The 57,671-nt window shown below is 61.7% G+C and carries 55 protein-coding genes, 1 tRNA gene, 1 rRNA gene and 3 pseudogenes; 23 read left to right on the plus strand and 37 right to left on the minus strand.

Features of this window, described 5'->3' with window-relative positions; translation table 11 throughout:
- The first annotated feature begins 2 nt into the window (after positions 1-2).
- Positions 3-647: a ScbR family autoregulator-binding transcription factor gene (locus tag BJD99_RS02260; protein WP_084345128.1), complete on the plus strand. Its 645-nt coding sequence runs from the start codon at positions 3-5 to the stop codon at positions 645-647.
- A gap of 356 nt (positions 648-1,003) precedes the next feature.
- Here BJD99_RS02260 and BJD99_RS02265 read toward each other — a convergent pair whose 3' ends face one another.
- Entirely contained in the window at positions 1,004-2,932 is a 1,929-nt protein-coding gene (locus tag BJD99_RS02265) for an FtsX-like permease family protein (protein WP_084345185.1), read from the minus strand.
- Positions 2,929-3,675, minus strand: coding sequence for an ABC transporter ATP-binding protein (locus BJD99_RS02270; RefSeq protein WP_084345186.1), 747 nt, complete (start codon positions 3,673-3,675; stop codon positions 2,929-2,931). The genes BJD99_RS02265 and BJD99_RS02270 overlap by 4 nt, the downstream gene beginning before the upstream one ends.
- A gap of 107 nt (positions 3,676-3,782) precedes the next feature.
- On the opposite strand from BJD99_RS02270, the gene BJD99_RS02275 reads away from it, so the two are divergent.
- Both BJD99_RS02275 and BJD99_RS02280 read left to right on the plus strand, forming a co-directional pair.
- Positions 3,783-5,048, plus strand: coding sequence for a sensor histidine kinase (locus tag BJD99_RS02275; protein ID WP_084345187.1), 1,266 nt, complete (start codon positions 3,783-3,785; stop codon positions 5,046-5,048).
- Positions 5,045-5,734 (plus strand): response regulator transcription factor, encoded by a 690-nt coding sequence (locus BJD99_RS02280; RefSeq protein WP_084345188.1) that lies wholly within the window; start codon positions 5,045-5,047, stop codon positions 5,732-5,734. The genes BJD99_RS02275 and BJD99_RS02280 overlap by 4 nt, the downstream gene beginning before the upstream one ends.
- On the opposite strand, the gene BJD99_RS02285 is transcribed toward BJD99_RS02280, so the two are convergent.
- Together BJD99_RS02285 and BJD99_RS02290 are read right to left on the minus strand one after the other, a co-directional pair.
- Positions 5,735-6,115, minus strand: a complete 381-nt coding sequence (locus BJD99_RS02285; protein ID WP_143542018.1) for a hypothetical protein — start codon at positions 6,113-6,115, stop codon at positions 5,735-5,737. It lies immediately after the preceding gene.
- 242 nt (positions 6,116-6,357) lie between these two features.
- On the minus strand, positions 6,358-7,089 hold the full coding sequence (locus tag BJD99_RS02290) for a TetR/AcrR family transcriptional regulator (protein ID WP_084345190.1): 732 nt from the start codon (positions 7,087-7,089) through the stop codon (positions 6,358-6,360).
- Between the two features lie 102 nt (positions 7,090-7,191).
- On the opposite strand from BJD99_RS02290, the gene BJD99_RS02295 reads away from it, so the two are divergent.
- Together BJD99_RS02295 and BJD99_RS02300 are read left to right on the plus strand one after the other, a co-directional pair.
- Positions 7,192-7,791, plus strand: a complete 600-nt coding sequence (locus tag BJD99_RS02295; RefSeq protein WP_084345191.1) for an NADPH-dependent FMN reductase — start codon at positions 7,192-7,194, stop codon at positions 7,789-7,791.
- A 22-nt stretch (positions 7,792-7,813) separates the two neighbouring features.
- Entirely contained in the window at positions 7,814-9,370 is a 1,557-nt protein-coding gene (locus BJD99_RS02300) for an MDR family MFS transporter (protein WP_084345192.1), read from the plus strand.
- A gap of 429 nt (positions 9,371-9,799) precedes the next feature.
- Here the strand turns inward: BJD99_RS02300 and BJD99_RS20875 are convergent, their stop codons facing one another.
- Positions 9,800-10,105 (minus strand): hypothetical protein, encoded by a 306-nt coding sequence (locus BJD99_RS20875; RefSeq protein WP_179142151.1) that lies wholly within the window; start codon positions 10,103-10,105, stop codon positions 9,800-9,802.
- 10 nt (positions 10,106-10,115) lie between these two features.
- Here BJD99_RS20875 and BJD99_RS21490 point away from each other — a divergent pair.
- A pseudogene (locus BJD99_RS21490) lies at positions 10,116-10,328 on the plus strand (AraC family transcriptional regulator); the annotation flags it as partial.
- Positions 10,329-10,365: 37 nt separating this feature from the next.
- Entirely contained in the window at positions 10,366-10,509 is a 144-nt protein-coding gene (locus BJD99_RS21495) for a helix-turn-helix domain-containing protein (protein ID WP_143542023.1), read from the plus strand.
- Between the two features lie 239 nt (positions 10,510-10,748).
- On the opposite strand, the gene BJD99_RS02310 is transcribed toward BJD99_RS21495, so the two are convergent.
- A complete protein-coding gene (locus BJD99_RS02310) occupies positions 10,749-11,933 on the minus strand; it encodes an epoxide hydrolase family protein (RefSeq protein WP_084345194.1) in 1,185 nt (394 codons plus the stop codon).
- Positions 11,930-12,319, minus strand: coding sequence for a hypothetical protein (locus tag BJD99_RS02315; RefSeq protein ID WP_143542019.1), 390 nt, complete (start codon positions 12,317-12,319; stop codon positions 11,930-11,932). The genes BJD99_RS02310 and BJD99_RS02315 overlap by 4 nt, the downstream gene beginning before the upstream one ends.
- 238 nt (positions 12,320-12,557) lie before the next feature.
- On the opposite strand from BJD99_RS02315, the gene BJD99_RS02320 reads away from it, so the two are divergent.
- Complete coding sequence (locus BJD99_RS02320; RefSeq protein WP_084345196.1) at positions 12,558-13,124, plus strand: ABATE domain-containing protein; 567 nt, start codon at positions 12,558-12,560, stop codon at positions 13,122-13,124.
- 311 nt (positions 13,125-13,435) lie between these two features.
- Here BJD99_RS02320 and BJD99_RS02325 read toward each other — a convergent pair whose 3' ends face one another.
- On the minus strand, positions 13,436-13,843 hold the full coding sequence (locus tag BJD99_RS02325; protein WP_084345197.1) for a helix-turn-helix domain-containing protein: 408 nt from the start codon (positions 13,841-13,843) through the stop codon (positions 13,436-13,438).
- Between the two features lie 90 nt (positions 13,844-13,933).
- Between BJD99_RS02325 and BJD99_RS02330 the strand changes: the two genes are divergently transcribed.
- On the plus strand, positions 13,934-15,301 hold the full coding sequence (locus tag BJD99_RS02330) for an MFS transporter (RefSeq protein WP_256895367.1): 1,368 nt from the start codon (positions 13,934-13,936) through the stop codon (positions 15,299-15,301).
- A gap of 80 nt (positions 15,302-15,381) precedes the next feature.
- Here the strand turns inward: BJD99_RS02330 and BJD99_RS20885 are convergent, their stop codons facing one another.
- Together BJD99_RS20885 and BJD99_RS20890 are read right to left on the minus strand one after the other, a co-directional pair.
- Positions 15,382-15,735 (minus strand): hypothetical protein, encoded by a 354-nt coding sequence (locus BJD99_RS20885; protein ID WP_084345199.1) that lies wholly within the window; start codon positions 15,733-15,735, stop codon positions 15,382-15,384.
- A gap of 475 nt (positions 15,736-16,210) precedes the next feature.
- Positions 16,211-16,672 (minus strand): hypothetical protein, encoded by a 462-nt coding sequence (locus BJD99_RS20890; protein ID WP_179142153.1) that lies wholly within the window; start codon positions 16,670-16,672, stop codon positions 16,211-16,213.
- A gap of 293 nt (positions 16,673-16,965) precedes the next feature.
- On the opposite strand from BJD99_RS20890, the gene BJD99_RS02345 reads away from it, so the two are divergent.
- The 13 genes from BJD99_RS02345 (at position 16,966) to BJD99_RS02405 (ending at position 29,610) form a co-directional block, all read left to right on the plus strand.
- Positions 16,966-17,985, plus strand: coding sequence for an AfsA-related hotdog domain-containing protein (locus BJD99_RS02345; RefSeq protein ID WP_218775692.1), 1,020 nt, complete (start codon positions 16,966-16,968; stop codon positions 17,983-17,985).
- On the plus strand, positions 17,982-19,028 hold the full coding sequence (locus tag BJD99_RS02350; RefSeq protein ID WP_084345202.1) for a hypothetical protein: 1,047 nt from the start codon (positions 17,982-17,984) through the stop codon (positions 19,026-19,028). Before BJD99_RS02345 ends, BJD99_RS02350 begins: the two co-directional genes overlap by 4 nt.
- Entirely contained in the window at positions 19,025-20,614 is a 1,590-nt protein-coding gene (locus BJD99_RS02355) for an NAD(P)/FAD-dependent oxidoreductase (RefSeq protein ID WP_179142154.1), read from the plus strand. The genes BJD99_RS02350 and BJD99_RS02355 overlap by 4 nt, the downstream gene beginning before the upstream one ends.
- Positions 20,611-21,603 carry a beta-ketoacyl-ACP synthase III gene (locus BJD99_RS02360; RefSeq protein WP_084345204.1) on the plus strand — a complete coding sequence of 331 codons (993 nt, stop codon included), beginning with the start codon at positions 20,611-20,613 and terminating at the stop codon, positions 21,601-21,603. The genes BJD99_RS02355 and BJD99_RS02360 overlap by 4 nt, the downstream gene beginning before the upstream one ends.
- A gap of 49 nt (positions 21,604-21,652) precedes the next feature.
- Entirely contained in the window at positions 21,653-21,904 is a 252-nt protein-coding gene (locus BJD99_RS02365) for an acyl carrier protein (RefSeq protein WP_218775693.1), read from the plus strand.
- Positions 21,901-23,133: a beta-ketoacyl synthase gene (locus BJD99_RS02370; RefSeq protein WP_179142155.1), complete on the plus strand. Its 1,233-nt coding sequence runs from the start codon at positions 21,901-21,903 to the stop codon at positions 23,131-23,133. The genes BJD99_RS02365 and BJD99_RS02370 overlap by 4 nt, the downstream gene beginning before the upstream one ends.
- Positions 23,134-23,178: 45 nt before the next feature.
- Positions 23,179-24,201, plus strand: coding sequence for an aldo/keto reductase (locus tag BJD99_RS02375; protein WP_084345205.1), 1,023 nt, complete (start codon positions 23,179-23,181; stop codon positions 24,199-24,201).
- A gap of 104 nt (positions 24,202-24,305) precedes the next feature.
- Positions 24,306-25,928 (plus strand): MFS transporter, encoded by a 1,623-nt coding sequence (locus BJD99_RS02380; protein ID WP_084345206.1) that lies wholly within the window; start codon positions 24,306-24,308, stop codon positions 25,926-25,928.
- Positions 25,921-26,646, plus strand: a complete 726-nt coding sequence (locus BJD99_RS02385) for an HAD family phosphatase (RefSeq protein WP_179142156.1) — start codon at positions 25,921-25,923, stop codon at positions 26,644-26,646. The genes BJD99_RS02380 and BJD99_RS02385 overlap by 8 nt, the downstream gene beginning before the upstream one ends.
- A 50-nt stretch (positions 26,647-26,696) precedes the next feature.
- Positions 26,697-27,878 (plus strand): 3-hydroxyacyl-CoA dehydrogenase family protein, encoded by a 1,182-nt coding sequence (locus tag BJD99_RS02390; RefSeq protein ID WP_218775694.1) that lies wholly within the window; start codon positions 26,697-26,699, stop codon positions 27,876-27,878.
- On the plus strand, positions 27,875-28,621 hold the full coding sequence (locus tag BJD99_RS02395; RefSeq protein WP_084345208.1) for an MBL fold metallo-hydrolase: 747 nt from the start codon (positions 27,875-27,877) through the stop codon (positions 28,619-28,621). Before BJD99_RS02390 ends, BJD99_RS02395 begins: the two co-directional genes overlap by 4 nt.
- A gap of 60 nt (positions 28,622-28,681) precedes the next feature.
- Positions 28,682-29,134, plus strand: a complete 453-nt coding sequence (locus tag BJD99_RS02400) for a MarR family winged helix-turn-helix transcriptional regulator (RefSeq protein WP_256895371.1) — start codon at positions 28,682-28,684, stop codon at positions 29,132-29,134.
- An 86-nt stretch (positions 29,135-29,220) separates the two neighbouring features.
- Positions 29,221-29,610: a PPOX class F420-dependent oxidoreductase gene (locus BJD99_RS02405; RefSeq protein WP_084345210.1), complete on the plus strand. Its 390-nt coding sequence runs from the start codon at positions 29,221-29,223 to the stop codon at positions 29,608-29,610.
- A gap of 410 nt (positions 29,611-30,020) precedes the next feature.
- On the opposite strand, the gene BJD99_RS21100 is transcribed toward BJD99_RS02405, so the two are convergent.
- The 8 genes and pseudogenes from BJD99_RS21100 to BJD99_RS02445 form a co-directional block, all read right to left on the minus strand.
- The gene (locus tag BJD99_RS21100; protein WP_218775695.1) at positions 30,021-30,845 is read right to left on the minus strand and encodes a hypothetical protein; all 825 of its coding nucleotides are present in this window, start codon (positions 30,843-30,845) and stop codon (positions 30,021-30,023) included.
- Between the two features lie 146 nt (positions 30,846-30,991).
- A complete protein-coding gene (locus tag BJD99_RS21170) occupies positions 30,992-31,699 on the minus strand; it encodes a hypothetical protein (RefSeq protein WP_256895374.1) in 708 nt (235 codons plus the stop codon).
- 646 nt (positions 31,700-32,345) lie between these two features.
- Positions 32,346-33,521: a site-specific integrase gene (locus BJD99_RS02420; protein WP_084345212.1), complete on the minus strand. Its 1,176-nt coding sequence runs from the start codon at positions 33,519-33,521 to the stop codon at positions 32,346-32,348.
- Positions 33,522-33,903: 382 nt separating this feature from the next.
- Positions 33,904-34,122: pseudogene (locus BJD99_RS02425) on the minus strand (integrase core domain-containing protein); the annotation flags it as partial.
- Between the two features lie 43 nt (positions 34,123-34,165).
- Entirely contained in the window at positions 34,166-34,462 is a 297-nt protein-coding gene (locus BJD99_RS02430) for a hypothetical protein (RefSeq protein ID WP_084345214.1), read from the minus strand.
- Complete coding sequence (locus BJD99_RS02435) at positions 34,459-36,372, minus strand: tyrosine-type recombinase/integrase (RefSeq protein WP_084345215.1); 1,914 nt, start codon at positions 36,370-36,372, stop codon at positions 34,459-34,461. Before BJD99_RS02435 ends, BJD99_RS02430 begins: the two co-directional genes overlap by 4 nt.
- On the minus strand, positions 36,338-37,420 hold the full coding sequence (locus BJD99_RS02440; RefSeq protein WP_084345216.1) for a tyrosine-type recombinase/integrase: 1,083 nt from the start codon (positions 37,418-37,420) through the stop codon (positions 36,338-36,340). The genes BJD99_RS02435 and BJD99_RS02440 overlap by 35 nt, the downstream gene beginning before the upstream one ends.
- Positions 37,421-37,517: 97 nt before the next feature.
- Positions 37,518-38,494 (minus strand): annotated as a pseudogene (locus BJD99_RS02445) (IS3 family transposase); the annotation flags it as partial.
- Between the two features lie 86 nt (positions 38,495-38,580).
- On the opposite strand from BJD99_RS02445, the gene BJD99_RS02455 reads away from it, so the two are divergent.
- Complete coding sequence (locus tag BJD99_RS02455; RefSeq protein ID WP_256895383.1) at positions 38,581-39,138, plus strand: site-specific integrase; 558 nt, start codon at positions 38,581-38,583, stop codon at positions 39,136-39,138.
- 362 nt (positions 39,139-39,500) lie between these two features.
- Here the strand turns inward: BJD99_RS02455 and BJD99_RS02460 are convergent.
- The 19 genes from BJD99_RS02460 to rrf all read right to left on the minus strand — a co-directional run bounded on the left by BJD99_RS02460 (position 39,501) and on the right by rrf (position 57,576).
- Positions 39,501-39,574 (minus strand) — tRNA-Pro (locus BJD99_RS02460).
- Positions 39,575-39,659: 85 nt separating this feature from the next.
- On the minus strand, positions 39,660-41,102 hold the full coding sequence (gene der / locus BJD99_RS02465; protein WP_084345220.1) for a ribosome biogenesis GTPase Der: 1,443 nt from the start codon (positions 41,100-41,102) through the stop codon (positions 39,660-39,662).
- Positions 41,099-41,782, minus strand: coding sequence for a (d)CMP kinase (gene cmk, locus BJD99_RS02470; protein WP_084345221.1), 684 nt, complete (start codon positions 41,780-41,782; stop codon positions 41,099-41,101). The genes der and cmk overlap by 4 nt, the downstream gene beginning before the upstream one ends.
- Entirely contained in the window at positions 41,782-43,044 is a 1,263-nt protein-coding gene (locus tag BJD99_RS02475) for a pseudouridine synthase (RefSeq protein ID WP_084345222.1), read from the minus strand. Before BJD99_RS02475 ends, cmk begins: the two co-directional genes overlap by 1 nt.
- A 13-nt stretch (positions 43,045-43,057) precedes the next feature.
- Positions 43,058-43,750 carry an SMC-Scp complex subunit ScpB gene (scpB, locus tag BJD99_RS02480; RefSeq protein ID WP_084345223.1) on the minus strand — a complete coding sequence of 231 codons (693 nt, stop codon included), beginning with the start codon at positions 43,748-43,750 and terminating at the stop codon, positions 43,058-43,060.
- Positions 43,743-44,582: a ScpA family protein gene (locus tag BJD99_RS02485; RefSeq protein WP_084345224.1), complete on the minus strand. Its 840-nt coding sequence runs from the start codon at positions 44,580-44,582 to the stop codon at positions 43,743-43,745. Before BJD99_RS02485 ends, scpB begins: the two co-directional genes overlap by 8 nt.
- 2 nt (positions 44,583-44,584) lie before the next feature.
- Positions 44,585-45,673 (minus strand): ParA family protein, encoded by a 1,089-nt coding sequence (locus BJD99_RS02490; protein WP_256895380.1) that lies wholly within the window; start codon positions 45,671-45,673, stop codon positions 44,585-44,587.
- 100 nt (positions 45,674-45,773) lie between these two features.
- On the minus strand, positions 45,774-46,688 hold the full coding sequence (xerD, locus tag BJD99_RS02495; protein ID WP_084345237.1) for a site-specific tyrosine recombinase XerD: 915 nt from the start codon (positions 46,686-46,688) through the stop codon (positions 45,774-45,776).
- A gap of 5 nt (positions 46,689-46,693) precedes the next feature.
- Complete coding sequence (locus BJD99_RS02500) at positions 46,694-47,332, minus strand: NUDIX hydrolase (RefSeq protein ID WP_084345225.1); 639 nt, start codon at positions 47,330-47,332, stop codon at positions 46,694-46,696.
- On the minus strand, positions 47,329-49,068 hold the full coding sequence (locus tag BJD99_RS02505; protein WP_084345226.1) for a CTP synthase: 1,740 nt from the start codon (positions 49,066-49,068) through the stop codon (positions 47,329-47,331). Before BJD99_RS02505 ends, BJD99_RS02500 begins: the two co-directional genes overlap by 4 nt.
- A 155-nt stretch (positions 49,069-49,223) precedes the next feature.
- On the minus strand, positions 49,224-50,171 hold the full coding sequence (locus BJD99_RS02510) for a copper transporter (RefSeq protein WP_143542021.1): 948 nt from the start codon (positions 50,169-50,171) through the stop codon (positions 49,224-49,226).
- The gene (gene steA, locus BJD99_RS02515) at positions 50,168-51,352 is read right to left on the minus strand and encodes a putative cytokinetic ring protein SteA (RefSeq protein WP_084345238.1); all 1,185 of its coding nucleotides are present in this window, start codon (positions 51,350-51,352) and stop codon (positions 50,168-50,170) included. Before steA ends, BJD99_RS02510 begins: the two co-directional genes overlap by 4 nt.
- Positions 51,353-51,560: 208 nt before the next feature.
- On the minus strand, positions 51,561-53,327 hold the full coding sequence (gene recN / locus BJD99_RS02520; protein ID WP_084345227.1) for a DNA repair protein RecN: 1,767 nt from the start codon (positions 53,325-53,327) through the stop codon (positions 51,561-51,563).
- Between the two features lie 3 nt (positions 53,328-53,330).
- Positions 53,331-54,275 (minus strand): NAD kinase, encoded by a 945-nt coding sequence (locus tag BJD99_RS02525; protein WP_084345228.1) that lies wholly within the window; start codon positions 54,273-54,275, stop codon positions 53,331-53,333.
- A 79-nt stretch (positions 54,276-54,354) separates the two neighbouring features.
- The gene (locus BJD99_RS02530) at positions 54,355-55,185 is read right to left on the minus strand and encodes a TlyA family RNA methyltransferase (RefSeq protein WP_084345229.1); all 831 of its coding nucleotides are present in this window, start codon (positions 55,183-55,185) and stop codon (positions 54,355-54,357) included.
- A 1-nt stretch (position 55,186) separates the two neighbouring features.
- Positions 55,187-55,408, minus strand: a complete 222-nt coding sequence (locus tag BJD99_RS02535; protein ID WP_084345230.1) for a hypothetical protein — start codon at positions 55,406-55,408, stop codon at positions 55,187-55,189.
- Positions 55,409-55,466: 58 nt separating this feature from the next.
- Positions 55,467-56,471: an HAD-IIA family hydrolase gene (locus BJD99_RS02540; RefSeq protein WP_084345231.1), complete on the minus strand. Its 1,005-nt coding sequence runs from the start codon at positions 56,469-56,471 to the stop codon at positions 55,467-55,469.
- The gene (locus tag BJD99_RS02545) at positions 56,468-57,388 is read right to left on the minus strand and encodes a hypothetical protein (protein ID WP_084345232.1); all 921 of its coding nucleotides are present in this window, start codon (positions 57,386-57,388) and stop codon (positions 56,468-56,470) included. The genes BJD99_RS02540 and BJD99_RS02545 overlap by 4 nt, the downstream gene beginning before the upstream one ends.
- 71 nt (positions 57,389-57,459) lie before the next feature.
- A 5S ribosomal RNA gene (rrf, locus tag BJD99_RS02550) occupies positions 57,460-57,576 on the minus strand.
- Positions 57,577-57,671: the final 95 nt, after the last annotated feature.

A 57,671-nucleotide genomic window follows, 5' to 3' on the forward strand; every position in this document is an offset into this window, starting at 1 on the left:
ACATGCAGGAGCGCGCTGTTCTTACGCGCCAGGCCGTCATCTTGGGAGCTGCCACGAGCTTCGAAAAGTTCGGCTACTCCGCCAGCCTGGGCACCATCCTGCAGCACGCCGGTGTGAGCAAAGGTGCGATGTATTTCCACTTCGCGTCTAAGGAAGAGCTCGCGCACGCGGTCATCGAAGCGCAACACGCTATGGCCATGGAAGGCAACCGACTGGTGGGCACTCAGTCCGACACCGCGATCGAGATGCTGGTGCTGGTGTCCCAAGAGATGGCGCGGCAGCTCGTAACCGAGCCCATCGCGCGAGGCGGCATGCGCTTGACGATGGAAATCGGGAGCATCCAGGGTCCGATAGAAAAACCGTACTTGGACTGGATCGACGCCATCAAAGAGATTGCGCTGCAAGCAGCCGAGGACGGCGACATCGTCGAGGGCACCGACATCGACGCGCTGGCCCGGTTCATCGTGGGCTCGTTCACCGGAGTGCAGATTCTCTCGGAGATGTTGACCGGCAGAACCGACCTGTACGAGCGGTTGAACCAGATGTGGAACCTGGTGTTGCCGACCATTGTTCACAAGAGCATATTGGCTCACGTAATGAGATTGGCCGCGCTTACACCCCGTAAATCGGAAGCGGCGAGCGCCTGACACAGTCGATGCGACGCTGCGGATATCACCGCGCACATTCATGGCGCGTCCACAACTGAGAGATTCGATTCCACGCTAAGTGCCCGATCCTGAGTGAACCGAACGCAGCACAGGCTGTTTCCTCGCCCCGAAGCACCCAGGGAGGTGGCGCGATGATCGGGTGGCAGGCGGCTGCGGGTAGTGAGCTACCGATGATGCTGCGCCACAACTGAAGCCAAGCGACAGTCCAGGGCCAGTGGCCCCCGCTCCGTGTAACCATCGATACTCCGATCGCGTGGGCATTCGAACTGGGCGATATCTTCGGCTAGTCCCGGTCGATGGCCCTCGGCCGATCTGGGACACCCACCGCGCCATTGTCATTCCGGGGCACCCACCGCGCTGACCGCATTTACACGCAACGTCGAACGTGTAGAAATGATCGCCGTAGCCGCGGTGAGTGCCATCGTCAGTAACGTGATCGTTGACAAGAGAAGCCAGGGAATCGCAATGACAGGCGTGCCATAGACGCGAAACGTTGCGATCCACAGCCCGACCAGCGCAGTTTCTGCAGCGACCACACCGAGTAGGAGTCCAATGAGCGTCGCTGACAACGTCTCCGCGACCACCGCGCCCTGAACCTGCCGCTTCGTCATGCCGGACAGTCGCAATGTAGCCAGCTCGGCACGCCGCTGCCCGATTGAAATCGCGACAGTACTCAAGACGCTGATCAGTGCGTACAGGCTTCCGAGTCCGACAATCGCCCCCATCACCGCGCGATTCTCTGCGTCTTTCGTAGATGTGTCCTTCTGCACCAAAGTTGACGGCGCGTCGATGCGGGTCGCGCCCAGCGCCGCCAACTCGGAACGCACCTGGTCAATATCGGCACCTGGCTCCAGCTGCACAAGGACGGACGTGTTCCGCTCGAGCATCGAAGTGGGAAGAATCGAGCGGTCGATATAGAACCCGTCTGATCCAGCCAGCGTTTCCGGCAAACGGGCGGCTTGGCGAAGACGGACTACCCTTCGATCGACCTGAAGCGAGATTTCGTCGTACTCACCGTTGACGGTCAGGCTGTCCAGTCCGCTACCGAACACAATCGAGTCAGGGCCGAAGTCATCGACATTGCCGAACGCAGGCTTCTGCAGCCTGGTCTGCCGAAAGCGATCCGGATCGACCGCAACGACCGTTCCCAGGCCATCGACGGTGACGTTGTTTCGTGTGAGTGCGACCGACAGCGGTACTACCGTCTCAGGTGCAGCGACCCTGACACCCTTGATCTGATCGGCCCGATCGAAAGCAAAATCCTGTCCTGATGCGACGAGATCAGCACGAATGAGAGTCTGTTCTGTCTCTCCCGCTGCGGTCTGGGTGTCGAGGATTCCTTGCAAACCCATCACAATGCTCACCAGCACGATCATCGGCGCCGCGCACGAGGCGGTACGGCGTACCGAATCACGCAGGTTCGCAACGGCTACCACAGGAACTGGGCGCCGAGGAGCGAGAAGAGAGATAAGGCCCGCAATAGCAGGCACGAGTAGCGGGGCGAGGCGACTCATTGCCACGGAGGCGGTGATGATGATGCCGAGTCCTAATAGCAACGGAATGAGCATCCCTCCGCTGGTAGCGGAGAAGAACACCTGAACTCCGGTGAGCACCAGCGCAATTGCTGCGACCAACCATCGCCGCACACCCATTGCGTGCCGCTCGAGCGGGGTGCGGCGAAGTGCGTCCAACGGCCGAACTCGGGTCGCCCTCCGCGCGCTCCCCCATGCGCCGGAAACGCTGACCACTACCGCGACAACGAAGTCGAGGATGAGCACTGCGGGCGCAATGGGGGTATCGATCTCGGCCGGCAGCACACCCAAACCGGTGAGGATTGCGCCCTGAACATGAGTGAGTACGAATCCCAACATTGCTCCGATGAGGGCCCCCACTACTGCGACCAACAATGCCTCACCGAGCAGCAAACAACGGATTTGTCCGGCAGTGACGCCCGCGATCCGGAGTGTTGCGAGGTCGTGTCGACGCTGGTCCACTGCGAAACCGATCGTCGATGCGACCACGAACACCGTCAGGAATGCTCCGAGCATGACTGTCATTCCGGTGAGGGTGTTCGCGCCGCTAGCCGCCTGACGGAAGGCCTCAGCTGCGGCCGGCATCGCGTCGAGCGGTGGTGCTGAATTTTCCACCCCAAGAATGATTGTCATCCCGGCATGCACGATTCCCACGCCGAGCGCGACGGCAACGATTGTCCCGACGAACAGAGACCAGCGATCGAGGAAGGTGCGAGCCGCCAGCGCGATCACGGCGTAAGCTCCAAGTCGGTGAGAGCGGAGGCGATCTGCGTAGCGTCAGCACCGTCCAAAGTGCGAACCAGACGGCCGTCGCGGAGGAACGCAACGTGGTCGGCGCGAGACGCTGCCTGCGGGTCGTGCGTGACCATGAGGATGGTCTGCCCACGGTCCACGAGCTCACGAAGGAATCCGAGAACGACTGCTGCTGAGGCGCTGTCGAGGGCACCAGTGGGTTCATCGGCGAACAATATGCTGGGCTGTGTCGCCAGTGCTCGCGCAATCGCTACACGTTGCTGCTGACCGCCCGACAGCTCCCGAGGCTTCTGACCGGTGTGTTCGGCCAAACCCAGCACCCCCAGCGCATCTCGTGCTGTTGAGTCCGCGCGCGAGGCGCCGGCCAGTCGCAGCGGGAGACTGACATTTTGCAATGCCGTCAGGGCGGCAACCAAGTTGAACTGTTGAAATACAAAGCCGATGTCGCTGCGTCGCAGGCGGGTCAGTTTGTCGTCGCTCAATGTGCTGATATCGGCACCGTTCAAAAAGACCCGGCCCGAGTCCGGGCTGTCGAGTCCTGCGGCACAGCTCATCAGCGTGGACTTCCCGGAACCCGAAGGCCCCATGATTGCTGTCCACGACCCTCGGCGGCATCCGAGCGTGACACTGTCGAGTGCGACGAATGCATTCGTGCCAGAACCGAAGGTGCGTGTGACTTCCTGAAGCTGCAAGACGGTATTGGACGGTTCCGGTGGGATCATTCCCCCACTGCACCGCACCGCGCCCCTCGCGTCAGTCGGCCTGAACAGTCAGTCACGGTAGAGCTGGCTCTACCGTGTAATCGAAGGTCGGTACCTAAAATGAATGTGTGAGCCAATTGTCGACGACCTCCGCGCCGGAGACCCTCGCGCGTTGGCGTGCAGCATCGTACGTAACCGCCGCCGTGACTCGAACATTGCTGACGGTGGCTGTGGCTGCGCTGCTTGCAGCTCCGATCTTGAAGGCGGCCACCGACCGAACCCTCGGCGCAGAACGCACAGGCGCGCTCGCTGCGACAGGACTGGCCTTGCTGGGAATCGGCTTGCCGATCGTCTCGGCACTGCTGGCTCGGGCCGATTGGGCCAGTGCCGCCACGCTGCAAGACGGAGCAATGCCGAGTCGACCTGAAATTCGCCTGCGCGAGCCGAAAACGCTCGTACGCCCGCTTGCATACAGCGTTGTCGTGCTCACGCTCGGCGGTGCACTGGCGGTCTCGGGATTGCTTGCCGTGATCGGATCATTCGTCGCACTGTTCAGCCCCTATCTCGCATACACCGGGGACACCGCTGTCATCGGCCCTCTCACCATCACGACGGTGGTACAGAGCCTTGTCGCGGCCACCGTCGGTGCCTGTTTGCTTTCTTTGCTGGTGTGGGCATCTCCTCCCATTGCCCGCGCTCACGTCCGACTCGTGCGACAGGTCCTGACCCGGCCGGAGCAATGGCTTCGACACGATCTCACCGCGACGGCGCAGTCACGTGCCCGGCTGGTTCGTTCTTTCGACGTCGAGCGCCGCCGCATAGAGCGTGACCTGCACGATGCGGTTCAACCGCAGCTGCTGTCCGTGAGTATGACGTTGGGTCTCGCGCTCGCTGCATTCTCTGAAGATGCCCCCGGACGGGATGACATCGTGCGTGCGCAACAGCAAGCCCGCAAGACCCTCGATGACCTACGGAGGGTCGTGCGAAACATTCACCCCCAGGTGCTCATCGACCACGGTCTGGGTTCTGCTGTGCGGGAGATCGGAGACAATTTCTCCATCCCTGTCACGGTGGACGACCGGCTCGACCCTCGTTTGCCACCCGACATCGAGACCAACCTTTACTTCTGCGTGTCCGAACTGCTGTCGAATGTCGTCAAGCACAGCTCCGCTAGTCGTGCCGATGTCATGATTCATCGTCCTATACCGAGCCAGGTTCGCATCTGCGTTCACGACGACGGATGCGGTGGAGCCGGCGTACGGACCCGTGAATACGGCGGGCTGAGCGGGATTACGGACCGCCTCGCATCTCTGGACGGCACTCTCACCGTCGACTCACCATTCGGTGGGCCGACGAACATCACCGTCGTCATTCCGAACCCGAGAACAGTATGACCGGCTCGAACTCTGCGGCCCACGCGTCAGCGTTACGAGTCGTCCTTGCCGAGGACAACACTTTACTGCGGGAAGGACTCCAGATGTTGTTGGAGCGCAATGGATTCGTCACCGTCGCAGCGGTCGGTTCAGCGCAGGAACTGCTGTCGGCATGCCGACAGCATGATCCAGATCTCATCATTACAGATGTCCGGATGCCACCGGACTTCAGTTCTGAAGGTCTCGCTGCTGCCGCACAGATTCGGAAGGAAATGCCGAATCTGCCAATCGTCGTTCTCAGCCAATACATTGAGCAGAGCTATGTTGCCGAGTTACTAGACGGCGCGGGCGAGGCCGGGATCGGCTACCTTCTGAAAGACCGCGTCAGCGATGTCCGAGACTTCGCGGACACACTCCGTCGGATAAAGTCCGGCGGCACCGTGATCGATCCCGCTGTCATCACCCACATGATCAGTCGACGTCGCAATCCATTGCAGCACCTCACACCGCGTGAACGCGACGTTCTCGCCGTTGTCGCGGAGGGACACTCCAACGCTGCCATCGCACGAATGCTGTTCATCAGCGATGCCGCTGTCGTCAAGCACGTCGGGAACATCCTGATGAAACTAGACATTCCACCGAACAGCGACCAGAACCGCCGAGTCTCAGCAGTTCTCGCATACCTTCGAGTACAGGCGCGAGAGTGACTATCGGGTTGTCGCGGCGGCACCGTTGACGTAGACCTCAGTCCCGGCAGGGACAACGATCGAGAAACTGCCCTCGCAGTACCCGATGATCCCATCGCCACAGGGTGTCCCCAGGTTCAGGCTGGTGCCATCAAGTGACCAGGCCGGTGTGTTGGCGCTCTTGACCAAAGTTTCGGTGTGCACCGTGACGACAATCTCCTCGCCGCCTGCTTGGTCCGAAGTCGTGACCGGCATGTTCGCGTTCGAATTGACGACATCTAATCGGGCCCCGGTGAACTCGAACGACTCCGTCCGTTGGTCTGTATCGGCCGAACATCCTGCCAGTAGGAATGCACCTAGCAACAACGTTCCTATCGCGCTCGCTCGAAAAGAATTTCTCATAGTTCCATTCCAGTCGGAGCGCGGCGCCAGTGGCATAGGCCAGACTCGTGTATTCGAGGTAGGCCCAGCCCCACTACCCACGGCCCAAAAGGGGTCTCCGCGATGGGTGCTATGTTGCTTGGAGGCTCTTGATAATGGTCCAGAACACTTAGCGAGATTCGTGGGTTGTCAGCCACGTGAATTGCATCAGCGATTGCACTTCCGTCTGTCTAAGGCGCAGCGGGTCCGCTGATTCTTTGCTTCTAGATCCCGTAGCGGGTGGTGACCCCGTCGAGCATGCACTCGAGGCCGGTCGCGAATTGCCATGCGCGGTCGTCTTTGCGCTCGGCTGTTTGCGCCCATGCCTGCATTGCAGGGAAGTTCTGGGTCTTCATCAGGTGTGTCATCTCAGGCGCGAGGCCCTGGCGCACCTCGTCGCCGGTCTTCCATCCTTGGCCTTCCATCATCCGAATGACGGCGACCTCACCGTTCACTGCGCCCTGGACGTAGGCATCGATGGACCGGACGACGGCCATTCTGGTGTCCGCGTCGAGGCCGAGACCGTCAAGAGCAGCCAGCGAGGACTCGACGATCACCAACCGGTTCGGGCTGGGTGTGAGCGCGGCCTCCGGAGGTAGCTGTGTGAGCCAGGGATGGCGCAGGACGAGTTCACGTGTGCGTGCTGCGTGGACTTCGAGAGTGTCGCGCCAGCCCGTGGTTCCGTCGGAGATCTCGATCTCGGCATAGACGAAGTCGCCCATGAGTTTGAGTACGTCGTCCTTACCGGAAACGTACCGGTAGGCGGCCATCGGCGCGGTGCCCATAGCGGTGGCCAGGCGTCGCATCGTGATGGCGTCGAGCCCCTCCGCGTCCGCGATCTCTACAGCGGTGGAGGCGATCTTGTGGTGAGTGAGGGACGGGCGCGGCGTCGCCGAACGGTCGAGACGTTCCCACAGGGATGCGCCATCGCCGGTTTCCGTCTTTTTTGTGGCCACAGATGCGGCCTCCCTCCTGTTCACGACCTGTACAACGTATCAAAGGTATACAACGTCTCTCCATGTGTGTACGTTGTATTTTTACGAGTACAACGTACACACATGGAGGTTCCCGTGAATGACGCCCTCGCTATCGCCGTTATCGTCGCAAGCACCCGCGACGGCCGTTTCGCCCCCGTCGTCACACACTGGCTCGGCAAGCACCTGGCCCAGCGCGACGACATGACCTTCGATGTCATCGACCTGGTCGAGACGCCCGTACCCCAGGTGTTGCCCGCCTTCGGCGCGCCGCCCGCGCCCGAGACGGAGGAGATGCTCACGATGGTCTCGCCGCGGCTGAACGCCGCCGACGCGTTCGTCATCGTGACGCCCGAGTACAACCACAGCTACCCTGCGTCGTTGAAAAACGCGATCGACTGGCACAACGAAGAGTGGCACGCCAAACCGGTCGGCTTCGTTTCGTACGGGGGTATATCGGGAGGGCTGCGGGCGGTGGAACACCTGCGGCAGGTCATGGCCGAACTCAACGCAATGACGATCCGAGAGACGGTGAGCTTCGCCGGCGGATGGCAGAAGTTCGGCGAGGACGGACAGGCCACCGATCCGGCTAGCGACACCGCAGCGAAGACGATGCTGGACCAGCTCGAATGGTGGGCGCTCGCATTACGCGACGCACGGCGCGTACGGCCCTATGCAGGCTGAGACCGGTCGAGAGAGAGACGGCATGTCCATGGAAACCCCACCGCACCGAGGGCTCTACCTCGGAGTCTTCGGCCTCATACTCGGCATGTTCCTGGCGATGCTCGACGGCCTTGTCGTCGGCACCGCCTTACCGACCATCGTCGGCGATCTCGGCGGACTCGACCGCCTCAGCTGGGTGGTGACGGCGTACTTGCTTGCTGCCGCCGCAACCACACCGATCTGGGGCAAAATCGGTGATCTTTACGGCCGCAAACTCACCTTCATGATCTCGATCGCACTGTTTCTGGCAGGGTCGATGCTCGCCGGGATGTCGGGCGATATGGACCAACTCGTCGCGTTCCGCGCCCTGCAGGGGCTGGGCGCCGGCGGCCTCATGGTCGGAGCCATGGCGATCATCGGCGTGATCCTGCCGCCGCGGGAGAGCGGCAAGGTCCAGTCCATGCTCGGCGTGATCATGCCGATCGCTTTCATCGGCGGACCGCTGCTCGGCGGTTTCCTGACCGACCAGCTGAGCTGGCGCTGGACGTTCTACGTCAACGTCCCTGTCGGGCTGATCGCACTGCTGATCGTCGGCGCCCGCATCCACCTGCATACCGAACGCATTCGCGCACGCATCGACCTGACCGGCGCCGTGCTGCTGACCGCCTCGATCCTCGCCGCGACGCTGGTCGCCACCTGGGGCGGGAAGACATACGAATGGACGTCTCCGCTGATCCTCACGCTGAGCGTCGCAGGTGTCGGAGCGCTGGTGGGGTTCGTGTATGTCGAGCAGCGCGCAACCGAGCCGATCATCCCGCCAAAACTGTTCCACAGCCGCAACTTCGCGATCGCGCAGATCCTGAGCTTCCTGGTCGGCGCAGCGATGATGGCACTGTCGAACTACCTGCCGCAGTACATGCAGTTCGTGCAGGGTTCGTCGCCTACAGCGAGTGGGATGCTGCTGCTGCCGCTGATGTTCGGGATGCTTACTGCCCAGCTGACGACGGGGCAACTCGTCAACCGCAGCGGCCGGCACCGCATCTACCCAATTCTCGGCGGGGCATTCCTGACTGTCGGCAGTGTCGTACTGCTCGCGCTGGACGTCGACACCCCGACTTGGACGGCATCGGGCTTGACCGTCATCGTGGGTGTGGGCTTGGGGCTGGTCATGCAGAGCACGATACTGATCACTCTCAGCAGTGCCGAGCCGCGCGACATGGGCGCAGCGACTGGGACAGTGACTCTTCTGCGCACCATCGGCGGCTCACTCGGTGTGGCGGTGCTCGGCGCAGTCTTCGCCGGTCATCTCACCGGCGGCACCATGACGCCGGCCGAGCTGACCACCCTCGCCCCGCACGTGCGCGATGCCTTCCGCGAAGCCGTTGCTGATGGACTGCACGGTGTCGTGATCGGTGCCGCTGTGTTGGCCGCGGTGGCTTTCATGGTGTCGTGGTGGGTGCGGGAAGAGCCACTACGCGCGGGCGATGCTGTTGATTCGCCGCCCCACAGGGTGGATGCGGGCACGCCGGTAGAGGCAGAGCTGCGGTACCCGGCTCGGCCAGTGGAGGCGCATGCCGAGGAGACAGACGCGGCGAGATGATGCGGCCAGATCTGGCGCTCGCCCTTCGTTTCAGGGGGCCGAGGAGCAAATCCGCTGGGTCCGGAGTTAAGCGCTGAACGTGCAGCGGCGCAGACCTACAGGTGTTTTCAGGTCGACATGACCGATGGGGGGCGTTGTCCCGTGTTGAGTTGGAACGGTTCTTCTACCTCGATGACGAGGACCGGAAAGTGACCGCAGGTCAGGCGTCGAGATTACAACCGGTTGTTGTTCGCCCCTCAGGTCATGACGGTTCGTCAATTCGGAATGTTTCTTGGCTGATCCGCTCGTTCCGGGCTTCGACTTCCGTGTCTGTGCGGAAGAGCCAGGGCAGGCGCTGTCGTCCGGGGACGGGAACTACCGTCGTCGCGCACCTGCCCCTCGGTTCGGCCGACGATGCAGATCTGGTCGCGCTCAATACGCTCCGCTCGATCAGCCACCGTCGGATGCAGTGGTGCGGGCCGTCCGTGACGCGTATTCGTCAGGTAAGCAGCTACTTTCGTGTGCACTGTCGTATTCACGCTCGCTCATGCCGGCGTTCTCGGCGGTAGGAGGGCCGTTGCCCACTGGCGACATGAAGCGCAGATCGTCTCGAGCTTTCCGGAGGTTGTCGTCGATACCGACCTGCTCGATCACCAAGACGGTCCCATCATCTCGAGTGCGGGCACCGCCGCTGGGATCGACGCCCTGTCTGCACTTGATTCGGACTGCCCACGGCCCGGCAATTGCCAACCGCATTGCACGACGTATGGCGGTACCCGCCCATCGACGTGGATATCAACGTCAGTACGTCGACACCCCGGTAAGCTTCGGACCGGACCACGGGCTCCAGAATCTCATCGACTGGATCGAAGAACACCTTGCGGACCAACTGAGCATCACCGATCTCTCTCACGTAGCGAGTGTGTCGCCGCGGACCCTCATCCGACGTTTCTCGACCGACCTCGGCACCACACCACATGACTGGTTGACTCGACGACGCGTCGCGCGCGCAAGAACTGCTCGAGCTCAGTCCGTTCTCGATCGAGGACATTGCCGCCCGAACCGGGTTCGGGTCAGCTCCACTTCTGCGCCACCATGTCCGGCGGCTCATCGGCGTCAGTCCCAGCGAGTTCCGACGCCAATTCGCTACCGAACCGTGATTGACAGGCTTGAGTCCTGCAGCGTCGTGCAGCGTGGGGCTCATCGTGTCGACATCGCACAGGCGTCGAAGCCTGAACCGCAACCATCAACGGCAGTCACTCCTTGGTCACTGACCATCCCCCGCACGCCGCAACAGCAGCGGGGATCTCAATACAGGAAGCCAGGTGCAGATGGCGGGACTGGACTGGACTTGCCTAGGGCCTAAGTCCCCTTCGGCCTGCGACGGAATCTCTCCTGATCAGGCCGTGTATATGCCGTTGGCAGCGAGGACGGCCGAGAGGCCGTCGCGCAGGTCGTCGAGGAAATATCCGGGAGTTTCCAGCGACGGGAAATGTCCCCCGGCCTCTGGCGATCTCCAGCGGACGATGTGTCGGTATCGCTCGCTCGCCCACGGTCGCGGGCATTTTGCGATGTCCAGCGGATAGATGGTGATCGCGGTCGGAACATCTACTCGAAGGTCGGGGTCGAGCGAATTATGGCTCTCGTAATAGATGCGCGCCGCCGAGGCGCCGGACCTTGTCAGCCAATACAACGTGACGTTGTCCAACAGAACGTCACGAGTAATTGTCTCGAAAGGACTGTCCTCGGTGTCCGTCCACTCGGCGAACTTGTCGAGGATCCACGCCAAGAGCCCGACAGGTGAGTCGACGAGGGAGTACCCGATCGTTTGCGGCCGGGTCGCTTGCTGTTTCGCGTACGCCACATGGTGCCGATTGAAATTGCTTGTGTGCTCGACCCATTCGCGTTCCGCGGCCGTCAACCCGCTCGTGGACAATCCAGGTGGTGCCTCGGCATACGTCGTGTGGATACCCAGGACATGATCAGGGAATCGGCCACCGAGGATCGTGGTGATCACACCACCCCAGTCGCCGCCGTGCGCCAAGAACTTCCGGTAGCCGAGCCTGCTCATCAGTTCGACCCACGCGGCGGCGATCTTCTCTGTCCCCCAGCCTGTATCGACAGGTTTGCCGCTGTAACCGAAGCCAGGCAGCGACGGAACGACGACGTGGAACGCAGGCGACGTCGCGTCCTTCGGATTTGCCAATTCATCTATCAGCTCGACGAATTCGACGATGCTGCCCGGCCAGCCATGCGTCAACACCAACGCAGTGGCATCTGCTCGCGCGGATCGCCGGTGGAGAAAGTGAATTCCCAGACCGTCGATGACCGTGCGGAACTGCCCCACCTGTTCGAGGCGATTTTCGAGCAGCCGCCAGTTGTAATCGGTACGCCAGTACTCCACCAGGTCCTCGAGGTCGGAGAGTGGAACGCCCTGATCCCAGCGAGATCGGCCGGATGCAGCGGACTCGACCGTCTCTACTTCCGGAAGTCGTGCTGTGGCCAAACGGGTTCGGAGATCGTTCAGGTCGTCATCGGTCGCGAGGGAGTGGAATGCCTGGACGGAGTCCGCTAGACGGTTCACGAAGCAGCACTGTGGACAGTAGGTTGTGCGATCCGCCGCACCGCGGACAGCAGCAAAATAGCCGAAACAGCTGTCACCAACAGCGACATCACTGGCCCGCCGAACGTAGCGAACAGAACCGCGAACGCCCACGCCGCGATCCCGGCGATCAGCAACACGACCGACGCACTGTCACCGCTGTCGACGTGACACATTCCGATCCATATCTGCAACAGCACCAACCCGATGACCGATGCGATAGCTGCGACGACCGTGATCAAATCCCCTGCCACAGGAGCCAACTCACCAGCAGACAACACAGCGACAAGCAACCCGCACACTACGACCACCGTCCCGCTCTCGAGCCAACCTGCGCGCCGTGAAAGCAGCGGTATACGCACGTCCATGTCGTTCTCCTCCACGCTGATCAATGAGCAAAATCTCGGTTCCGTGCACTCGAGCGGACTGCTTCGATGCATCCACCTGCCATCCGTAGAAAGTGCATCGAGACTCGGACGGGCGCAACACGCAAGCGACCCGTGTACGAGCTCGAACATCTTGCGTCTCGACGACCAGACAAGCTAGAACCAGCTTAGGCAGTTCTATCAGTCGCGGCCAGCCCAGGCAACCAGCTAAGGTGGTTCCATGCGCACCGACCATCCCGACTTTCGCCTCGGGTCTGTGCTCGCGACGAGCTTCACTGCGACTCTGACCGAGCGCCGAGGCGACGCAGTCGAACGGATTCCCACCCCGCAACGACTCATCGACTGGCTGAGGGTGAGTGGGCTATCTGTCGGATCCTGCGACAGTGACCAGCTCGACCGTGCTCGCGAGCTGAGGGAAGCAATTCACGCAACTGCAACCGCGGCAGCACTCGCGGAACCACTCCCTGAATCAGCCGTCCGGATAGTCAACGACCGCAGCACGCACGGCAGTGCGGCGGCGATCTTGACGTGCGAAGGAAAGCGGCAGTGGCAGCTCAGCTCCGCTGCGTCCATCGAGGATGCACTGGGTGTGATCGCCGCCAACACGGTTGAGATAGTCGCCGGCGAACGAGACGGGAGATTGGCCTTGTGTGCATCGCCGACTTGCCGGGCCGCGTTTTTCGATACTAGCCAGAGCCGCACCCGTAAATGGTGCGATATGAACACCTGTGGCAACCGTCAGAAAAAGGCCCGCTTCAACGCAAACCAAGGCCGCAGCCCGACATAGCCCCAAAGTCGAGCGACGATCTGTGCTGAATTCTGGCTTTTCGACCTGCGTCGTTCGCGCGTCCTACAGCAACAGGTGACCATTCACGGTTGTCGAGGATCAATGCTCAGAGGACGTCGACGATCCTGACGCAGGCGGACCGAGGATGGCGCACCGTCAGACATACGGCCAAGATCGAGAAAGCGATGTCGGTCGGCGGCGATCGTTCTACTCATTCGAAGCCCCTGGAATTGGCCCAGATGTGGTGGTCCTGTCCAAGTCGATCGCGGAGACGGTCCGCCGAGGGCACTCGTGTTGGTCAAACCCGGCAGTTAGCTAGCCGAGCGGAGGTTTGGTAGCGCAGGAAGGAGAACTTCCGCCGCGTACTGCTTTCCCCATGCATTCAAGGCATTAACCAAGGGCTCCAACGCTTTTCCCTGCGCGGTCAACGAATACTCGACGCGCGGCGGCACCTCAGGGTACGAGGTGCGCTCGACGATCCCGTCACTCTCCAGTTCGCGAAGTTGACGAGTAAGTACTCGCGGGGTGACAGGTCCTACGAGACGACCTAATGCTCCGTAGCGCACCGGGCCATCAAGGAGATTCTTGACGATAGTCATCTTCCACGATCCTCCAAGCACAGCAATGCTCACCTCTACCGGACACACCTCATATGCGCGCCGGACCGTCTCTCGCACTGCATTCGTATCGTCTCCCACTGCTCCCCCACTAGTCGGCATCAGTACAACGGCGGCTATAAGACAACATCGTCTATACGGACAATAATGTGCATACTACCACTTGGCGTATATATGGACTATTCATTAGACATGAGTAATGCCCGGGAGCCGACCCTGACGCCATCACCAGCCAAGTCCCACACAATGCATCCCGCATGGCGTATGGCCGCCGTGGCCGCGGCCGCGCTGATGGCTACGGGTTCATACACCACCATCGCTGGATTGATCACCGAACCTCTGGTGGCAACCCGGGACTGGAGCCGAGGCGATATCGGTATCGCCGTCGCAATCAACATGGTTCTGTACGGAGCTGTTGCACCATTCAGCGCTGCCCTGATGGACCGCTATGGCATCCGGAAGATCGCCGTTTTCGCGCTCGTGCTGCTTGCTGGAAGCTCGACGCTCCTGGTGACTGCTACTCCGAGCGCGCGATGGTTCATCGTATGGTGGGGATTCCTCGTCGGCGTCGGCACTGGTTCCATCACAATGGTTTTCGGTGCGACCGTTGCCAATAGGTGGTTCGCGGACCGCATTGGATTGGCCACCGGTATTCTCACTTCGGCCAGCGTCGTCGGCCAGTTCGCGATACTCCCGCTGCTATCGACACTGATGTCGCAAACAGACTGGCGAGCGCCGATCACAGTATGCGGAGCGCTTGCTGCAGGGGCCGCGGCTCTGACATTCTTCGCTCTTCGCGATCGGCCAAGCGATCTCGGTGTAACCCGGAACGGCTCCAACCCCGACCCCGACCCCGACCGCGATCTCGAAGCGAGGTCGACGACCGCGTCGGGCCAGAGCGCGCTGGCTCGCACCCTGCACATGCTACGCAACTGCGTACGCAACCCCGCGTTCTGGCTGCTTTCATTCATGTTCTTCCTGTGCGGCGCCACCACGAACGGACTTCTATGGTCCCACTTCACTCCGGCCGCACACGATCACGGAATGGCAGCGACAGCAGCCTCGAGCTTGTTGGCATTGGTTGGAATCGCGAATATCCTCGGCACAGTCTCGGCCGGGTGGCTCTCTGATCGAATGGAACCCCGCGTACTCCTTGCTGGATTCTTCCTGGTTCGCGGCTCGACACTAGCCGTCCTCCCGTTGATCTTCACCAGTCAAGTCAATCCGAGTCTCGTCGGTTTCGCCATCATGTTCGGCATTCTCGATGTGGCCACTGTGCCGCCAACGATCGCGTTGTGCCGCCACTATTTCGGTGCTGACAGTGCGCTCGCTTTTGGCTGGGTCAACGTTGCCCATCAGATCGGTGCCGGGGCCATGGCCGTCACTGGAAGTCTGATACGCGAATCCGCAGGGGTATACACATCCGTATGGATACTCAGTGCGTTTCTGTGCGTTGCTGCCGCCACCATGGGTGGCATGTCCGCGAAGATTCATAACAAGAATATGGGCCGAAAATGGCTCGTTACAACTACGATCACTAACTCTGACAGGTCCCGATAGCCGGAACACAGGGATACAGATAAGCGCAGTTATCGCACCGTCAAGATGTCTTGACGTGAGGCGCGCCCTCTGGCCGGCTTCTATGTCAAACCACGCTCTGTAAATACCGGCTTCTGAACGGCGATCGGGTCACTCTGGTGGGTACCGCCGGACGGTCTGATGATGTGGCGACGCGGGGTATGCAGTAGAGAAACGGCCCGTGCGGTGTGCGCGCCACCCGGTTCCATATCGGCGTCGGTCGACACCGGCGGCGTCTTTGGGAGCGATGCGGATTCGGTGGCGGCCGCCGATCCACACGCTAGCGCGCCGTCGCTGGTGATGTCTGTGCGATCGAGTCCTGCAATATCCCTACAAGGCAAGCCTGCTGCAGCGAGAAGGAGAACGACGGCGTCGCGGTGGCCAAACAGTGCAGCCGTCGATCCGTATGACGCCAATCCAGACGCGATTACTTGTACTGCGTGGCACGCCGGACCACTCGGTCGCTACGCGCCGAGTCCGGTGCGATCCGGATCGCGGTGACTCGATTCGGTGCGGGCAGGACGGCCTCGAGATGAACACGATTGATCGCGAAAACCCGGCGAAGCGGAACCGAGTCGCCAGCGGGGTTCAGCGAGGGATTCCGCCAGCGTGACCGGCGATGCCGATAGCGACTCGACGTCGGCCGCGTCGCACCAGTCGGCGAACAGCGACCACTGGACCTGGAACCGCCCGTCGTGCTGCCCCGCCTCGGTAACACAGATGCGACGGTGCGGGGCGAAGGCTGACCGAATCAGACACCGCCGCCGCGAGCCGCTGCCCGCGAACCTGATGTATGCGCGTCGACGGATGGGGCAGTCAACGGTCGATCGGGATGGTGCACCACAGGCATCAGTATTGGTTTGCACCATCGTGTGTGTACCCGAGTATTACTCAGCGAGCTTGGCGATCGACTGCGCCCCGGGAAGTACTTGTTACATCCGAGATCGCCAATGGTCCCGGTGTTGAACGCGGTCTTGAGATGCGCGGCATCGCCAGGGCTGACCGCTGCACTTCTCCAGACCACTGAAATGGTTCGCGGCCGCCACCGACCAACGAGGAACCCGCCGGGTTGCACAGCTCGGATCTGGCTTTTGGTGTGATCTCCGCCTCCTGTGGGCCAGACAGTGCCATTTCAGATTTCGATTGAAATTTCTTGAACCTGCCTGGGTCGCTCAGGGTCACTTCGGGGGCGTGCATTTTCAGGATCACCGCACAAATATGGGAGATGTAGTACCGGAAGTCAGAACCGAACATGTTGCTGCGCAACAGTTTTGTGCATTCATTCAAAAAGTGGAATTTGAGGATGCGTGTCGAGACGAGCCCGCTTTTCGGTAGATCGTTGCGCGTAGGCATGCTTGATTGTTAGCTGAGCTAACCTTCAATTGGTCAAGCTTACTTCCATGAGGGGTAAAGGTTAACCAAATCCGCAAGCCCAGCGCTGTGGACCATCTGGTCTCTTTGGCGTTATTTCCCTTTGACGACCTACTCCACCGCTGTTACGGTTCGCCCATCGAATCAGGGCCCTGATATTGATAGTGTTAGAGATCTGTAACAGGGTCCTGTTAGATCTACCGGCATTGCAATCGCGAGCCCGTAGCAGTCCCTCTCCGGAAGAAGAGCCGATGAGCCTGGTTGACGCCTCAGACATGATCGTTGAACAACGCCCCCTCACCGACCACAGCAGCACCGACCGCCGGCTCGTCCACCGCAGCGCTCTGAGTGAGGTGTTTCTGACAGACGCAGTAGCCGAGGACGCGCTCACGTACATTGTGGCCGCCCAGCTACCCCCGTCTCATGCTTACTTCACCGACCATCTGTCCCGTCGCGGCGGCATAGACCCACTGCTGCTACTCGAATGCTGCAGGCAGGCAGAGACGTACGTCTCGCACCGGTATTTGGACGTGCCGCTCGGGTATAACTTCATTCTTGCGTCGTGGTCGATGAGCTTCGAGAATCTTCATTATCGAAACAGGATCGAGCAGTGTGTATCTCTCCGGCTGAGTGTCCATACCGAGGTCCCGCGCTACATCGCCGGACAGCTTCGGTCCGTGACATTTCGGATCGAAATTTCGACGGCAACTGCCGTTCGGCTCGGCACCGTCGCGATGAAGGTGAAGTACACCTCCAAGGAGGTGTACCGAGCACTGCGCGAGAGCCGCAGGGGTTCTGCGCCCAAGATGAACACAGAACTGCCGGGTGCCCGGCACGGAGTGGTGGAAGCAGTCACAGTAGGTCGGCTCTCGGCGCAGAACGTGGTGCTCTCCGACCTCAGGCACACCCCGAACGGGATCAAGGCACAGGTATGCCCCGCGTTCGACAACCCCAGCTTCTTCGATCACCCGCAGGACCACGTCCCGGCCATGGTGACTGTCGAAGCCGTACGTCAGCTCGCACTGCTCGCCCTCGCCGACGAATGTGGTCTTTCTGCCATGCACACACAGGTCAGCGCAATCGAGGGCACCTTCTACGACTACATCGAGCTCGACACGACCACTGAGCTGACCGTCGCAGAACTCACTACACGTGTCGACACAGATCACCCCGGTGCGCTATTCCGCTCAAGGCTGCACGTGGACGTCGAACAAGAGTCGAAGACGATGTGCCGACTGGTCATGGAACTGATCACCGCCCGAGGCTCGATCACTCCTGCGGCGATGACGGCATGAAGATCGGCAGTCCACTGCGCGTCGCGGCGGTTGCAGTACAGAAACCGGACACGGCGGTTACGACTACGCACGCAATCGAACTGAAGCGCACGGACGATCACGACGCCGATCGCACCGGCATCAACGAGCTGCCGGTCTCGACAATTGCTTCCGGCCCGGATCTGGCAGTAGGTGCTGCCCGGTCCGCGTTGGCAGCTGCGCGATGGGAACCTTCGTCGCTGGACTTCATCGGGCACGCCTGGATTCACCACCAGGGTCACGACTTCTGGTCTCCGGCGCATTTCGTCGCAGACTCCCTCGGCGCACATCGTGCCATGCCGGTCGGCATTCAACAGATGTGCAACGGCGGAGCTATGGGACTCGAACTTGCAGCGACGCGGCTGCTCGCCGACCCCACGGCACGACGCGCTCTGGTTACCACCGGAGACCGATTCGCAGACGAGGGCTTCGATCGTTGGAAAGGCGACTACGGCGTCTGGTACGGCGACGGCGGTACCGCATGCCTGCTCGAACGAGCAGACATCGTGAGCCCCCACGACGTCACGTTGCGCTCCATCGTGTCCAAGGCAATCCCCTCGGTCGAATCACTGCACCGCGGGGTCGACGAATTCACCCCCGCAGCACGCTGGCTGTCGCCAACCACTGACGTTCGACGAACCAAAAAGGGATATATCGACGCCCGCGGACTCGACGAATTCCATCGAATTTCGCGCGCTGCCCTCAGAGAGGTTGTGGCACAGGCCGTGTCAGAAGCCGGCATAACACTAGGCGACCCGCGGATCTCATCGATCACAGTTCCGCGTGTGGGCCGCACGCTGATGCAGGAAACCTACGCGAGTGCTCTCGACGGCATGACCAAATCGCACGTGAGCTTCACCGCCGCGCAGTCCGGGCATCTCGGTGCCGGAGATCTCGCAGCGAACATCGAGCACGTCGAGAGAACAGCCCCCGAACTCGACGGACACATCGGTCTATTCGTCTCGGCAGGCGGAGGATTCACCTTCACCTGCGCGGTCATCGCCTTCGGTGCAGGTGCTTGGTGACCGCCCGAGTTCTGGTGGTCGGAGCTGGTCCCGTTGGTCTGACCACAGCCTGCGAACTGGCACGTCAGAACATCGCCGTACGGATCGTCGATCGGCAGACCTCACCCTCGATTCATTCTCGCGCAGCGGTAATTTGGCCCCGCCAGCTCGAACTTCTACGTCGAATCGAAGTGACATCCGATCTCATCGGCGCAGGCCATCGCCTCGACAACGTCTCGTTCTATTCGGAAGGTAGACGCAGAGGCGGTATCGTCCTGTCCCGTCTCGAAAACAGCATTCACCCCTATGCCATCACCATCCCGCAGAATGCCACCGAGCGCATTCTCGCTGCCAAGCTCAGGTCGTACGGCGTCGAGATCGAACGCGGAACCGAACTACTCCATATCGACAACGGGCATGACGAGCCATATGCCACATTGCGCTCGAAAGACGCTGCGCTGGAGGGCGCGTCGTTCGACTGGGTCATCGGTGCTGACGGTGCACACAGCTCAGTCCGCCGGCTGCTCGGCGTTCCCTTCACCCCGACATCGACCGATCTTCGGTTCGGCATCTGCGATGTGGCGGTTGCCGACGGCCCCGCGAACACGGCGATGCATTACTACTACTCGCCCACGGGTGCGATCGGGCTAGCTCCGATGCGACACGGCATCTACCGAGTCGCGATGAGCGTCCCCGCGCGAACAGCCGACGGTGCAGTGCCCCCGCCGCCTGTTCGTGAGGATTTCCAACATGCACTCGATACCCGAGCACCGGGGGCCGGAACCCTCGACATACCAGAATGGGCTGCGGCATTCGACGTGAGGTTCGGGACAGCCGAACGCTTCCGAGAGGGTCGGTGCTTCCTGGTCGGCGACGCTGCCCACATCATGAGTCCTGCCGGCGGCCAGGGGATGAACACCGGTCTGCAGGACGCGGTCAACCTCGGTTGGAAGCTGGCCGCTGTCATCTGCGGCCACGCAGACCGTTCGCTGCTCGACACCTACGAGACCGAGAGACGCTCCGCGGCCCTTCACATCACCAGATCGACAGGGGTGCAGTTGCGTCTCGGACTGGTCGATGGACCGATTCGCAGACGGGTCCGGGACGTCGCCATCACGCTCGCCGATCGCACCGGTGTCCTCCAACGTGTCGGGGCTCCGATTTTTTCGCAGCTCGACGTCACCTACTCGAATGCCCGCCGACCGGCTCTCGTCTCGACCTTGGAGGTGGGAGACCGATTCCCCGCATTTGCGCCCGACCCCGCCGCGGACACTTCAGGTGAGACCGGGTCGTGGCCGACCCTCGACTGTGACCGGCTCACACTCGTACTGTGGCCCGGCGTCGACCCCATCCAGGGATGGAGCACGTTCGTTCGCGGCACGGCAGCTGCTCTCCCTGAAATCGCCTGTGTCGACGGCGGTGGAATTGGCAACAATGCCCTGACCGCTCACCTAGGCCGAAAGCCTCGCCTCTTCCTCTGCCGTCCGGATGGCCACTTGCTGATGAGATCCGCGCTCGACATACGCAGGGGCGCACAGCATGCCGTACGCACAATCGGTCCGCACACTCTGCAAGCACAGACCTCCCAGAAAGAAACCACCGCATGAACTCTGCAGCAGTCTTGAGCGGGCTGGGTCCGTGGCTACCGCCCACGGTTGTCACCAACGCCATGCTCGCCGAACGCTTCGACACCTCCGACCAATGGATCACGAGCAGGACCGGGATCGAGCAACGCCACGTCGTCACAGGCGGCCTGGCAACCAGTGACATGGCGGTCGAAGCCGGTATGCGCGCGATGAAATCAGCTGGCACCGACCGCGTCGACATGCTCATCGTCGCAACCACCACCCCGGACCGTCGTTGCCCAGCAACGGCACCCGAAGTTGCCGCAAGGCTCGGGCTGGACCGGATCGCGGCATTCGACGTTGCCGCTGTGTGCTCAGGATTCCTGTATGCCCTCAGTAGCGCCGTCGGTGCTATCGCGTCTCGGCAAGCTGACACAGTGCTGGTCATCGGGTCGGAGTCGTTCACGACACTTCTCGATCCTGCGGATCGGTCGACCAATGCCATTTTCGGTGACGGTGCCGGTGCCGCCATCGTTCGCGCGGGTGACCGAGACGAACCAGGTGCCATCCTGAGCCTCGACCTGGGCAGTGACGGGTCGCTCGCCGATCTGATCGCAGTCGGTGGGGGAGGATCGCGCACCCGTCCGGAGAATCCCGAACTCGACCCGTATTTCCGAATGCAAGGCGGCGCAGTCTTTCTCGAAGCGGTACGCAGGATGGAAGAATCCACCCGAGCCGTTCTGGCTGCCACCGGATGGGCAACCGATGATCTCGACAGACTGGTCGGACACCAAGCCAACCTACGGATCATCACCGCGTTGGCCGAACAACTCGACCTGCCGGCAGAGGCAGCGGTGACCAACATCGACCGAGTCGGCAACACTGCCGGCGCGTCCATCCCCATTGCCTTGGTCGACGCCGTGGACACCGGTCGGATCAAGCCTGGCCACAAGGTAGCTCTCACCGCGTTCGGCGGGGGTGCCACCTGGGGCGCGGCAACTCTCGTCTGGCCCGAGATCGACATCATCTGACAGCGCCGTCAAATACAGCACTCCCGACATCTCCATCGAAAGGAACATTGTGACCACGACCCTTACCACCCTCGGAAGTATCCTGTCGACCAAGTTCGACGCACCCGAGTCCGACCTGGTTCCCACGGTGACCTTCGAGGAACTCGGACTCGATGACTCGCTCACCCTCGTAGAACTCGCTGTGTCCATACAACGCGAAACCGGCGCACGGCTCGAAGACGGTCAACTATATCCCGACCAAACCCTCGGCGGTGCAGCAGCTCTCATCGATTCGGTACTCCTCGAATCCGTGCACACATGACCACTCTCCGACCCCCGAGCGTCGTCATCACTGGCATCGGCTTGCTCACCCCAGCCGGCCGCGGAGTCGAAGCCAACTGGGAACGGGTCCTCAGTGCGGTGTCCACCTCGGCCGCGGATCCCACTCTCGGTGAGGCTGCATGGGCAATGTCGTGCACCGTGCCCCATTTCGACCCCCGCCGTGAACTAGGGCCGGGAAAATCGTGGAAAGTGGACAGGTTCGCCCAGCTCGCGGTAGTCGCCGCCCGTGATGCCGTCCTCGATGCCGGACTCGACCACAAGACCTGGGACGGTGCCAGAGTTGCTGTCGTACTGGGTAACTCGCTCGGCGGTTGCACAACCTACGAAGCTCAACAAACGGTGCACGCCGACGAAGGTGCCGACCTCGTGTCACCACTGCTCGTACCGATGTGGATGCCCAACATGGTCGCAGGATACGTAGCGATCGACATCGGAGCCCGTGGACCGAGCATGGTGACTGCAACCGCATGCGCATCAGGCACGACCGCCATCGGGACAGGACGTGACCTGCTGCGTTCCGGCACGTGCGACATCGCAGTAGTCGGCGGAGCAGAAAGCGCACTGTCGCCTACGATCATGGCCGGTCTCGCCAGAATGGGGGCCTTGTCCACCCGCCGAGACGGCTCGGACACTGCGTCGAGGCCGTTCGACATCAGCCGAGACGGATTCGTCGCCGCCGAAGCCGCTGGAATCTTGATACTCGAACGGCAGAACGACGCCGTGGCCAGACACGCTCGTATGTACGCAGCGGTCACCGGCTACGCGGCGACCTCCGATGCCCACCACGTCACAGCCCCCCGCCCCGACGGAGCCAGCCTCACTGCCGCCGTCCGTGCGGCAATCCGCGACGCGGAGCTCACCGAAAACGACATTGCCTACGTCAACGCGCACGGCACGTCGACCCCCCTCAACGACAAGGCCGAAAGCCAGGCGCTGCACCAAGTGTTCGGATATCGCACTGCCGTGAGTTCGACCAAGGGTGTGACGGGTCATGCACTTGCCGCTGCAGGCGCCATCGAAGCGGCGTTCACCGCGCTGGCGATACGCGACAACACCGCTCCGCCTACAGCGAATCTCGATATCCAGGATCCCGCGGTCGAGATCGATGTGATCTCCAAAACCCCGCGATCACTCGCGATCGACTCTGCACTGAGTGTGTCCGCCGGTTTCGGTGGACACAACGCAGTGATCGCCCTGTCTGCGATCTGAGTCCCGGAACCCCACGTCCACCCCGATCTACTAGGAGCCTTCGACATGCGACAACGACTGTTCACACCACACGGACCCTCCCTGGGAGCTGTGGGCCTCGGCTGCATGGGTATGAGCTGGGGATACGCTGAATCGAGTAGAGACGACGCCGAATCGGCCGCGGTGATCAGCGCTGCTCTCGACGCGGGTATCTCCATGATCGACACCGCCGACATCTACGGCGACGGGCACAACGAAACCGTTGTCGCCCAGGGAATCAAGGGACGCCGAGACGAGGTTTTCCTCGCCACCAAATGCGGCCTGGTCGTCGACGATCTACCTCGCAAACAAATGCACCGCGACGGCAGTCCACGCCATATCGCGGAGGCGGTGCGCGCAAGCTTGACCCGGCTCGACGTGGACAATATAGACCTGCTGTATCTGCATCGAGTCGACCCCGCAGTCCCACTCGAAGACACCTTCGGCGCAATGGCGCTGCTCGTCGAGCAGGGCTTGGTGAAGTATCTCGGCCTCTCTGAGGTGACCGTCTGGCAAGCCGGCGCGGCCAATGCGATCCATCCTGTGTCCGCTGTTCAGTCCGAGCTGTCGCTGTGGACCCGCGACGCTCTGGGGTCGGCGACCGATTCTCACGGCGCGAGCCCCGCTGCATCACCGCCGGGTGCAGGTGCCTCGGTAAGCGGCGACGTTGTAGGTTGGTGCCGCACCAACGGGGCAGCGTTCGTTCCGTTCGCACCCCTCGGGCGCGGATTTCTCACCGGGGCCGTATCGGACGGGGTGTTCGAGGACGGAGACTTTCGGGCGACCAACCCCCGCTTCGCCCGCCACGCGTTGACTCAGAACCAGCGCATCGTCGACGTGGTGACCGAGGTCGCCCACTCTATCGGTGCAACCCCTGCGCAGGTATCGATCGCCTGGACACTCGCATGTGGCGATCACGTCATCCCCATCCCGGGCACGCGCAAGCTCACGCACCTCTCCGACAATGCCGGGGCGGCGGACATCGTTTTGAACGCAGAGGCATTGCGGGCGCTGGGCGAAGTCCCCGAGACAGTCGGATCCCGTTACTGAACGCACGAGCGCGCCGAGAAATTAGCCGGCATGTACATATACTGATAAGTATCAGTACACTGATATAACCCAATCCGGATCGCCGTGCACCAGGAGAGCAATCGATGACCACCACCAATGAACAAGCGCCTCTGCTGAGAGGCGCTTCTGCCGCGACACTGATCGCGGCGTGCATGATCGCAGTACTGTTTCCGACGTCGATCACGGGCACATCGGTTACGCTGCCTGACATTTCGAGTGACCTCGGCGGCGGAGTCGCCGGACTGCAATGGGTCGTACACGCCTACGACCTCACCTTCGCCGCGTTTCTACTGGCCATGGGATCGCTCGCCGACGTACTCGGGCGACGACGCGTCCTGATGTTCGGCTTGGCCTTGTTCGGAGCAGGATCCATCGCTGCGGCGTTGTCCTTTAACCTGCTCTTCCTCGATCTCGCGCGCGGCCTTACCGGGATCGGTGCCGCAGCGGCCTTCACCAGTGTCGCTGCCGCCCTGGCCAACGCGTTCGATGGTGCAGCCCGCGCCAAAGCATTCGGAGTGTTCGGCACGTGCTTCGGGATCGGCCTCGCGTTCGGACCGCTCCTCGGCGGCGGTATGAGCAGCTCGCTGGGGTGGAGGTACTTCTTTGCAGTACAGGCTTTGGTAGCAATAGCCGCCTTGATTTTGAGCAGTCGCGTGACGGCGACGGCCACCGTCAGCAACACTCGTGTCGATTGGGCCGGAACCGCCACGTTCGTCGGTGCCTTGTTCTTACTGATTCTTGCTCTCGTCGAGGGTCCACAGCTCGGCTGGGGATCGATCGGCACCATCGCCATGTTCGTCGGTGCGGCTGCTCTGCTGGCAGCGTTCGTCATCGTCGAACATCGGCAGGCCGCGCCGATGTTCGACCTGGCTCTGTTCCGATCGCGCCAGTACGTCGCAGTGTGCCTGTCACCGGTCGCCTTGGCGTTCGGATTCGTCGCACTCTTGGTGTTTCTGCCGACCTACTTCATTGCAGTCGACGGCCGGACACCTTGGGACGCCGGCCTTCTGATGCTCCTGCTGACCGCCCCGACGCTGGCGATGCCCGCAGTCGCCGGAAACCTCGCCGCGAAGGGCGTTACCTACCGGACACTGCTGATCACGTGCATGGTTCTGGTCGGCGGCGGAACTTTGTGGCTACTCACGTTGAGTGCCGGGATGCCGCTCTGGGAGCTGGCAGGGCCGCTCGTCGTCATCGGAATAGGTTTCGGAATCTCGAACGGAATCCTCGACGGGGCAGCAGTGAGCTCGGTTCGGCCCGAACGAGCAGGCATGGCCGCCGGCATGTTCGGAACCATGCGTATCACCGGCGAAGTGGTCGCCATCGCCGCGATGGGATCACTGATCGTCAGTCTGACGTCACGCCAACTCGGCGAACGCATCGACGGCCTCGCTGGAACGGCGTACGCGCAGGACCCGGCTGGACTCGCGAACTCGATGGCCAAGGGAGATCTCACCACGCCCGCCCAGGGACTGACGACAGACGCACAGTCGACGTTCCATGCCTTCGCTTCGGATATCTACAGCTCGTCACTGCACCAGGTCTTCGTCATTCTGGCTGCATGCTGCCTGGTCATGGTGCCCATCCTCTGGGTTCTACTACGTGACGACAAGTCCCCCACGTCGGACGACAGTGCACCGGTTTCGGCAGCCGCGAACAGTTCCGCAGACGCCGCGCCCACCGGTCAGGTGCTCACGCATGAGTGAGCCCCAGGAGTGCATAGGCCGCAACGGAGTTGCCTTCTTCGATGTCGACGAAACACTGTTGACCATAAAAAGCATGGTCTCCTTCTACCGATACCATTGCGTGAATCTCCCAGCGGCCGAGCGACACACCCGACTCGATCGTCTCGACGACCTACTCGAATCCGGAATTCCGAGAGAACGCGCCAACACCGATTTCTATCGCCTCATCGAAGGCACGTCCGTCGCTGAGCTGGCGGAATCAGGCCGTCGATGGTTCACAGATGTTGCCATCCCAGCGCTGAACACCTCTGTCCTGACCCGGCTGCAGTCGCACAAGCAGCAGGGCCACGCCATCGTGTTGGTGTCCGGGTCGTTTCCAGCGTGCCTGAACCCTGTCTCGGCATACGTCGGTGCCGATATGATCCTTTGTTCGCGACCAGCCGTCGCCGAGGGGCGCTACACAGGCCGCCTCGCAACGCCCATGATCGGTAACGGCAAGGCAGCTGCGGTGGCCGACATTCTCGACACGATTCCCACTTCGGCCCCGAGCTGGGCCTACGGCGACCACGAGTCCGACCTTCCGATGCTTCTGCTCGTGGACAACCCCGTCGTGGTCGGCGCCGACGCGGTGCTGAACACCACTGCTGTGCAGCGCGGCTGGGACACCATCGAAAGCACCGCCCACGGACTGCGCCCCGCCGCGGATACCGCGGCCCCGATCCCGATTGGCACCCTATGACGTCGTATTCGGCATCAGACATCGCGGACCGCATCGAAGGTGCTGCAGGTGTGAGCTCGCCTGGGCAGCCTCAGCCGCCAGGTGCAGAGTGGTTGTACCTGCGCTACCTCAACAGAGCGCACGCCATGGCCGTGAGCAGGTACGCCGACAGTGCATCCATCGACTCCGCAATGCGCGGCGCGTGCCGGCTCACATTCGGACCGGCCCAACTCCGCGCACACCACGATCGCGACGTTCTCGCGCGGTGGTCGAAAAATCTCGACGCCGAGATCGACGGGAACGCCCGCAATCGCTCCTACAGTGCCCCGAACACCCACCCTGCCGGAGACGACGAGCAGGTCGAGCCGATGTCTGTCCGTTCGGTGGGAATCGTCGGCACAGGCATCATGGCAACGGGTATCACCCAGACCTACTTGGCAGCGGGGATAGACGTCAGCGTCGCCTCGCGGTCCACCGAGTCGTCCGCGAAATTCAGTGCGAACCTCGACCGAGCGCTGACAAGACAACGCATCGACGACAACACCCGGGCAGCAATAACCGACCGAGTCCACGTCGCCGAGGGGTACGGACACCTTCGGACTTGTGATCTGGTGATCGAGTGTGTCGCGGAGAATTTCACCACCAAGACAGCAGTGTTTTGCGCACTCGATCGCCTGTGTCCCAGCACAACTGTCCTCGCCACAACCACATCGAGCCTGCAAATCTGCGACATCGCAGCCTTCACCGACACCCCGACGCGGGTCATCGGCATGCACTTCTTCAACCCTGCGAACACAATGCCGCTGATCGAACTCATCGCCACCCACAAGAGCGCCCCGCGTACGATCACGATCGCCGAAAACGCCGCAAAACTGGCAGGGAAAGAAGTGGTGCGTTGCGGAGACCGTCCCGGCTTCATCGTCAATGCCCTGCTCATTCCTTACCTCAACGACGCGCTGCGCGTTCTGCGCACGACCCGAAACGCACCTGACCTCGACTGCACAATGCGTCGCTTCGGGTTCCCCATGGGGCCCGTCGCGCTCCTCGAGCTGATCGGCCTCGACGTCGCACTCACCATCCAGCACACCCTGAAGGCTGCATTCGGTGACGATGAGTCGGTACCGGATCCACTGCTCGCCGCGTTGGTAGAAAACAACATTCTGGGCAGGAAGAACCGAACCACCGTCGCGGAGTTTCTGGCGGCGGCTACGCCGGCGACCGACGTGAGCAGACGATCGGTGAATAGCCTGTGAACGCCCCCCTGCCGAGTTCACTGCCGCGCGTAGTCGACACAGCGGTCACTCGCCTCCTGACCGCAACGGAGCTCGTCGTCGACGGCTTCACAGCCGGAGAGCATTTCCAGACCTGGTGCTACATCGTCACGGACCCCGGAACATCGCAGTCCGTTGTCATCGATCCCGGCCAAGGTGCAGCTCGAGTCGTATCCGAACACCTACGGCTGCACGGGTTGGATGCAGTCGCTGTCGTGTTGACACACGGCCACATGGACCACAGCTGGGATGCGGTCCCCCTCGCATCCGAACTCGACGTACCTCTAGGTATCCATCCCGCCGACGAGCAATCTCTGGTGAACCCCGAAGTGCTACTGCCGGAGGACTTCCCGAACAGTGCGTTGGCCGACTACCCCCGCGTCCCGGCCCGCCGCCGGCTCGAACTCCTAGACGGAACGATAGTGGCAGTCGGAGTACTGCAGGCTCGCGTCATCAGCATCCCCGGCCACACCCCGGGGTCGGTGATGTTCTCGATCGACGCCCCGCACGCTGCTCTGTTCGCGGGAGACAGTCTCCACCATTTCGGGCCAGGACTCGCTGCACCTCCAGCCGGTGACCGCTCTACTCTGCGCAAATCGCTTGGGCGGGTTCTACCCCAACTCCCCGACACCACCGTGATCTTCAATGGCCATGGACCACAGACCTCAGCAGCCGAGTGCAGACGTCCGGCGCACAGAAAGGCACACCAGGTATGGTCGATCTGACATTGTCGACCCCACTGATACCCATCAGAGCCCTGGCTCACAATATGAAGGCCCACCATGGTGAGCAAAGCAGACAGCGCGACCATCCAAGCCGAGATCGCGGCACGCATCGGAACCGACATCAAACGGGCCGAAGTCGCGCTGATTGCTCGCAAGACCAATGCGCTGAAGCCGTTCGATATCACTGTTCCCCAGTACGCCGCTTTGATGACGCTCTATCACTCACCAGGATCGTCGAGCGCACAGGTCGCTCGAGCATGCATGGTGACCGCCCAGACCATGAACACAGTGTTCAAAAACCTGGAATCGAAAGGCTTGATCGTCCGCACCCCCTCCTCGGTGCATCAGAAGGTCCTCGTGACAGAACTGACGAGATCGGGGCGTGCCTTACTGATGAAAGCAGACAAGGTAGCTCGGACCATCGAGGGAGAACTTGCGGACGAATTCAGCGCCGATGAGCGAGCGGCACTACATTCACTTCTCGAACGTGCGATAAAGAACCTCAGTCGATAACGCATTGCAAGATTATCTCCTACTGAGGCCAGCCTTACGGGCAATTCATTACGACCAAAAGAGTCCTTCAACCAGATTGGACAGTTATGTCGGTAATTCCGGAGTCACACGTGGATCTTCTCACCAGACCGCTGTATGCCCATCTGGCGACGATCCGTCCCGATGGGTCGCCGCAGGCCAACCCCATGTGGTTCAACTGGGACGGCACGCACATCAGGTTCACGAACACGACCACACGGAAGAAGTCCCGGAACGTCGCCCACGAGCCTCGTATTGCTTTCTCGGTCAACGACCCTGATCAGCCCTATAGGTACCTCGAAGTCCGAGGTCTTGTCGTAAATGTAGAGCCCGACCCAAACGCAGAAATTTTCATGGCACTGGCAGATCGGTACGACCTGGCAATGTCTGGCCCGCCGGGTGACGCACCCGACCGGGTCGTGTTCGTTGTCGAACCAACTTCGGTCAGTTATCAATAGTTACCGCACCGTCAAGAAGAGTTGACGAATTAGTTCCGAAGCCGAGCTCAAGTTTCTTCGATCTTTTCGCCTGATTGATCAAACTCGGCACGGCAATCGACCCTGTGGACAGCGAGGTTTACCTGACATCCGAAGTGGTCGTTGCAGTCTGCAGGGTGTGATGTGAGACGTACCGGTGACGGTGAACATACGCCGAGCCACGGCCGGACTGTAGGTGGGGGATCGCGCTTTTGAGTTGCAGATGGTGTGGATGGCCTGCTGAACTCAACATGAAGATTTGGTACCGACCTTCGTTCCATCCCAAGGCCTGGCTTGCCAAAATGGCACGTCCAATTTTCCTATCAAGCTTGTGGTTGTCACCTGGTAGAGCGCCGAGTCGCGCCGCCTCGACATTGGTCCACTCCACGTTGTCACGGTGGGAGAACCTTGGAAATTGCAGGCTTGATTTCCTTGTCAGCGTAGAAAGCGATGTAGTCAATTGGTCGGAAGTTTCGCCCAGGTGGGCAGATGTAAATCGAGCTGTTCTCGTAAAGCGCCCATGCCGAGGTTGCAGGAACCACCAGCGTGTCGAGAGGGGTGACGGGGCGGTCCCGATACAGGTTGGTGACTCGTTCTCGTTGGACCAACCATGCACGGGCAGACGGGCTGATCCACTCTGTGAGGGTAAGCATCTCTTCAAGTTGAAAAAGAACGTCCTGCGCGAGCAGCGAGTCGTGGTGCGCAAGACGGTTCCGGAATGGTCTCAGGCGTTCTAGCAGGGTCATCACGTTCTTACGGCGACCGGCCGCCGTGCCCGGCAACGCAGCGCTGAGTGCAGCTCGCCACAGATCTTCGTGTTTGGGGCCGAAGAGCTGCGTCCAGAAGCCGAATGAAAGGCCAGCGATAATCTGACCGCGCGAGTCTCGACCGTGGCTGATGTTCCTCAATCGGAGGCGTGTGGCCTCGACACTAGTTGTGATGGCGTCGTAGGACGTCCCCGTCACGTACGGGGTCATGAACCATGGGATCTTGCGCCTGTCTTCTTCGGCGTACTTGTGCAGTTCCCGGTCGATCGCGTTTCGCAACATCACCTCGACGTAGGCCACCACTTCCATACATGCCGCGGATATCGCGGTGTTCCATGCGTAGAGTTCTAGCGCCAGATCGGTGTCGCCATTGCTTTCCTTCAGGTAAGGATCAAGTCGCTCAGCGGTAAGAAGCGCGACGAGCTCATCACCGGTACTGGCACCGCTCACTCGATCGATGCTATCGTGACTGTCGAACGCCCCAGGAACGCCTCTACCTCGTGTATGCGACCTGGGGTTCCTTTCGTTCCGGTACTCGCGGTCATGAGTGCGTTCCTGTCTGTTGAGGTCGAAGTCTCGGCGGGTCTTTAGGTTAATCAGCTACTGTGTGTTGCAGATCTTCGTCTGCGAGCTTTCTCCAGGATCGTGTGCGCTTCCTTGACGACCTTGGGATTGTGCATCCTATTGGTGACAGCTTCCTGCTTAGCAACGCCAGCGCTGTTGCACATCAATCCGGTCACCACGAACAACAGCTGCGCATCGGCGGTAAGGTCCGCGTCGAGAAGCTTCTCACCTTCGATGATCCGCAAAAGATGTCGGCGTCGTTCACGACTCAGGTCCGGTCGTGCGGTATCCGATGTGCCCGCGAACTCTCGCTCCGTCGACCGGTGAGGAAGATTTGGCCCAGGGATCGCGCCACGGCGACCAGGTGAAGTCGGTGCGAGGAATCCGCGTCGCCGAGCTGCTGAGATCCAGTCCCGCACAGTTGGTTCTGGTCGATCAAGTGAGTTGGCCAGGCGTCCAATAGCACCTTTACCAGCTGACGATTCGTCGATGTAGCCCTGTGCGACTTCGATGAGGACCTCGTCACTGACCGTTGGACGGCCGCGCCGGCGCTGGCCTATTGCCGATGTCGTTTCCAATGCCTTGCGTTGTTCGTTGGTGAGTTCGTTTGCCATCAGGTCTGGACCACCGAGAACTCGAACCCCGTCTGTGCGCCATGAATCGTCTGGTAAGTCACGCTCGAGGCGAGCGATGATCTCTCCCAGTGGGATCCTGCGCAGTACGTCGCTGGTTATGAGCAAGGGCGGCTCTTCGTAGTCGTTGTCGTCGGGTAGTTCATCTGGGTGTCTGTAGTTGCCATCGTCGTCATGGCACCCCCAGTCGCTGCGAAATAGCTCCAGTTCTGCAATTTCTAGGCCGTGACCACGATTGATCACCACTGCATATACAAGGATTGGAAGGTCCTCGGAATGATAGACAATGTCACATACGTACCCGCGACCTCGGGGTTTTTCTTTGATGTAGATCTCAAGCCGATTGGTCGGCCAGTCTTCGTCGTTGTCAACGTTCGCAGTGTCGTCACCTGACTGGGGACCGAAGCCCATGTCGAAGAAAGAGCCCTTCGTAAGATCGAGCAGTTGCCCAATTCGACTGCGCCCGTACGACAGATCCCGAACTCTCGGGTCTGGGTGTGTGAGGAAGTCAATCGAGCCTTCTTCTGTGGTCATGAGACCACAATAAACCAGCCGGATCGCGAAGTAGATGGGAAAACATACGAGTTAGCCAGCAGATTTACTCATTAGGTTTCGACAGAAACCGTGCATTACTGCGGTCCACCTCAATCCAGCAGTCAGGATTCGGCGTATCTGACGGCACTCGCCAAAAATGAGATCGGACGGACCTCAAAGCTTGGCCATGAGAAAGGGGCTCTACCCTTCAATTAACCGTCTAGAGCCCAATGTTGTTGACGGCGTTACCTACCAGGGGTGCGTGTTCGCGGCGATAAACCTCGACGGAGTCGAGACGGGAGTGGCCCGTTTGGCGAGCGATCGCGGAGCCGTCGGCACCGTTGCGAGTTCCTTGGGTGACGAAACCAGCACGCAGGGAATGTCCACCGAGTTTGGTCAGCGCGGTGGGATCGAAGCCGGCGTGGTCGGCACGGCGGCGTATGGTCTGGTGAATCGCAGCTCCGGACAACGGAGTGACTCCAAGGTTTCCGTTCTTCGCGATCGCGCGAAACATCGGTGCTAGTGCGGCGGTGCGCGGGACTCCCCCACGGCATACGTGTGCCACGAACGGTTCCCCCGTGCGCAGCAGCCGGATAACAGAGGGGCGGCCGCCAGCGTCGAATGCGGCGATGACCTGTATCCAGCGGACGTAGGCGCAGGGTGGGCACGTTTCGTGAGACTCGGTGTACGGCAGGGCTTTGACCGCTCCTCTGCCCTCCTGGTCGGTCTTAGACTTGCGCAGTCGGATGTGGAGGCCGTCGTGGCGGTGCACGGTGACGTCCCCGCAAACCAGGTCGGAAAGTTCACTGCGTCGGAAGGCACCGGCGAACCCGAGCAGCAGGATCGCAGAGTCCCGGCGTTCGAGTACCTCATCGGCCCAACCGCGGCACCGCTTCCTCGCGGTCTCGACAAGGAGTTTGATGTCGTCCACCAACAACGGATCCCGTGGGGTGCGGGGTCGGTCCCCCGCCGCGGCGTACTCCCGCCGGATTCCGGACAGGGTCGCGGTGACGAGTTCGTGCGCGGACGGCGAGAGGTGTCCGGTGGTGCGGTGCTTAAAGTTGATGGCCGCGATCCAGGTGCCGAAGGTGGCGACGGCGTAGACCCGCTCCCCAGTTTCGGTGCGGGTGTCGGCGGCGTCGACGAGGTAGGCGGCGACGGTGATCGGGTGCGCCGGCAGCGTCACGTGACCATTCGACGCGCACCAGTTGGTGAAGCGTCTCCACGCGGCGGAGTACGTCTTGCGGGTTCCCTCGGAGCGGGAGGACTGCACCGCGCTCGCGATCCGCTTCGCGACGGCGGGCGGGATCTCCGGCTCGACGGCCACCGACCTGTCACCCTCGGGGAGGCCGGCGGCAGTGATCACCGCGGGTGTTCGGGCTTGCCACAAGTCCATGTCGGCAGCGTAACGCAGGTCACCGACGCGTCTGCAGAACAAAACCGTGCTGAACTGGTGTTTCTTGCAAGATGGTGCGGAAAATGCAATTTACGTCGGCAACTTCCAACCAGCCGAACCAATTTACAATTGACGTATCCCTGCCTCCTCGTAGCCGATAGCAGTAACGCAGAAGAGCCCGCAACACTTCGATTTTTCCGGGCGCGACCAGTTCGTTTAACGTCTACTCGCTGCGTTTAACCCTGATACGGAGATCAGCGGGTTTCAAGGAGATAGTTTCATCGACGCGCAGCTCATATCCTGGGTGCGGGGCGAAATCGCGCTCTCGCACAATTAAGGCCTGATCTGCCGCGAGGATTTCGGACAATGGAGATGATTAATCTCAGGCCGCGATCGCGGGCTGCCGATAACTGTAGTGGACGTCGTTCGGGGATCGGTACCCGATTGCCGAATGCCGGCGTCGTGAATTGTAGAACCCCTCGATGTATCTGATGATGTCCTGTCGCGCTGTGTCTTTCGTGGAATAGATCGTCCGATAGACGCACTCGTTCTTGAGGGCCGCGAAGAAACTTTCCGCCATACTGTTGTCCCAACATTGACCGGCTAATAATGGGTGTTGCTCCGCCGCTGGCGGGAAGAATGGTTCATCGATTGCGTGGGCTGAGTCGGCGGAGTCGTTCTTCGTGTGCAGTCACGGTGCTGGCAAGTGTTTCGACGATGCTGCGCAGTTGTGCGACTTCGGTTGCAAGGCCGGTGAGGGTGCGGGCGTCGGTCTGTCGCGTTCGGTGATCGTCGATGACAGCGCGGAGTTCGCGGTTGCGGTAGAGCGTGGCTCGTGCGATCTGCGCCGCTTCGGCGACGGCGGTGAAGGTGACCGGTGATCCGGTGGTGGTGAGATCGATGCAGACTTGTTCGACGCGGCGCAGGTGGTCTCGGGTCATGCGCTCTTCGATCGGGAGAGGAGCATGTCGAGTCGTGCGACGAGTGCATGGTGCCGCTCTGCTTCTGCGATCCATCCTCGCTTCTCGGCATCAGCGGCGAGGTCGGCAGCATCGAGCCGTTGAGCGGCAAGGACGCCGAGATGCGTTGAGTCGGTGTGGAAGCTGGGGCAGTTCTCGCAGATGTTGGCGTAGGGACACGAGCCTTGCGCCGGAGCGCGGAGGCAGTAACCGCCGGCCAATCGCGATTTGATCAATGGGGTGTCTTTCCATTCGCCGCTGCTGATGTCGGTCAGTGGAAGTTGCGGTCTGTTGGTGGGCATCGGCCCGATGTGGCTTTTCGCTAGGTCGAGGGCTCGCTCGTATTCCGTGCGGACGGTGCTGTCGAAGAGGTGCGCGTACCGCAAACTCATCTGGGTCGAGACGTGGCCGAGCAGGGCCATCAACGCTTGCAGCGAGACGCCTGCGTTGATCAGGGCGGTGGCGTAGGTGTGTCGGAGTTGGTGCGGGGTGATGTGTCCGAGACCGGCGATGGCGGCTGCACGGTTCAATTCTGCCCGTACTGCGTTCTGGGACAGTCGCTTCCCGTGGTGGGTGAACAGGAAGTCTGCTGGCGCACCGGTGCGGGGGTGGCTCATGAGCCGGCCGGGTGAACGGGTGGCGGTGATGCGATCGACGAGGGTGAGCACTTCTTCGCCGAGTGGCACCATGCGCTCGGAGTCGAGCTTTCCCAGCGGCACCTTCAGCCAGGATCCTTGCCCCGGTATCTCGTGGACACAGTCGAGTTCGAGGTCGAGCAGTTCACCGATCCGCAGTCCGCAGGCGCGTTGAACCAGGAGTGCGTCGGCCGCAAGCCGATACGGTGAATCCGATAGTGCAACAGTGAGTTTGCGGTCGGCATCAACGGGAAGATACCGCGGTAGAAACCGTTGCTGTCGGGGGAGGTCGTCGCGGAAGATCAGTCGACGCGACGGAACGTCGTCCCAGCCCCATTCGGTGATCTCGGCGAAGAAGTTGCCGACTGCGTGTACTCGTCTGATGCGGTCGGCGACAGTGATCGGTGCACCGGTGGCGGAGTTGACGGCGCTGGTCAGCGAGGTGAGGAACGGTTCGATGTGCCGGCGGCGGTCCAACGAGTTCAGCGATGCGATGTCGGGGTCGACGGCGGCGAGGTAGCGGCCGAAATGCGCAAGCCGGGTCGCGAGGCTGCTGACCGTCTTCGCGACGCAGGTGGCGCGTTTGCGCTCGAGGTATGCCACGAACGCCGGCCGCAGAGCTGCTGGGACGTCGGCCATGCGCCGCTCGAGTGTCGACGCGATCATCGACGGCGGCGCCGGGGAGTCGAGAACACCGAGGTGGAAGAGGATCTGGCGGGCACTGTGCATGGTGCTGCGGTAGTGCTTGGCGCCTCGCCCGGTGTTGCGTTCTCGATCGTCGCAAGCCCGCAGTAGATCCCGTAGGTCTCGTTCACTCAAATCCAGTAGTGGTCGCCCGGTTTCGATGAGCAGTCGGGCGATGATCTGTGACCCGATCGCGGACGAGACACGTTCGGAGAAGCCCAGTTGAGTTGCGGCAGCGATGAACTGATCGAGGTCTGGTTGCAAGGCGCTGTCGGTGAGTTCGTGCCAGAGGCTGGCCAGTTTGCGGTGCACGAGGTAGTCGTACCCCGGGTGCAGTCGCCTGCTGACCATGAGGAAGGTGATGAACGGCCTAGTGGATCCGTTCGCCGACAACTTTTCGCCAAGTGGCACGGCAGTCCAGGCTGTGACGTCGGGCCACCGGCGCAGGAACGATCGGGCGGCTTGGGTGTAGGCGGAGTTGCCGCGTTGGCGACGTTGCAGGTGCTGCAGGTAGGCAGCGTAGATTGCCTCGGGTGGTTCAGGTGTGGGTGCGTAGTCGGGTGCGAGCTGCATCGAATTCCGCCTTGACGTGCGTCGGAGCGAGGTGAATGTATCGAGCGGTGGTGTCGACGTGCGCGTGGCCGAGCAGTGCTTGCATCACTGCCAGGTCCACACCGGCCTCGGCCATGGCTGTGCCGAAGGTGTGACGAAGCGCGTGTGGGTGTCCGGCGAGAACTCCGGATTTGATGCGGTGATATCGGAAGATGGTGCGCAGTCCCGCAGCGGTGAGTGGTTGACCCCGGTTGGGCCCTTTGGCGACGAGAAACAAACGTGAACAGGGTGATTCGGGCCGTTCGGTGAGCAGATAGGTTTGAATCAGACCTGCGACTTCGATGTCGAGTGGGACGCGACGCTCTTTGCTGCCTTTACCGAGCACCCGCACCCATCTGGTGCCGATGTCGATATCGGTGACATCGAGGGTCAGGACCTCACCGGATCGCAGGCCCGACAACAGCATCAGCCCTGCGATGCATCGGTCCCGCCATGTCCGCAGACTCGAGACCAGGTCGGTGGTCTCTCGGCGGTCGAGTGCTCTGGGGAGGACGCGTTGTTGGCGCAATCGAAGGGCGGATCGTTTCTTGGGCCTGATTAGATGCCCAAGAAGAGCGTTGCGTTCCTCGGCGCTCACTCGCCGGGCCTCACGCCCACTCGGGATGGGGCTGCGAAGCTCGGGTTCACGCATCGACCGGAAGGCGAACATGCCGGTCAGGGCCGCGAGTCGGTGATTAATGGTGGTCGCGGAGTATCGATCGAGTCGCTTTCCGGTCATCGACAGGACATTGGCGGGCCGACCGGTGATCGGGGTGGTGCGGCAGTACCGCATGAAATCGAGAACAGTCTCCACTGTTACTGCGGCGAGGTCAGCGTCCTCGGTGTCGAGCCAGCGACAGAACGCCAGCAGGTCGTAACCGTAGGCACGGACGGTGCGCGGTGAGTAGTTGCGGTCGGCGAAATAGCCGAGGTACTCATTGACCAACACGAATTTACCGGCACCGGGCCCCGCCAGGGTCCAGGCGACGTCGGTCCCAGGTTCCAGACGCAGCGTGGGCTGATTCGTCATGAGACAGGTGTAACCCCAACGTCGTACGCAAGCAAGCACAATGCGGATCGGCGTGTCGCTCCGGCGGTAACAATTCGATGGATTAGCCGGTCAACAGGCACACCCCGGTCCGCCCCATGGACGACCGCATCCCCAGCGAGCTCACCGAAGCCCGGTAGGCCCGCGATGCGTAGACACTGCCGCGATCGGAGTGGAAAATCGCTCCCGGCTCGATCAAGGTCGTCAATGCCGCATTCGTCAACGCCGCCGCGACGAGTTCGGTGCGCATATGGTCCGCGATCGACCAGCCCACGACTTTGCGGGAGTAGCAGTCGATGACCGTCGCGAGATATACGAACCCCTGCCAGGTGTGAATGTAGGTGATGTCGCCGACAAACTTGATCCCGGGCCGATCAGCGGAGAAGTCGCGCACGAGCAGATCCGGCACGACCGGCTCGCTGTTCGGGTCGGAGGCGGTAGTGACCCGGAACGGCCGCGGTTGGCACGGCGCGAGGTCCTCGTCGCGCATGATCGACCGGACCAGTTCCGGGGAGCACTCGATGCCGGCTGCACGCAGATCTGCGTGGATGCGGCGGTATCCGTACGTGCCGTGCGACAGATCGAAGAACACCCGAATATGTTGCGCAAGAATATCTCTGCGAATCGCAGTTGCTGATTGCGGCCGGCTTTTCCAGTGGTAGAAACCGGAGGTGGAGACCTCGAGCCAGCGGCAGCGGTCGGTGATCGGTACTACCGCGGAATCGGCCGCGACATAGGAATCGATGAACTCGTACTTCGCCACTACCGTGGCTCCCGTGCAAAGTACGAGGCTGCTTTTTTCAGGAAGGCTGCCTCGGCTCGAAGTTCTCGATTCTCACGTTCGAGCTGGGCGAGGCGTGCTCGTTCGGTGAGGGTGAGTTCGGTGTCCGGGCCGCCGCCGTGGGTGTCACGGTACTTCACCAACCATCGGCGCAGACTGTCGTCACCGACGTTGTAGGCCTTGGCGACTTCGCTGATCGGCTTGGAGAAGTCGATGACCTCTCGGCACAGTTCGTCCTTGAACTCGGGACTGAACGATCGACGCGATCTGCTCATGCTGGACTGGCTCATTTCGGTAGATCCCTATTCTAAGCGGGTCCACTGTCCGAAATCCCTGGGCCGATCACCTCGCTCTGTCTGGCCTGCGACGTGGCGAGGTCTGTGGGCTCAGGTGGGCGGATGTAGACCTCGCCAATTCTTGTCTGACAATAGGTAACAATCGGGTCATAACATCTGATGGCCGAGTTGTTGAGCACGCTACTAAAACCAGGAAGTCGCAACGGAAGCTACCGCTAACAGACGACCTACATGCTGCGCTCACCCGAGCCAAGGCCTGCCTTCGAGTTGACCGCAAAGTCCAGGGCGAAGACTTCGGACCGGGTACACACGTCGTGTCGGACGAGGTCGGTTTCCCGATCCGTCCTGACGTGCTTGCTGCGCGCTGGGAGCGAATTACGAAACTGGCGGGCGTCAGCCCGATCCGCTTTCACGACGCTCGACATACGTGTGCGACGCTCATGCATCTTGAGGGTGTTCCCGTTGTAGTCATCGCGGCGTGGCTGGGTCACGCGGACGCCAGCTTCACAATGCGGACGTACGTGCACAGTCAGAACGACGCACTGTTAAATGCCGCGACGATGTACTCCAAAGTGTTCAAGAAGCCATCCAACCCAAACGTCCTAGACTCCGACAATCCTTGACCCCAAAGGCGGACGGGCTGAGATCCACTGCTGACAGGTGGAATGCATGGTCTGTCAAGCCCAACGACCGAATGATGAAACTCGGTCTAGCTCGTCTGGGCAGTTAATTTCCAGCAAATCGCCACTCTCTTGAAATCTGCGCACGTACTAGGCGGTACATCCACGTCCAATACAAGCGCATCGGCCGCGAAAACATCACCAGAGAGGTGGTCTCGGAGCTCGAAGTGACCGGATGTCCACATGGATCCAGGAACGTAGTTACGAAGGAGTTGTGACAACTCGTGACACCGAGCCCATTTTCGGCCAAGAAAAGGCGGCTTCGGATTTCTCCGAAACCGCCTCTGACCTGTACCTCATTACTGTCGGGCTGACAGGAATTGAACCTGCGACCCCTTGACCCCCAGTCAAGTGCGCTACCAAGCTGCGCCACAGCCCGCCGCGCCCCGTAAGGCGCTTGATGAGAGTACCTCAGCCCCGCCTCTGAGCGGAAATCGCCTGCTCAGGGGCGGGGCCCGGTGGGATCAGCGCTTGTGACCCTTGCCTGGCCGTTCGCGTTTTTCGCGGATACGGACCGAGACGCGGACTGGGCTGCCGTCGAAGTTGAACTCTTCACGGAGGCGACGTTCGATGAAGCGTCGGTATCCGGCCTCGAGGAAGCCGGTGGTGAAGAGCACGAACGTCGGTGGACGCGTCGTCGCCTGGGTGGCGAACATGATGCGCGGCATACGGCCACCACGCATCGGCGGCGGGGTGGCCGCCACAACTTCCTTGAGCCAAGTGTTGAGGCGTCCGGTCGGCACCCGCTTGTCCCAGGACTCCAGTGCAGTCTCGAGCGCGGGAACGAGCTTCTGGACTGCGCGGCCCGTCTGAGCCGAAATGTTGACGCGCTGTGCCCACGGCACACGAGCGAGATCGCGATCGATCTCCTTCTCGAGCATCTGGCGACGGTCGTCGTCGACGAGGTCCCACTTGTTGAACGCCAACACGAGCGCACGACCAGCGTCGGCGACCATGCTGAGGACACGAAGGTCCTGCTCGGAGATCACTTCGGAGGCGTCGATGAGCAAGATTGCGACCTCGGCGGCCTCGATGGCCGACTTGGTGCGCAACGACGCGTAGAACTCGGCACCACTGGCGTGACTGACGCGCTTACGCAGACCTGCAGTGTCGACGAATCGCCAAGTTTTGCCGCCCAATTCGACCAACGAGTCGACCGGGTCGACAGTAGTTCCGGCCACCTCGTGGACTACGGAGCGCTCGTCACCGGACAGCTTGTTGATGAGTGAGGACTTGCCTACGTTCGGCTTACCGACAAGTGCGACGCGACGCGGTCCCCCACCGGGGATTCCCTCGCGAGGAGTCTCCGGCAACGCGTCGAGAACACGATCGAGCATGTCTCCGGTTCCGCGGCCGTGAGTAGCCGAAACCGCCAGCGGCTCACCGAGGCCCAGCGACCACAGGGCAGCGACCTCGGACTCGGTGCGACCGTCGTCGACCTTGTTGGCTATCAACAGGACCGGCGTCTTCGAGCGCCGAAGCACCCGGGCGACAGCCTCGTCGGTTGTGGTGGATCCGACACGCGCATCGACGACCAGGAGGATCGCGTCAGCAGTCTTCATCGCCAGTTCTGCTTGGCGGGCAACGGATTGCTGCAGGCCCTTGGCGTCGGGTTCCCAACCGCCGGTGTCCTGCACCAGGAAACGGCGTCCGGCCCAGTTCGCCTCGTAGGAGACGCGGTCCCGCGTCACCCCTGGCACGTCCTCGACCACTGCTTCACGACGGCCGATGATGCGGTTGACGAGAGTGGACTTGCCCACGTTGGGACGTCCGACCACCGCGAGGGTAGGAACGGCGACTTGTACTTCGCCATCCTCGCCTTCACTGAGGTCGACCATCTCCCATTCGCCCTCGTCGCTCCAGACGCCGTCGCCGGCTGTTTCGGAGCCGTAGGATTCTTCGGTCACTGCATTGCTCCAGTTCTCTCGCTGACGACCTGGAGCAATGCGGCGACAACGCCGTCCATGTCCAGTTCGCTCGTATCCACGATCACGGAGTCTTCGGCGGGCCGCAAAGGAGATACGGCGCGGGTGGAATCAGCATGATCACGGCGTTGGACGTCGGCGAGGACTGCTTGATAGTCGTCGCCCCGTCCTTCGGTGGTGTTCTGTTTGTTTCGACGATCGGCGCGGGCCTCGGGCGAGGCAGTCAGAAAGACCTTGACGTGCGCGTCGGTCAGCACGACTGTCCCGATGTCCCTGCCCTCCACGACGATTCGCGGTTGGGCCGAAGAGATTTCACGTTGCATCCGTACGAGAATGTCCCGCACACGTGGAACTGCGGACACAGCCGAGACCGCTTGGGTCACAGCAGCTCCGCGAATCTCGGAGGTGACGTCTTTGCCGGCCAACGTCACTGCTTCGACGGCCGGATCGGTGCCGATGTCCAACGGCAGGGTCTCGACGACGTCGGCGACCTTGTCTGCATCGGACGGATCGATACCGGCCCGCAACACCCACACCGTCGCTACGCGGTACATCGCCCCGGTGTCGAGGTATCGAGCGTCGAGCGCAGAGGCCAACCGTCGTGAGACCGTCGACTTCCCGGTTCCCGACGGCCCGTCCATCGCAATGACGAGACTGTCCATCACAGCCCGACCGACTCGTAGAGCTTGCCGATCTCTCCACGACCGAGGACCCGCAGCGTTCCTGGGCGCTGATCACCAAGGGCGATGTTGCCGACGTCGGTGCGCACGAGACGTCCGACGGGGTAACCGACCTTCTCGAACATGCGCCGCACGATGTGCTTGCGACCCTCGTGCAGGGTGACACGTACGAGCGACTTGCCTTCGTTGACGTCGAGGAGTGAGTAACCGTCGACCTTGACGGGGCCGTCGTCGAGAACGACACCCGAACGCAGCTGCTTGCCTACATCGCGCGGGATGGTTCCGAACAATGTGGCGAGGTAGGTCTTCGATACCTCGTACGACGGGTGCATCAGGCGGTGAGCAAGATCACCGTCGTTGGTGAAGAGAAGAAGGCCCTCGGTGTCGGCATCGAGGCGTCCGACGTGGAACAGTCGCTGCCCCGCCTGAACGCGTTCGGAGACGATATCGCCGACGCACGGACGTCCCAGATCGTCGGACATCGTGCACTGCCATCCACGCGGCTTGTTCATCGCGAGGTGGACGAGCTCTTCCTTGACGACGACTCGGGTGCCGTCGACGCGGACGACAGCGACGTCCGGATCGATACGGATCCCTTGCTCGGTGACGATGCGTCCGTCGACCTCGACACGGCCGTCGGCAATCAGTTCTTCGGCTGCGCGGCGTGACGCCACACCGGCCTGAGCCAGAACCTTCTGCAGACGAACGCCTTCACCGCGGGGCACATGGCGCCGTTTGGTGTCAGGTTCGATGTACTGATGCTTCGCGGGCTTCGCGTTGCTGATCGTCGTCGTCGGAGTCTGCTTCTTCTGCGGCTTCGGCGGCTTGGGGCGCGAGGGCTTCTTACGCGGAACCGCATCGTTACTGCGATCGTTGATGCCCGTCTCGACAGACTTGTCCTCGAACGCGGGATCCACGAAAGGCTTGTTCACATACGGTTTGCGCTGCTCAGCAGGCTTACGTTGCCCAGTAGGTCGCCCTGAACCGCGAGGCGAATCCTCTCGGCGCCCACTCGAAGCGCCGCGTGGCCCCTCGTCACGACGTCCCGAAGCACCGCGTGGAGCTTCGTCCCGACGTCCTGAGGCTCCGCGTGGAGCTTCGTCTCGGCGTCCCGCACCGCGGGGCGCGTCGCCGGTGCGGCGACCATCCCGAGGGCTTTCCGACCTACCTGCGGCCGGCTTCCGACGGGGATCTTGTCTTTTACTTCTGTCCGGTGTGCCATCACGGCGAGCGGGCTTGTTCACTTCTTGTTACCTATCAGTCGTCCGAGTCGAGCTCGGATACCGGATCGGGTTTCGATCCGCGGTTCTTGGTGGAGCGTAAAACTCTCGGTTCGGTGTCCATGCTGTCGCTGATCTCGTCGATCAGATCCACACCTGGCAGCAACGGTGCCAGCGGCGGGAGGTCCGTCAGCGATGCCAACCCGAGCCGTTCGAGGAACAACTCGGTAGTCGAATACATGGTGCCGTTCGTTTCCGGATCCACTCCAGCTTCCGAAATCAGTCCGCGCGCGAGCAAGGTGCGCATCACTCCGTCTACATTGACTCCTCGCACAGCACTGACTCGCGAGCGCGTCAACGGTTGACGATATGCGATAACGGCCAGAGTCTCCAATGCCGCGCGTGTGAGTTTCGACCGAGCGCCATCGAGAAGAAGCCGTTCGACATACGGCGCGTAAGCCGTGCGGGTGTAGAAACGCCATCCGTCGCCTGCATAGCGTAGATCGATTCCACTGCCTCGTTCGGTCAGTTTCTCGGCCATCCGCGTCACCATCAGCTTCACCCGACGTGCTTCGCACCCGACGGCCGACGCCAACTGCTCGTTCGACGCCGGCGAGTCGACTACCAACAGGACGGCTTCGAGTGCGGCCTCGAGCGTCGCGTCGTCCAGCTCTTCGTCGGACTCGAGGCCCGTCGACTGTTCACTCTCGGAAAGCTCTTTCTCATCCATAGTCCACCGCTGACACGAGCACTCCGTCCACCTTCTCCGTACCGGTCCAGCTCACCGACAACTCCCCCAGCGGCTCGGGCTGCTCGAATACGATGACCTGTTCACGGAACAGCTCGAGCAACGCAAGAAAACGCGCAATGATCTCGACGGGGTATTCGCAGCCCTCGATGATCTCGCCGAACGTCACCCACTGCCCCGGGCTCTTCCCCTGAAGAAGATTCATCACCCACGTGGCCTGCTCCGGCACCGACACCGCGTGCTGATGAATGTGATCGAGACCTACCTGCGGAATCGGCTTCGGCCGGAACGCCGTCGCCGCAATATCGGCGAAACGAGCCGGATCGACGCCGAGCAAAACTTCCGGAATCAGATCCGCGAAACGGTCCTCGACGGACACCGACCGCGGATATCGACGCAGTGCGGCGGCTTCGAGCTCAGCGAACAGCATTGCTACCTGCTTGTACGCGCGATATTGCAGGAGCCGGGCGAACAGCAGATCACGAACTTCGAGCAAGGCGAGGTCCTCGGCATCCTCGACATCACCGGACGGCAGCAGCCGCGCCGCCTTGAGGTCGAGCAACGTGGCTGCGACGACGAGAAATTCCGTCGTCTGATCGAGGTCCATCTCTTTGCCGAGCGACTTGGTGAACGCGATGAAATCGTCTGTGACGGTGTGTAACGCGACCTCGGTGACATCGAGGCGATGCTGACTGATCAGAGTCAACAGCAGATCGAACGGTCCTTCGAAGTTGAGCAACCGAACACGAAATCGCGAGGGATCCTCCCCACCTGGAACCTCGATCGGAGCGTCGCCGGGGGTGGCGGCAGACACGATCAGGGACCGGACCGATATATCACCTCTCGGGCCAGAGCCCGATAGGCTTGGGCCCCTGCCGATTTCGGTGCCCACGTGGTGATCGGCTCGCCTGCGACGGACGTCTCCGGGAAACGCACGGTCCTGGTGATCACTGTGTCGTACACGACATCGCCGAACACCTCGACCACCCGCGTCATCACCTCTCGCGAGTGCAGAGTGCGGGCGTCGAACATGGTGACCACGATGCCGGCGAGCTTGAGCCGTGGATTGAGCCGATCACGAACCTTTTCGACGGTGTCGTTGAGCAGTGCCAATCCGCGCAGGCTGAAGTACTCGCATTCCATCGGAATCAGAACTTCGTCGGCACACGTCAATGCGTTGACGGTGAGCAAACCGAGCGAGGGCTGGCAGTCGATCAACACGTAATCGTAGCGATCGAGAATCGGATGAAGTACCCGTCCGAGAGTCTGTTCGCGACCGACCTCGGTGACCAACTGAATCTCGGCCGCCGACAGATCGATGTTGCTCGGCAACAGATCGAGATTCTCCACGCGTGTGCGCATCAGGACGTCGTCGGCGGACACTTTCGGTTCGACGAGGAGGTTGTAGACCGTGAGATCGAGCTCGTGGTGCGCAACACCCAACCCTGCAGACAGTGCACCCTGCGGGTCCAGATCGACCAGAAGCACTCGACGACCGTAAGCAGCCAGCGAGGCACCCAGATTGATGGTCGACGTCGTTTTGCCGACGCCACCCTTCTGGTTGCACATCGCGATGATCTTCGCCGGTCCGTGACTGCTCAGTGGCTGCGGTTCGGGAACCGGTCTGGTCTTGCGACCGGTGGGGCCGAGAGTGTCGACAGGAGGGATGACGTCCTTGCTCTCACGAGCGGACTCGGGCTGCCGGGTATGAAAGAGAGCTCCTTCGCTTGATGAATGGAGCGGGGTGAGCCCGTCGGGCGTTGCCTCGTAGGACCTGTTCGAAGACGCTGTCGACGGCGGAGCGACCGGAGCCTGCTCGCCCCAGGTCCGTCCAAAACCTGACTCCGCCGCTGGCGGCTGCGGTGTCGACACGTTCCAGCGCTCCCCTGTCCGTTCGTTGATCATGTATTCGCCTCGTGCCTGAGGGCACAAAAGATGAAATACGCTCCCAAGAACGTACCGCGTGGCACTACAGCAGTATCGCCGGACACGCACAAACATGTCTTCACCTCGCGCGGGGATGAGCTCCCGCCCACACTTCCCGCAGCGTATTCACCGTCACGAGCGTGTAGATCTGGGTTGTGGTGACCGAGGCATGACCGAGAAGCTCCTGCACCACACGGACATCTGCCCCGCCGTCGAGCAGATGCGTTGCGAAGGAGTGTCTCAGGGTGTGCGGAGAGACCGCTGTCGCGATGCCTGCACGCTCGGCTGCCGTATGTAACACCTGCCAGGCACTCTGCCGCGACAACCGACCACCACGAGCGTTGAGGAACAACGCAGGAGTCGACTTCGTCGCCAGAGCGGGCCGCCCTCGAACAAGGTACGCGTCCACAGCCTCGATAGCGGGTCGGCCTACCGGTACCAGCCGCTGCTTGTCACCTTTGCCGTGAAGCAGCACCGATCGCGTGTCGGTGTCCACATCGTCGACGTCGAGACCTACCGCTTCGGAAATGCGGGCACCGGTCGAGTACAGCAACTCGAGGATCGCCTTGTCACGCAAACCACGAGGGGCATCCGCACCCTCGGCGGAGGCCGATTCGAGAATCGCGATCACTTGGTCGAGTGGAAGCGACTTCGGCAGCCGACGACTCGGGGTCGGCGGCTTGACGGCACTGGCCACGTCCGAAATGGTGAAGCCCTCCGCGGCCGCGAATTTATGAAACCCACGAACCGCAATGAGCGTCCGTGCTGCCGAACTTGCAGCCAACGGTAGGAACTCGTCCCCACCTCGCCGCAGATACAAGACGAATTCGGTCACATCCGATTCGGATACCTTGGCCAAATCGTCGATGCCGTGGGCACTGAGAAACACCTCGTATCGCCGAAGGTCTCGGCGATACGAGGACAGAGTGTTCTTCGCCGACCCACGCTCGACCTCGAGGTGATCGAGATAGGTCGAAATCTGTTCACTCAGCACGACGACTACTCGTGCGAATTCTTCCGACGCTCGAAAGTAGTCGGCAGATCCGGCCACGGAGCATCGGCGGGGCGCAGGCTTGTCGACGCTACCCTCGAGGCGGCCAGCGCCAGAATGCCCGCCACCGCACTCGCATTCACGAATTCACCGGACAAAGCCCGGCGAACCGCGTCGTCAACCGGCACGTAGGACAACACGATGTCGGCCTCTTCGTCGTGGGCATCGGGCCGCTCGACCTCGGTCAAGTCCTCGGCCAGAAACACTCGAACGCACTCATCGGTGAAGCCCGGGGACGCCAAAACATCGACGAGTACCGACCAGCGGCCGGCGGAAAGCCCTGTCTCTTCGGCGAGTTCGCGCTTCGCCGCGTCGACGGGCGGCTCACCGGTCTCGTCGAGAAGACCGGCGGGCAATTCCCACAGACGTCGCCCGATCGGATGCCGGTACTGCTCGATCATCGCGATCCGACCCTGACTGTCGAGCGCCACGACGGCTACTGCGCCGTGGTGCTCGACTACTTCACGCTCGGCCTGACGGCCGTCCGGCATCGCGACCTGATCCAATCGCAAAGCGAGAATCGCCCCCTCGTAGACGGTTGTCGAACCGAGAGTCCGAAACTCGAACCGGCTGTCCTGCTCGCTCATCCGTTGCTTTCGACGGTCACTTCCGGCACCGACGCTTCGGACTCGGCATCGTCACCGTGAATGTCGACCGGAAGCCGCTCGGCTGCCTTGTACTTCAACGCCGCGTTGATCAGTGCCGCGAAAAGCGGGTGCGGACGCGTCGGCCTGCTCTTGTATTCCGGGTGAGCCTGCGTGCCGACGAAGAACGGATGCATCGACGTCGGAAGTTCCACGAACTCGATGAGGTGCCCGTCAGGGGAAGTTCCGCTGAACACCAGACCACTCTTCGAAATGCGGTCACGGTAGGTGTTGTTGACCTCGTAGCGGTGACGGTGACGCTCGGAAACTTCGGTCGACCCGTAGGCGCCTGCCACGACCGAACCCTTCAACAAGGTCGCCGGGTACGCGCCCAGTCGCATAGTTCCACCGAGGTCGGCCTCGCCTGCGACAGCATCTTCTTGATCGGCCATCGTCGAGATGACAGGGAACTCGATGTCCGGCTCGAACTCCGCCGAGTTGGCGTCGGTCAGTCCGACCGAGCGTGCTGCTTCGATGACCATGCACTGCAAACCGAGGCACAGTCCGAGCAGAGGCACTTTGCGGGTACGGGCAAAGCGGACCGCGCCCAGCTTGCCTTCGATGCCACGAATACCGAATCCACCCGGAATCAGCACTGCGTCGACATCACCGAGCGCAGCTTGCGCGCCTGCGGGGCTCTCGCACTCGTCGGACGGAACCCACTTGATCTCGACCTTCGCACGATGCGCGAAACCGCCCGCACGCACCGCCTCGGTGACCGAGAGGTACGCGTCGGGGAGATCAACGTACTTGCCGACAAGGGCAACACGCACGGTCTCGCGTGGCTCGTGGACCCGTTCGAGAAGTCCGCCCCACACCGTCCAGTCGACGTCGCGGAACGGCAGCCCGAGCTTGCGCACGACATACGCGTCCAGGCCCTCCTTGTGCAGAACCTTTGGTATGTCGTAGATCGACGGTGCGTCGGGAGTGGAAATACAGGCTTCGACATCTACGTCACACATCAGTGCGATCTTGTTCTTCAGGCCAGGCGGAACGTCGCGATCGCACCGCAGAATGAGTGCATCGGGTTGGATTCCGATGCTCCGCAGGGCTGCGACCGAATGCTGAGTCGGCTTGGTCTTGAGCTCACCTGAAGGCGCGAGGAACGGCACCAGGGAGACATGCAAGAAGAAGACGTTCTCACGACCGACGTCATGACGGACCTGACGTGCCGCTTCGAGGAACGGCTGCGACTCGATATCGCCGACGGTGCCGCCGATCTCGGTAATCACCACGTCCGGCTGATGGCCCTGCAGATCAGGGCCGTTCATGGCGAGGATTCGACGCTTGATCTCGTCGGTGATGTGCGGAATCACCTGGACGGTGTCGCCCAGGTATTCACCGCGACGCTCCTTGGCGATGACCGTCGAGTAGACCTGACCAGTGGTGACGTTTGCGAATCCAGACAGATCGCGGTCGAGGAACCGCTCGTAGTGTCCGACGTCCAGATCGGTTTCGGCGCCGTCCTCGGTGACGAAGACCTCGCCGTGCTGGAACGGATTCATGGTGCCTGGATCCACGTTCAGATAGGGATCGAGCTTCTGCATCGTGACTCGGAGGCCACGAGCTGTCAGTAGCTGGCCCAGGCTCGATGCCGTGAGGCCCTTGCCAAGAGACGATGCGACGCCTCCGCTGACGAAGATGTGCTTTGTGTCAGAACGCGACTGAAGGCGTGACAATGATGCTCCCGTGACGTATCTGCAGGGCGTGCTCCCACCAGTGAGCTGGCAAGAGAGGTAATGCGTAGAACATGGGCCTGCTACCCACGGGACTTCACGGTAACACCAATGTTGCCCAGAGAGCGAACGACGCGCATATTCTCAGTACCGAAATTTCATCGAGCCGGTGCACCGACGGTGACGGCCGTCGAGTTCGGGCCGGTCCCGTATCGGCCCGCGGCTCCATCCAGCTGTTCCTGCAATGCCAGCGCCGTGGTGATTCGGCCGGCTTCCCTGTCCACGTTGTCCACCGTGCTCACCGCTGCGGACAACGCCGAGTCCGCGCGCACCACAGCTACCGGCCCGTTGCCCTCTGCTGCTCCGGAACGGCCGGCCAGTACTACACCTGCACCCCTGGCGTCGAGCCCGCCGGTAAAGCGCGCGACGATCGCACCGCGGTTCCCGTCCTCGGCACCCGCATCGCCTGCTCCGGTCACGACGACCGCCAGCTGGGCGGGGGCCACTGCACCGTTGTCGTATGCAATGAAACCTCCACTGCGCAGCGTTTCGAGTGCCAGTGCAAGTTCCTCCGGGGTGGACTGAGGCTCGGCGGTCTGGGCATCGAGCAGCAGTACCGATCCCATCAGGTCGCCCGCCATGCTGCCCTGGTCGACAGATCCGGTGCGCAACTGAGTACCGGCAGGCACGACATTGGTCAGTCGAGTACGAAGATCGTCACCGCTCGCTGCGGTGACGAACGAATCCGTCAACGACACCCGGCCCGTCACAGCCGCTCCCGACGCCTCTATCGAACGAGTAACCCCGTCGACGTCGCCTGGATCCGCGTCTGGCGTGGTTATCACCACCACGCTGCGACTCGCCAACGCGTCGCGTACGACGCGGCCCGACACCGCCGCATCGAATCCATCTGCCGAGTTGAGCTGCTCGCCGAGCTGATTGTTCGTACTTTGTAGCGAATTCACCTCGGTCTCGAGGTCGGTCTTGTCGTCACGAAGTCCCGACACGAGACCACTGGACAACAAACCCGACCCGAGCACCACTCCGATAGCCAACGCGATGAAAATCGCTGCGATCGAAATGGCATGTTGGCGCATAGAAATCACGCCAGCAACCCCTGAACCCACGTTGCGAAGCGGTTCCACACGTCGATAGTCCAGTCCAGGACTTCACTGCCCATATTCGACACGACCAAAGCAACGATGACAGCAACCAGCGCGGCGAGAATCAGTAACGCAACAGCGCCACCCGATACGCGACTGCGGTACAGCGTCGCAACAGCCTTCGAGTCGACGAGCTTGGCACCGACCTTCAACCGTGTCATGAACGCCGCCGGGTTGGTGTTTCGCCGGCCACGATCGAAGAATTCGTCGAGGCTGGCAGGGCTTCCGACGGTCACGATCAGCGACGCGCCGTGATGGTCGGCCAGCAACAACGCCAAGTCGGCAGGCGCACCAGTGGCGGGGAACGTCATGGCTCCGATGCCGAGATCCTGGATGCGTTCGAGTCCGTTCGCATGCCCGTCCGAGTCAGCCGGAAGCACCACTTCTGCACCGCATTTGAGCGTCTGCGCACTGATGTCATCAGGATCGCCGACGATGAGATCCGGCTTGTGCCCAGCCTTCATCGCGGTGTCGGCGCCTGCGCCGACACCGATGATGATCGGCGAATACTCTTTGATGAACGGCTTGAGCGCCTTGAGGTCTTCGGCATGACCAGGTCCGTCTGCTACCACGACGACGTGCCGGTCCTGCAAGTCGAGCTCGATGTCCGGGACACCGACGCCGTCGATGAGCAACGGGCTCTCGGTTCGGATGAACTCGATCGTGTTGCCGGAGAACGCTTCGAGATGGTCTACCAAGCCGGTCTTTGCCTCGATCATCCGATCGGAAATCTCTGCTTCACTCTGCTCGTCGCCTTTGGCGAGACGACGATCACCGGTGTACACGCCGCCCTCGTTCAGGCGAATCTTGCTGCCGTCCTTGATCTTTTTGAACACCTCGGTGCCGGTGGAGTCGATCAAGGTAATTCCGTTGGCGACGATCACCTCCGGGCCCAGGTTCGGGTAGCGACCCGAAATGGAAGGCGACGCGTTGACTACCGCCAAGACGCCCGCAGCAACCAGGGCGTCAGCAGTAAGTCGATCCAGGTCGAGTTCGTCGAGGACGACGATGTCCCCCGGTCCCACCCGCTTGAGCAGTTTCGACGTGTTGCGATCGACCCGGGCGATACCACTTATTCCGGGCAGCGAGTCCTGAGTTCGTGATAACAGAGCCGGCATCTTCATGAGTCCCATGATGGGTGCTTCGATGGGCACCATGAAGGAGGCGCGCCGAAACAGATACCACACCGTCCACACGATTCACACACGCACCAGCTGATCTTACGTCCAGAAGCTGCGATCAGGTCGGTTTCGAGCCGATATTCAACCCCTGCGCCCTCAAGAATAAGTAAATTCGGGCAAGGTGAGACCTCATCGATCTCGTCGCATCCGGCTAGTCCGCACGCTCGGCGCGCGCAGTGGCCAACAATTCTTCGGCATGAGCTCGACCGGTCTCGGTGTCGTCCAACCCGGCCAGCATTCGGGCCAGTTCGACAACGCGCTCCGGAGCGGACAGTGATTTGACTCCACTGTTGGCCGCGCCTCGACGCGAATCGGCCTTGTCCACCACGAGATGAGTGTCGGCGAAAGCTGCAACCTGCGGCAAGTGCGTCACCACGATCACCTGGTGTGTGCGAGCCAACCTTGCGAGCCGTCGGCCTACCTCGACGGCTGCGCGACCGCCGACTCCTGCGTCGACCTCGTCGAAGACCATCGTTGCGCCCTTGTCCGATCCAGCGAGGACGACTTCCAACGCCAACATTACGCGCGAAAGCTCACCTCCCGATGCGCTCTTGCTGATGGGTAGAGCTTGCGCACCGTCGTGCGCGGACAATTTGAACTCGACTTCGTCCACACCATTCTGACCGGCATGCAGCTCTTTGCCTGCGATGTTCAGCGGTGCGTTGTCTTGCGGACCTGCGACTGCAGCACGCAGATCGAGTTGCAGCTTCGCCTTACCCATCGCCAGACCGGCAAGCTCGACGCTGACTGCCTTCGCAAGTTTTGCGGCGGCCTTGCTCCGTGCCGAGGTGAGTTTGGTTGCGGCTGCGGCCACCTCGGCAGCTGTCTCGTCCACTCGTCCCGACAGATCTGCCAACGTAGTGGCGGAGACGTCGATGTGTAGCAGTCGCTCCCGTGCGTCGTTCGCCCATGCGATGACGCCATCGACGTCGGCGGCGTATTTCCGCGTCAACCCTTTGAGCTCGGATTGGCGGTTGAGCAATGTTTCCAGGGCGCTCGGATCGGACGGCAAGTCCGACAGATATGCAGTGAGATCCGCACCGATGTCGGTGACTACAGCCATGGCTTCGTTCAGCCGGGGAAGCAGATCGGTCAACGCAGCGTCGTCGGAACCCTCGAGCTGCGTGCGGGCCTCACCGAGCAGATGGAGAGCCGACATCGCCCCGCCCGTGTCCTCGACAGCACCGACCAGCGCGACACCCGCGCCTTCGGCAGATTCACGCAGCGAGTCGAGGTCGCCGAGTCGGCGGACATCGGCCGCGATGGTCAGATCTTCTTGTGGCTCCGGCGCCACGCCGTCGATCTCTTGGATGCCGAACTGCAATCGATCCGCCTCCTGAGCGAGCTCTCGGCTCCGCTCGGTCCGGTCGATCAATTCGTTCCGAGCAGCCAACCAGGCGGTGCGGGCAGACCGGTACTTCTTGAGCAGACCGGAGACGGACTCGCCCGCAAAACGGTCGAGAGCCTCGAGTTGGCGATCGGCACGCAGAAGCCGTAGCTGATCGTTCTGACCGTGCACGGTCAGCAACGGATCGGTGAACCCGGACAACACCGCGGCGGGAACGCTCCGTCCGCCCAGGTGCGCACGCGATCTGCCGTCTGCGTTCACAGTGCGCAACGCGATGATCGAGTGGTCCTCGTCGCGCTGAGCACCAGCCGACTCGAGGACCTTCTCGACCTCGTCGACAACCTGCGCCGAGGCGGTTTCGGTACTGAACCGACCTTCTACGACTGCCCGATCGGCACCGATCCGCACCCGCCCGGCATCAGCACGTGCGCCGGACAACAGATGCAAACTGGTGACAACCATCGTCTTACCGGCACCCGTTTCGCCGGTGAGCACGGTCAGTCCTTCATGGAATTGTGCACTTGCGGCAGAAATGACACCGAGACTGTCGATTCGAATCTCTTCGAGCATTCTCTACCTCGCCCTCCCCCGCCATCCCTTGACGGGCAAGGCAAACTTCGTAACCATTCGATCCGCGAAAGGTGCCGAATCGAGTCGAACCCATTTGATCGGCTCGGCGCCCCGGATCACCTCGACGCGTCCACCCGCCGGCAGCGTCAGAGTTCGTCTGCCGTCACAGAAGACCAGCGCTTCATGACCGCCGACGTCCGTCTCGACGGCAATGAAGGAATTGGGACTGGTCACCAACGGCCGCGCAAACAACGCATGTGCATTGCTGGGGACCACAAGAATTGCTTCCAGTTCCGGCCACACAACTGGCCCGCCTGCCGAAAATGCGTACGCAGTGGAACCTGTCGGAGTGGAGATCAGTACGCCGTCACAGCCGAACGCCGATACCGGACGGTCGTCGACCTCGAGTACCACCTCGAGGACACCGAGCCGCGAACCGTTTTCGATGCTCGCTTCGTTCAGTGCCCATCCTCGTTCGACGACCTGATCGCCGACGCGAATGTTTATATCGAGAGTCATCCGATTCTCGATTCGATAGTCACCGCTCACGACGCGAGCCAGCGCGTCCTCTAGATGGTCCGCCTCTGCCTCGGCGAGAAAACCGATACGCCCGAGGTTGATCCCGAGTACGGCGATGGACGCCGCACGAGCGAGTTCGGCCGCACGGAGAAACGTACCGTCGCCTCCAAGCACCAGCACCAATTCACAACCCAGTGCAGCATCGGGGCCGAACTCGACTACCTGTAGCTCGAACTCCTCCACCAATGCAACCTCGGCTTCACGTACCCCGGAAGCCTCGATGCGCGTCGAATGCACCTCATCGACGAGCACCCGCAATCTGATACCAGCTTCGCCGAACACCTTCGCGACTCGAAGCGCGGTCTCGGCGATATCGGGCCTGCCCGGGTGGGCAACCAGCAATACCTCGCGAACCGGCGCAGGCTGCACTGTCGGATCTGGCGTCGTCACCGTGGTCCCTCTGTTGTCGTGGGCCCGTGCCAGTGTCCCCTGGCGGCGCTTCGCACTGTCACTGTGGCCCTTCTTCGACTGCGCGCTGCACCAGCGCTGCAGTGTCGTCGCGCACAGACTCGCCCGGGTGCACGACAGACTGCGATCGTAACCACAAAAAATACTCGACGTTGCCCGACGGCCCCGGAAGCGGACTTGCCGTCACTCCTTGCAGGCGGAGACCCAGCGCAGCCGCCGCTTCGGCGACATCGACGACGGTCTCGGCCCGCAGTGCAGGATCACGAACGACCCCTCCCGATCCGACACGGTCCTTACCGACTTCGAACTGAGGCTTGACCATCAACGCGAGGTCGGTTTCCGGGCCGGCGCAGGCGACGAACGCCGGTAAAACGAGCTTGAGCGAAATGAACGACAGGTCGGCCACGATGACCTCCACCGCACCACCGATCGTCTCTGAGTCGATGGAACGTACGTTGGTTCGATCGACTACATGGACACGTTCGTCGGACTGCAACCGCCACACGAGCTGGCCGTATCCGACGTCCACCGCGACGACCTCACGCGCACCTCGACTCAACAGGACATCGGTGAAGCCACCCGTGGATGCCCCGGCGTCGAGACAGCGTTTTCCTGCGACGGAGAATCCTGACTGTTCGAACACCTCGAGCGCACCCAACAACTTGTGGGCACCACGCGAGGCCCAATTCGTTTCGTTGTCCTCGACGGTGACGAGCAATGGTGTGCCCGGCTCGATTGCCGTTGCCGGTTTGGTGGCTACGGTGCCGGCAATCTTGACCCGACCGGCCTCGATGAGGTCGACTGCATGTTCACGTGAGCGAGCCAATCCTCGACGTACGAGTTCGGCGTCGACGCGTGCGCGCCGCGCCACGTCAGCTCTTGTCCACTGCAGACAGTGCCTGAACCAGAACTTCGTGTGCGTGGTCCAGAATCTGCGCATGCGTATTCAAATCACCGGATATAGCGTCCGTCGAGGGTAGTCGAGCCAACAACTCGTCGACCTCCGCTTCGACGACGCTCGGATCGACTGCGGGCATATCGGCTCGACCGTCGTGCTGACGGTGTTGCCCTGGGAGTGGAATCGACGCGCTCATCGTCGTCAACGCTATCGGATCGCCCCGACACCCGCCCGCCCGCATCGAGAACGAAGGATCAGGCAGCCAGTCGCTCTCGAAGGCTGTCCACCCCGTGACCGACGACCGAGATCGTGTCCCAGTCCGTCGTTACCTCACTCGGCGATCCCCACACAGCGTGCGCGACGGCAAGAAGACCGTCCAGCGGATCCACTTCGGATGTGCCGTCGTGAGTCACCGTCAGAACCCCATGTTCGACGTGTACCGACCAGCCTGGCTTGGGCCCGACCGCGGATTCGGCCGGCGGCCGGTTGAGAGCTTCGAGGTCGAATCCGATGTGTGTCGGACGCTCCGACGGAACCGCACGAATAGCGTCCAGGGCAGTACTGACCCCGGTCAGCACGAGCAACGACGGTATATCCGCCGCATTGGCACCAGCGATGTCGGTATCGAGACGATCCCCCACCACCAGGGGACGCTCCGCGGAGCTCAAACGAATCGCATCGTGCATTATCGGGGCAGCAGGCTTACCTGCAACCAGAGGCTCGACACCTGTCGCCCAGCGAACTGCGGCGACCATCGATCCGTTCCCCGGCGCCAACCCCCGCTCGGTGGGCAGCGTCGCATCGACGTTCGTAGCCACCCACAGGGCGCCCGCGCGTATGGCGAAGGTCGCTTCGGCCAAGCTGGACCAATCGGTCGTCACGCTGTGCCCCTGGACGACAGCACGTACCGAGGCATCAGCAGTTCGAACTGGTACCAGACCAACCTGTGTGATCTCTGCTTCGAGGGCAGCCGTCCCGACGACGACGACCGAAGAACCGGACTCGACTCGGTCGGCCAACATTCTGGCCGCCACTTGCGCACTGGTCACCACGAAATTCTCAGAGGTCTCGAAGCCCAATTCACGGAGATGAACAGCGACGTCGGACGGTGAGCGGCTCGCGTTGTTGGTGACGAAGAACTGCTTCTCCGTCCCTCGACCGAGGGCCTCGACAGCTCCCACGATGGGGTGCTTACCTTGGTAAACGGTGCCATCGAGATCGAGCAGAAGAACGTCGTGATCTTGTCGAAGGGTCCTCACTGCCCATCGCCGGACAACTCGGCCACCCGCTCTTCTGCATCGGTGTCGCCCTCGACGTCGGCGGCCGCCGAATTCAGGAACCACGTGACACCCTCGGCAACACGACCTGCCGCAACAAGCGCATCGGCGTAGACGTAAAACAGGCGAGCTGCTGCAGTTCCCGATCTAGAAGCATCGAGGTCCGGAGTCTGCAGAGTAACGACAGCCTGGTCGAACTGACTCAAATCCATCCGTGCACCGGCCACGACGATCCGAAGCTCCGACGCTTCGTCACCCGTCAACTGACGTGCCTCATCACTGCGACCGAGTTCGATAGCGCGTTCGGGCCTTCCGAGACCACGTTCACAATCTGCCATGACGGCCACATGGCCTGGCCCGCCAGCCATTCTCCGAGCAGCGCGCAGCTCCGAAAGGGCCTCGGCCCATTCACCGGCGTGATAAGCGGTCAGACCTGCTGTTTCGCGCACTACCGCTACGCGACCGGCACGCTGGCGAGCCGCGCGGGCGTGCAAAAGTGCAAGTTGAGGATCGTCGTCTACGAGGCGACTCGCCATCACAAGGTGCCGTGCGACAGCAGTTGCGTTGCTCTTGTCCAAGCTGAGGAGATCGCGACGAACTGCCGGCTCCAACTGTCCAGCCTCGACCTCGTCAGGTAGGTCCGGTTCTTCGGGTCGAGGCGGACGACGGTCGGTAGAGCCGCCACCGGAACGGCGGTCAGCGGTGAATCCGCCTTCTCCTCCGCGACGACGCGGGGGGCCATCGTTTCGACGATTGTCGTTGCGTCCGCTCGCCGGCCGTCCGCTGTTATCGGATCGTCCGGCGCCTTGGGATCCGCCATTGCGGGGCTGTCCTTGCGAGCGGCGGTCGTTGCTGTCTTCCGGCACAGCGGTTCCTCTCGGTCGTACGCGTTGCATCATGAAATCAGATGTAGTTGTGAAAACAGAAAAAGGGGACCCACCGTGGGTGGGTCCCCTTGATCATAAACTGTGTTCGGCGGTGTCCTACTCTCCCACACCCTGTCGAGTGCAGTACCATCGGCGCTGGAGGGCTTAGCTTCCGGGTTCGGAATGGGACCGGGCGTTTCCCCTCCGCTATGGCCGCCGTAACTCTATGAAACAGTTACACACGGAACACAACGAACCATTCACACATAACGGTGAATGAAGTTGGCTCATTCAATTTTGTAATACTGAAACGTGT

This window comes from Rhodococcus sp. 1163 (assembly GCF_002091985.1).
GTDB lineage: Bacteria > Actinomycetota > Actinomycetes > Mycobacteriales > Mycobacteriaceae > Rhodococcoides.

Bases quoted from the DNA above. Each gene is read 5' to 3' on its own strand.
- BJD99_RS02440 (WP_084345216.1), bottom strand. From the start codon at position 37,420: ATGACGAATCAGCCCACGCTGCGTCTGGAACCTGGGACCGACGTCGCC.
- BJD99_RS02280 (WP_084345188.1), top strand. From the start codon at position 5,045: ATGACCGGCTCGAACTCTGCGGCCCACGCGTCAGCGTTACGAGTCGTC.
- BJD99_RS02295 (WP_084345191.1), top strand. From the start codon at position 7,192: ATGGAGGTTCCCGTGAATGACGCCCTCGCTATCGCCGTTATCGTCGCA.
- BJD99_RS02330 (WP_256895367.1), top strand. From the start codon at position 13,934: ATGAGTAATGCCCGGGAGCCGACCCTGACGCCATCACCAGCCAAGTCC.
- BJD99_RS02420 (WP_084345212.1), bottom strand. From the start codon at position 33,521: ATGGACTTGTGGCAAGCCCGAACACCCGCGGTGATCACTGCCGCCGGC.
- BJD99_RS02260 (WP_084345128.1), top strand. From the start codon at position 3: ATGCAGGAGCGCGCTGTTCTTACGCGCCAGGCCGTCATCTTGGGAGCT.
- BJD99_RS02500 (WP_084345225.1), bottom strand. From the start codon at position 47,332: ATGAGCGAGCAGGACAGCCGGTTCGAGTTTCGGACTCTCGGTTCGACA.
- BJD99_RS02405 (WP_084345210.1), top strand. From the start codon at position 29,221: ATGTCGGTAATTCCGGAGTCACACGTGGATCTTCTCACCAGACCGCTG.
- BJD99_RS02270 (WP_084345186.1), bottom strand. From the start codon at position 3,675: ATGATCCCACCGGAACCGTCCAATACCGTCTTGCAGCTTCAGGAAGTC.
- BJD99_RS02385 (WP_179142156.1), top strand. From the start codon at position 25,921: ATGAGTGAGCCCCAGGAGTGCATAGGCCGCAACGGAGTTGCCTTCTTC.
- BJD99_RS02325 (WP_084345197.1), bottom strand. From the start codon at position 13,843: ATGCCGACTAGTGGGGGAGCAGTGGGAGACGATACGAATGCAGTGCGA.
- BJD99_RS02375 (WP_084345205.1), top strand. From the start codon at position 23,179: ATGCGACAACGACTGTTCACACCACACGGACCCTCCCTGGGAGCTGTG.
- BJD99_RS02345 (WP_218775692.1), top strand. From the start codon at position 16,966: ATGATCGTTGAACAACGCCCCCTCACCGACCACAGCAGCACCGACCGC.
- BJD99_RS20890 (WP_179142153.1), bottom strand. From the start codon at position 16,672: ATGCCTACGCGCAACGATCTACCGAAAAGCGGGCTCGTCTCGACACGC.
- cmk (WP_084345221.1), bottom strand. From the start codon at position 41,782: ATGGACAGTCTCGTCATTGCGATGGACGGGCCGTCGGGAACCGGGAAG.
- BJD99_RS02315 (WP_143542019.1), bottom strand. From the start codon at position 12,319: ATGGACGTGCGTATACCGCTGCTTTCACGGCGCGCAGGTTGGCTCGAG.
- BJD99_RS02360 (WP_084345204.1), top strand. From the start codon at position 20,611: ATGAACTCTGCAGCAGTCTTGAGCGGGCTGGGTCCGTGGCTACCGCCC.
- BJD99_RS02435 (WP_084345215.1), bottom strand. From the start codon at position 36,372: ATGCAGCTCGCACCCGACTACGCACCCACACCTGAACCACCCGAGGCA.
- BJD99_RS02320 (WP_084345196.1), top strand. From the start codon at position 12,558: ATGCGCACCGACCATCCCGACTTTCGCCTCGGGTCTGTGCTCGCGACG.
- BJD99_RS02490 (WP_256895380.1), bottom strand. From the start codon at position 45,673: ATGATCAACGAACGGACAGGGGAGCGCTGGAACGTGTCGACACCGCAG.
- BJD99_RS02350 (WP_084345202.1), top strand. From the start codon at position 17,982: ATGAAGATCGGCAGTCCACTGCGCGTCGCGGCGGTTGCAGTACAGAAA.
- recN (WP_084345227.1), bottom strand. From the start codon at position 53,327: ATGCTCGAAGAGATTCGAATCGACAGTCTCGGTGTCATTTCTGCCGCA.
- BJD99_RS02430 (WP_084345214.1), bottom strand. From the start codon at position 34,462: ATGACCCGAGACCACCTGCGCCGCGTCGAACAAGTCTGCATCGATCTC.
- BJD99_RS02300 (WP_084345192.1), top strand. From the start codon at position 7,814: ATGTCCATGGAAACCCCACCGCACCGAGGGCTCTACCTCGGAGTCTTC.
- steA (WP_084345238.1), bottom strand. From the start codon at position 51,352: ATGAAGATGCCGGCTCTGTTATCACGAACTCAGGACTCGCTGCCCGGA.
- BJD99_RS02535 (WP_084345230.1), bottom strand. From the start codon at position 55,408: ATGAGCGCGTCGATTCCACTCCCAGGGCAACACCGTCAGCACGACGGT.
- BJD99_RS02380 (WP_084345206.1), top strand. From the start codon at position 24,306: ATGACCACCACCAATGAACAAGCGCCTCTGCTGAGAGGCGCTTCTGCC.
- BJD99_RS20875 (WP_179142151.1), bottom strand. From the start codon at position 10,105: ATGCGGTTGGCAATTGCCGGGCCGTGGGCAGTCCGAATCAAGTGCAGA.
- BJD99_RS02545 (WP_084345232.1), bottom strand. From the start codon at position 57,388: ATGATGCAACGCGTACGACCGAGAGGAACCGCTGTGCCGGAAGACAGC.
- scpB (WP_084345223.1), bottom strand. From the start codon at position 43,750: ATGGATGAGAAAGAGCTTTCCGAGAGTGAACAGTCGACGGGCCTCGAG.
- BJD99_RS02285 (WP_143542018.1), bottom strand. From the start codon at position 6,115: ATGAGAAATTCTTTTCGAGCGAGCGCGATAGGAACGTTGTTGCTAGGT.
- BJD99_RS02370 (WP_179142155.1), top strand. From the start codon at position 21,901: ATGACCACTCTCCGACCCCCGAGCGTCGTCATCACTGGCATCGGCTTG.